Source organism: Halosegnis sp., assembly GCF_042216475.1.
Classification (GTDB): Archaea; Halobacteriota; Halobacteria; order Halobacteriales; family Haloarculaceae; genus Halosegnis.
Map to the genome: position 1 here is coordinate 1 of NZ_JBDGTV010000010.1, position 54,892 is coordinate 54,892.

The 54,892-nt window shown below is 65.6% G+C and carries 60 protein-coding genes, 1 tRNA gene and 2 pseudogenes (1 of these 63 cut by a window edge); 37 read left to right on the plus strand and 26 right to left on the minus strand.

Features of this window, described 5'->3' with window-relative positions:
- The 12 genes from ABEJ63_RS06870 to ABEJ63_RS06925 form a co-directional block, all read left to right on the plus strand.
- On the plus strand, positions 1–1,023 hold a 1,023-nt coding region (locus ABEJ63_RS06870; RefSeq protein WP_375795622.1), incomplete at its 5' end, for an RNA-guided endonuclease InsQ/TnpB family protein.
- A 154-nt stretch (positions 1,024–1,177) separates the two neighbouring features.
- On the plus strand, positions 1,178–2,389 hold the full coding sequence (locus tag ABEJ63_RS06875) for a translation initiation factor IF-2 subunit gamma (RefSeq protein ID WP_375795623.1): 1,212 nt from the start codon (positions 1,178–1,180) through the stop codon (positions 2,387–2,389).
- Positions 2,386–2,757 (plus strand): twitching motility protein PilT, encoded by a 372-nt coding sequence (locus ABEJ63_RS06880; RefSeq protein WP_375795624.1) that lies wholly within the window; start codon positions 2,386–2,388, stop codon positions 2,755–2,757. Before ABEJ63_RS06875 ends, ABEJ63_RS06880 begins: the two co-directional genes overlap by 4 nt.
- On the plus strand, positions 2,757–3,338 hold the full coding sequence (locus ABEJ63_RS06885; protein WP_375795625.1) for a DNA-directed RNA polymerase: 582 nt from the start codon (positions 2,757–2,759) through the stop codon (positions 3,336–3,338). Before ABEJ63_RS06880 ends, ABEJ63_RS06885 begins: the two co-directional genes overlap by 1 nt.
- The gene (gene spt4 / locus ABEJ63_RS06890; protein ID WP_375795692.1) at positions 3,335–3,535 is read left to right on the plus strand and encodes a transcription elongation factor subunit Spt4; all 201 of its coding nucleotides are present in this window, start codon (positions 3,335–3,337) and stop codon (positions 3,533–3,535) included. Before ABEJ63_RS06885 ends, spt4 begins: the two co-directional genes overlap by 4 nt.
- A gap of 4 nt (positions 3,536–3,539) precedes the next feature.
- A complete protein-coding gene (locus ABEJ63_RS06895; protein WP_375795626.1) occupies positions 3,540–4,085 on the plus strand; it encodes a GTP-dependent dephospho-CoA kinase family protein in 546 nt (181 codons plus the stop codon).
- A 56-nt stretch (positions 4,086–4,141) separates the two neighbouring features.
- Positions 4,142–4,453 (plus strand): 30S ribosomal protein S24e, encoded by a 312-nt coding sequence (rps24e, locus tag ABEJ63_RS06900; protein WP_375795627.1) that lies wholly within the window; start codon positions 4,142–4,144, stop codon positions 4,451–4,453.
- Positions 4,453–4,587 carry a 30S ribosomal protein S27ae gene (locus ABEJ63_RS06905; protein WP_375795628.1) on the plus strand — a complete coding sequence of 45 codons (135 nt, stop codon included), beginning with the start codon at positions 4,453–4,455 and terminating at the stop codon, positions 4,585–4,587. Before rps24e ends, ABEJ63_RS06905 begins: the two co-directional genes overlap by 1 nt.
- Before the next feature lie 57 nt (positions 4,588–4,644).
- Positions 4,645–6,240 (plus strand): bifunctional N(6)-L-threonylcarbamoyladenine synthase/serine/threonine protein kinase, encoded by a 1,596-nt coding sequence (locus tag ABEJ63_RS06910; RefSeq protein WP_375795629.1) that lies wholly within the window; start codon positions 4,645–4,647, stop codon positions 6,238–6,240.
- A 45-nt stretch (positions 6,241–6,285) separates the two neighbouring features.
- Complete coding sequence (locus ABEJ63_RS06915) at positions 6,286–6,561, plus strand: DUF5808 domain-containing protein (RefSeq protein ID WP_375795630.1); 276 nt, start codon at positions 6,286–6,288, stop codon at positions 6,559–6,561.
- A 44-nt stretch (positions 6,562–6,605) separates the two neighbouring features.
- Positions 6,606–7,259, plus strand: coding sequence for a non-canonical purine NTP pyrophosphatase (locus ABEJ63_RS06920; RefSeq protein ID WP_375795631.1), 654 nt, complete (start codon positions 6,606–6,608; stop codon positions 7,257–7,259).
- A 449-nt stretch (positions 7,260–7,708) separates the two neighbouring features.
- The gene (locus tag ABEJ63_RS06925; RefSeq protein WP_375795632.1) at positions 7,709–8,122 is read left to right on the plus strand and encodes a GNAT family N-acetyltransferase; all 414 of its coding nucleotides are present in this window, start codon (positions 7,709–7,711) and stop codon (positions 8,120–8,122) included.
- Here ABEJ63_RS06925 and ABEJ63_RS06930 read toward each other — a convergent pair.
- On the minus strand, positions 8,119–8,592 hold the full coding sequence (locus tag ABEJ63_RS06930; RefSeq protein ID WP_375795633.1) for a hypothetical protein: 474 nt from the start codon (positions 8,590–8,592) through the stop codon (positions 8,119–8,121). The genes ABEJ63_RS06925 and ABEJ63_RS06930 overlap by 4 nt on opposite strands.
- A 154-nt stretch (positions 8,593–8,746) precedes the next feature.
- On the opposite strand from ABEJ63_RS06930, the gene ABEJ63_RS06935 reads away from it, so the two are divergent.
- Complete coding sequence (locus ABEJ63_RS06935) at positions 8,747–9,691, plus strand: DUF5787 family protein (protein WP_375795634.1); 945 nt, start codon at positions 8,747–8,749, stop codon at positions 9,689–9,691.
- On the opposite strand, the gene ABEJ63_RS06940 is transcribed toward ABEJ63_RS06935, so the two are convergent.
- A complete protein-coding gene (locus ABEJ63_RS06940) occupies positions 9,679–10,497 on the minus strand; it encodes an MBL fold metallo-hydrolase (RefSeq protein WP_375795635.1) in 819 nt (272 codons plus the stop codon). The genes ABEJ63_RS06935 and ABEJ63_RS06940 overlap by 13 nt on opposite strands.
- Positions 10,498–10,597: 100 nt before the next feature.
- Between ABEJ63_RS06940 and ABEJ63_RS06945 the strand changes: the two genes are divergently transcribed.
- Entirely contained in the window at positions 10,598–10,747 is a 150-nt protein-coding gene (locus tag ABEJ63_RS06945) for a hypothetical protein (protein ID WP_375795636.1), read from the plus strand.
- Between the two features lie 73 nt (positions 10,748–10,820).
- Here the strand turns inward: ABEJ63_RS06945 and ABEJ63_RS06950 are convergent, their stop codons facing one another.
- Complete coding sequence (locus ABEJ63_RS06950) at positions 10,821–12,131, minus strand: ATP-binding protein (RefSeq protein ID WP_375795637.1); 1,311 nt, start codon at positions 12,129–12,131, stop codon at positions 10,821–10,823.
- A 148-nt stretch (positions 12,132–12,279) separates the two neighbouring features.
- Between ABEJ63_RS06950 and ABEJ63_RS06955 the strand changes: the two genes are divergently transcribed.
- Positions 12,280–13,419: a thiolase family protein gene (locus ABEJ63_RS06955; protein WP_375795638.1), complete on the plus strand. Its 1,140-nt coding sequence runs from the start codon at positions 12,280–12,282 to the stop codon at positions 13,417–13,419.
- A gap of 24 nt (positions 13,420–13,443) precedes the next feature.
- On the opposite strand, the gene ABEJ63_RS06960 is transcribed toward ABEJ63_RS06955, so the two are convergent.
- Complete coding sequence (locus ABEJ63_RS06960) at positions 13,444–15,354, minus strand: cation:proton antiporter (protein ID WP_375795693.1); 1,911 nt, start codon at positions 15,352–15,354, stop codon at positions 13,444–13,446.
- A gap of 61 nt (positions 15,355–15,415) precedes the next feature.
- Complete coding sequence (locus tag ABEJ63_RS06965) at positions 15,416–16,327, minus strand: MBL fold metallo-hydrolase (protein ID WP_375795639.1); 912 nt, start codon at positions 16,325–16,327, stop codon at positions 15,416–15,418.
- Positions 16,328–16,414: 87 nt separating this feature from the next.
- Between ABEJ63_RS06965 and serS the strand changes: the two genes are divergently transcribed.
- Complete coding sequence (serS, locus tag ABEJ63_RS06970; protein WP_375795640.1) at positions 16,415–17,794, plus strand: serine--tRNA ligase; 1,380 nt, start codon at positions 16,415–16,417, stop codon at positions 17,792–17,794.
- A 2-nt stretch (positions 17,795–17,796) separates the two neighbouring features.
- On the opposite strand, the gene ABEJ63_RS06975 is transcribed toward serS, so the two are convergent.
- Positions 17,797–18,129, minus strand: a complete 333-nt coding sequence (locus ABEJ63_RS06975) for a nuclear transport factor 2 family protein (protein WP_375795641.1) — start codon at positions 18,127–18,129, stop codon at positions 17,797–17,799.
- Between the two features lie 81 nt (positions 18,130–18,210).
- Between ABEJ63_RS06975 and ABEJ63_RS06980 the strand changes: the two genes are divergently transcribed.
- Complete coding sequence (locus ABEJ63_RS06980; protein WP_375795642.1) at positions 18,211–18,705, plus strand: DUF367 family protein; 495 nt, start codon at positions 18,211–18,213, stop codon at positions 18,703–18,705.
- Here ABEJ63_RS06980 and ABEJ63_RS06985 read toward each other — a convergent pair.
- A pseudogene (locus tag ABEJ63_RS06985) lies at positions 18,706–19,725 on the minus strand (hypothetical protein).
- 81 nt (positions 19,726–19,806) lie between these two features.
- Here ABEJ63_RS06985 and ABEJ63_RS06990 point away from each other — a divergent pair.
- The 3 genes from ABEJ63_RS06990 to ABEJ63_RS07000 all read left to right on the plus strand — a co-directional run bounded on the left by ABEJ63_RS06990 (position 19,807) and on the right by ABEJ63_RS07000 (position 21,699).
- Positions 19,807–19,956, plus strand: coding sequence for a 50S ribosomal protein L40e (locus ABEJ63_RS06990; RefSeq protein ID WP_375795643.1), 150 nt, complete (start codon positions 19,807–19,809; stop codon positions 19,954–19,956).
- Positions 19,957–20,026: 70 nt separating this feature from the next.
- The gene (locus ABEJ63_RS06995) at positions 20,027–20,686 is read left to right on the plus strand and encodes a potassium channel family protein (RefSeq protein ID WP_375795644.1); all 660 of its coding nucleotides are present in this window, start codon (positions 20,027–20,029) and stop codon (positions 20,684–20,686) included.
- A 152-nt stretch (positions 20,687–20,838) separates the two neighbouring features.
- Positions 20,839–21,699 (plus strand): dihydrodipicolinate synthase family protein, encoded by an 861-nt coding sequence (locus tag ABEJ63_RS07000; RefSeq protein WP_375795645.1) that lies wholly within the window; start codon positions 20,839–20,841, stop codon positions 21,697–21,699.
- A 255-nt stretch (positions 21,700–21,954) separates the two neighbouring features.
- Here the strand turns inward: ABEJ63_RS07000 and ABEJ63_RS07005 are convergent, their stop codons facing one another.
- Positions 21,955–22,164 (minus strand): helix-turn-helix transcriptional regulator, encoded by a 210-nt coding sequence (locus ABEJ63_RS07005; RefSeq protein ID WP_375795646.1) that lies wholly within the window; start codon positions 22,162–22,164, stop codon positions 21,955–21,957.
- A gap of 136 nt (positions 22,165–22,300) precedes the next feature.
- On the opposite strand from ABEJ63_RS07005, the gene ABEJ63_RS07010 reads away from it, so the two are divergent.
- Positions 22,301–23,008: a hypothetical protein gene (locus ABEJ63_RS07010; RefSeq protein ID WP_375795647.1), complete on the plus strand. Its 708-nt coding sequence runs from the start codon at positions 22,301–22,303 to the stop codon at positions 23,006–23,008.
- A 30-nt stretch (positions 23,009–23,038) separates the two neighbouring features.
- Positions 23,039–23,401, plus strand: a complete 363-nt coding sequence (locus ABEJ63_RS07015) for a cupin domain-containing protein (protein ID WP_375795648.1) — start codon at positions 23,039–23,041, stop codon at positions 23,399–23,401.
- A 1-nt stretch (position 23,402) separates the two neighbouring features.
- On the opposite strand, the gene ABEJ63_RS07020 is transcribed toward ABEJ63_RS07015, so the two are convergent.
- Positions 23,403–23,473: transfer RNA gene (locus tag ABEJ63_RS07020), tRNA-Gly, on the minus strand.
- Positions 23,474–23,593: 120 nt separating this feature from the next.
- Between ABEJ63_RS07020 and ABEJ63_RS07025 the strand changes: the two genes are divergently transcribed.
- Positions 23,594–24,418 carry an NAD+ synthase gene (locus ABEJ63_RS07025; protein ID WP_375795649.1) on the plus strand — a complete coding sequence of 275 codons (825 nt, stop codon included), beginning with the start codon at positions 23,594–23,596 and terminating at the stop codon, positions 24,416–24,418.
- Between the two features lie 63 nt (positions 24,419–24,481).
- Positions 24,482–24,898 (plus strand): ribbon-helix-helix protein, CopG family, encoded by a 417-nt coding sequence (locus ABEJ63_RS07030; RefSeq protein ID WP_375795650.1) that lies wholly within the window; start codon positions 24,482–24,484, stop codon positions 24,896–24,898.
- 177 nt (positions 24,899–25,075) lie between these two features.
- On the opposite strand, the gene ABEJ63_RS07035 is transcribed toward ABEJ63_RS07030, so the two are convergent.
- Complete coding sequence (locus ABEJ63_RS07035) at positions 25,076–25,678, minus strand: IMPACT family protein (RefSeq protein ID WP_375795651.1); 603 nt, start codon at positions 25,676–25,678, stop codon at positions 25,076–25,078.
- On the minus strand, positions 25,675–26,178 hold the full coding sequence (locus tag ABEJ63_RS07040) for an amino acid-binding protein (protein ID WP_375795652.1): 504 nt from the start codon (positions 26,176–26,178) through the stop codon (positions 25,675–25,677). The genes ABEJ63_RS07035 and ABEJ63_RS07040 overlap by 4 nt, the downstream gene beginning before the upstream one ends.
- Positions 26,179–26,260: 82 nt before the next feature.
- Between ABEJ63_RS07040 and ABEJ63_RS07045 the strand changes: the two genes are divergently transcribed.
- Positions 26,261–26,752 (plus strand): hypothetical protein, encoded by a 492-nt coding sequence (locus ABEJ63_RS07045; protein ID WP_375795653.1) that lies wholly within the window; start codon positions 26,261–26,263, stop codon positions 26,750–26,752.
- Positions 26,753–26,834: 82 nt separating this feature from the next.
- Here ABEJ63_RS07045 and ABEJ63_RS07050 read toward each other — a convergent pair.
- From ABEJ63_RS07050 to hisA, 3 genes and pseudogenes are all read right to left on the minus strand, one after another.
- Positions 26,835–27,140, minus strand: a pseudogene (locus ABEJ63_RS07050) (GNAT family N-acetyltransferase); the annotation flags it as partial.
- Positions 27,141–27,496: 356 nt separating this feature from the next.
- Positions 27,497–28,084, minus strand: coding sequence for an imidazoleglycerol-phosphate dehydratase HisB (gene hisB / locus ABEJ63_RS07055; RefSeq protein ID WP_375795654.1), 588 nt, complete (start codon positions 28,082–28,084; stop codon positions 27,497–27,499).
- 233 nt (positions 28,085–28,317) lie between these two features.
- The gene (hisA, locus tag ABEJ63_RS07060; protein WP_375795655.1) at positions 28,318–29,034 is read right to left on the minus strand and encodes a 1-(5-phosphoribosyl)-5-[(5-phosphoribosylamino)methylideneamino]imidazole-4-carboxamide isomerase; all 717 of its coding nucleotides are present in this window, start codon (positions 29,032–29,034) and stop codon (positions 28,318–28,320) included.
- Positions 29,035–29,117: 83 nt separating this feature from the next.
- Here hisA and ABEJ63_RS07065 point away from each other — a divergent pair, with 83 nt between their 5' ends.
- The 5 genes from ABEJ63_RS07065 to ABEJ63_RS07085 all read left to right on the plus strand — a co-directional run bounded on the left by ABEJ63_RS07065 (position 29,118) and on the right by ABEJ63_RS07085 (position 33,373).
- A complete protein-coding gene (locus tag ABEJ63_RS07065; RefSeq protein WP_375795656.1) occupies positions 29,118–30,239 on the plus strand; it encodes an anion permease in 1,122 nt (373 codons plus the stop codon).
- Positions 30,240–30,313: 74 nt separating this feature from the next.
- Positions 30,314–30,703: a ferredoxin Fer gene (gene fer / locus ABEJ63_RS07070; protein WP_375795657.1), complete on the plus strand. Its 390-nt coding sequence runs from the start codon at positions 30,314–30,316 to the stop codon at positions 30,701–30,703.
- Between the two features lie 69 nt (positions 30,704–30,772).
- Positions 30,773–31,801, plus strand: a complete 1,029-nt coding sequence (locus ABEJ63_RS07075; RefSeq protein WP_375795658.1) for a prepilin peptidase — start codon at positions 30,773–30,775, stop codon at positions 31,799–31,801.
- 34 nt (positions 31,802–31,835) lie between these two features.
- Positions 31,836–32,213 (plus strand): phosphoribosyl-AMP cyclohydrolase, encoded by a 378-nt coding sequence (gene hisI, locus ABEJ63_RS07080; protein ID WP_375795659.1) that lies wholly within the window; start codon positions 31,836–31,838, stop codon positions 32,211–32,213.
- Complete coding sequence (locus ABEJ63_RS07085) at positions 32,213–33,373, plus strand: hypothetical protein (protein ID WP_375795660.1); 1,161 nt, start codon at positions 32,213–32,215, stop codon at positions 33,371–33,373. Before hisI ends, ABEJ63_RS07085 begins: the two co-directional genes overlap by 1 nt.
- Here ABEJ63_RS07085 and glmM read toward each other — a convergent pair.
- Entirely contained in the window at positions 33,370–34,734 is a 1,365-nt protein-coding gene (gene glmM, locus ABEJ63_RS07090; protein ID WP_375795661.1) for a phosphoglucosamine mutase, read from the minus strand. The genes ABEJ63_RS07085 and glmM overlap by 4 nt on opposite strands.
- A gap of 197 nt (positions 34,735–34,931) precedes the next feature.
- Here glmM and ABEJ63_RS07095 point away from each other — a divergent pair, with 197 nt between their 5' ends.
- From ABEJ63_RS07095 to prs, 3 genes are read left to right on the plus strand one after another with little or no spacing between them, the layout of a single operon-like run.
- Positions 34,932–35,693, plus strand: a complete 762-nt coding sequence (locus ABEJ63_RS07095; RefSeq protein WP_375795662.1) for a helix-turn-helix transcriptional regulator — start codon at positions 34,932–34,934, stop codon at positions 35,691–35,693.
- Positions 35,690–36,472, plus strand: coding sequence for a hypothetical protein (locus tag ABEJ63_RS07100; RefSeq protein WP_375795663.1), 783 nt, complete (start codon positions 35,690–35,692; stop codon positions 36,470–36,472). The genes ABEJ63_RS07095 and ABEJ63_RS07100 overlap by 4 nt, the downstream gene beginning before the upstream one ends.
- A gap of 37 nt (positions 36,473–36,509) precedes the next feature.
- Positions 36,510–37,355, plus strand: coding sequence for a ribose-phosphate diphosphokinase (prs, locus tag ABEJ63_RS07105; protein WP_375795664.1), 846 nt, complete (start codon positions 36,510–36,512; stop codon positions 37,353–37,355).
- On the opposite strand, the gene ABEJ63_RS07110 is transcribed toward prs, so the two are convergent.
- Genes ABEJ63_RS07110 through ileS form a run of 3 tightly spaced genes read right to left on the minus strand, consistent with a single transcriptional unit; the run spans position 37,346 to position 42,072 of the window.
- The gene (locus tag ABEJ63_RS07110; protein WP_375795665.1) at positions 37,346–38,419 is read right to left on the minus strand and encodes a hypothetical protein; all 1,074 of its coding nucleotides are present in this window, start codon (positions 38,417–38,419) and stop codon (positions 37,346–37,348) included. The two genes, prs and ABEJ63_RS07110, sit on opposite strands and share 10 nt — an antisense overlap.
- On the minus strand, positions 38,356–38,823 hold the full coding sequence (locus ABEJ63_RS07115) for a hypothetical protein (RefSeq protein WP_375795666.1): 468 nt from the start codon (positions 38,821–38,823) through the stop codon (positions 38,356–38,358). Before ABEJ63_RS07115 ends, ABEJ63_RS07110 begins: the two co-directional genes overlap by 64 nt.
- A 42-nt stretch (positions 38,824–38,865) precedes the next feature.
- A complete protein-coding gene (gene ileS, locus ABEJ63_RS07120; RefSeq protein WP_375795667.1) occupies positions 38,866–42,072 on the minus strand; it encodes an isoleucine--tRNA ligase in 3,207 nt (1,068 codons plus the stop codon).
- A 107-nt stretch (positions 42,073–42,179) separates the two neighbouring features.
- On the opposite strand from ileS, the gene ABEJ63_RS07125 reads away from it, so the two are divergent.
- Together ABEJ63_RS07125 and ABEJ63_RS07130 are read left to right on the plus strand one after the other, a co-directional pair.
- The gene (locus tag ABEJ63_RS07125) at positions 42,180–42,617 is read left to right on the plus strand and encodes a universal stress protein (RefSeq protein ID WP_375795668.1); all 438 of its coding nucleotides are present in this window, start codon (positions 42,180–42,182) and stop codon (positions 42,615–42,617) included.
- Positions 42,618–42,630: 13 nt separating this feature from the next.
- The gene (locus ABEJ63_RS07130; protein ID WP_375795669.1) at positions 42,631–43,239 is read left to right on the plus strand and encodes a uracil-DNA glycosylase family protein; all 609 of its coding nucleotides are present in this window, start codon (positions 42,631–42,633) and stop codon (positions 43,237–43,239) included.
- On the opposite strand, the gene ABEJ63_RS07135 is transcribed toward ABEJ63_RS07130, so the two are convergent.
- Both ABEJ63_RS07135 and ABEJ63_RS07140 read right to left on the minus strand, forming a co-directional pair.
- Positions 43,203–44,465 carry an MFS transporter gene (locus tag ABEJ63_RS07135; protein WP_375795670.1) on the minus strand — a complete coding sequence of 421 codons (1,263 nt, stop codon included), beginning with the start codon at positions 44,463–44,465 and terminating at the stop codon, positions 43,203–43,205. The two genes, ABEJ63_RS07130 and ABEJ63_RS07135, sit on opposite strands and share 37 nt — an antisense overlap.
- A 41-nt stretch (positions 44,466–44,506) precedes the next feature.
- Positions 44,507–44,890, minus strand: coding sequence for a DsrE family protein (locus tag ABEJ63_RS07140; RefSeq protein WP_375795671.1), 384 nt, complete (start codon positions 44,888–44,890; stop codon positions 44,507–44,509).
- Positions 44,891–44,987: 97 nt separating this feature from the next.
- On the opposite strand from ABEJ63_RS07140, the gene ABEJ63_RS07145 reads away from it, so the two are divergent.
- Both ABEJ63_RS07145 and ABEJ63_RS07150 read left to right on the plus strand, forming a co-directional pair.
- A complete protein-coding gene (locus ABEJ63_RS07145; protein WP_375795672.1) occupies positions 44,988–45,419 on the plus strand; it encodes an HIT family protein in 432 nt (143 codons plus the stop codon).
- 49 nt (positions 45,420–45,468) lie between these two features.
- On the plus strand, positions 45,469–46,863 hold the full coding sequence (locus ABEJ63_RS07150; protein ID WP_375795673.1) for an aryl-sulfate sulfotransferase: 1,395 nt from the start codon (positions 45,469–45,471) through the stop codon (positions 46,861–46,863).
- Here ABEJ63_RS07150 and ABEJ63_RS07155 read toward each other — a convergent pair.
- The 6 genes from ABEJ63_RS07155 to ABEJ63_RS07180 all read right to left on the minus strand — a co-directional run.
- On the minus strand, positions 46,860–49,142 hold the full coding sequence (locus ABEJ63_RS07155; protein ID WP_375795674.1) for a heavy metal translocating P-type ATPase: 2,283 nt from the start codon (positions 49,140–49,142) through the stop codon (positions 46,860–46,862). The two genes, ABEJ63_RS07150 and ABEJ63_RS07155, sit on opposite strands and share 4 nt — an antisense overlap.
- A gap of 562 nt (positions 49,143–49,704) precedes the next feature.
- Positions 49,705–50,136, minus strand: coding sequence for a universal stress protein (locus ABEJ63_RS07160; protein WP_375795675.1), 432 nt, complete (start codon positions 50,134–50,136; stop codon positions 49,705–49,707).
- A 63-nt stretch (positions 50,137–50,199) separates the two neighbouring features.
- A complete protein-coding gene (locus ABEJ63_RS07165) occupies positions 50,200–52,116 on the minus strand; it encodes an ABC transporter ATP-binding protein (RefSeq protein ID WP_375795676.1) in 1,917 nt (638 codons plus the stop codon).
- Between the two features lie 45 nt (positions 52,117–52,161).
- Complete coding sequence (locus ABEJ63_RS07170; protein ID WP_375795677.1) at positions 52,162–53,352, minus strand: CaiB/BaiF CoA transferase family protein; 1,191 nt, start codon at positions 53,350–53,352, stop codon at positions 52,162–52,164.
- Positions 53,349–54,128 carry an enoyl-CoA hydratase/isomerase family protein gene (locus tag ABEJ63_RS07175; protein ID WP_375795678.1) on the minus strand — a complete coding sequence of 260 codons (780 nt, stop codon included), beginning with the start codon at positions 54,126–54,128 and terminating at the stop codon, positions 53,349–53,351. The genes ABEJ63_RS07170 and ABEJ63_RS07175 overlap by 4 nt, the downstream gene beginning before the upstream one ends.
- A gap of 83 nt (positions 54,129–54,211) precedes the next feature.
- Positions 54,212–54,892, minus strand: partial view of a CaiB/BaiF CoA transferase family protein gene (locus tag ABEJ63_RS07180; protein WP_375795679.1) — the 3' portion only. The gene runs 573 nt beyond the window's last position; the window shows 681 of its 1,254 coding nt (coding positions 574–1,254); the start codon falls outside the window, past its right edge; it ends in the stop codon at positions 54,212–54,214.

Below are 54,892 nucleotides of genomic sequence, written 5' to 3' on the forward strand. Positions count from 1 at the left end.
CACGTCCAATCGGCTCGTGACCGTGCTGTCGATGCACTCGATAGTGTGGTCGCCAAGTGGTCGAAGGGCAAATACGCCTCGTTGCCGACGTTCACCACGCCGTTTTGCGAATACAACCAGCGCAACGCCACGTTCCACGACGACCACGCTTCGCTGTCCACCGTCGATGGGCGCGTCACCGCCGAGTACGTCTTGCCCGACGAGAACCGTGACACGCCCCACTCGGAGTACCTGCGCTCCGACGAGTGGGAGACGACCGGCGCGACACTCCACTACCGCCGTGGCGACTTCTACCTCCACGTCCGAACAAAGGCGGACGTGGACGACCCCGAACCAGCCGAGAACGGAACGGTTCTCGGCGTGGACCTCGGGGTCGAGAACATCGCCGTCACCTCGACCGGCGTGTTCTGGTCTGCCGACGAGTTGAACCATTGGCGGACGGAGTACGTCGAGCGCCGCAAATCCCTCCAAGAGTGCGGGTCGCGGTACGCCCACGAGAACGTCCAAGCGGTCGGGCGCAAAGAGACGGGCCGCTTCGAGCAGCACCTTCACCGCGTGGCGAACGAACTCGTCGCTGAAGCCGCCGAGAATGGCTGTACGGTCGTCGCCTTCGAGAACTTGACGGACATCCGCGACCGGATGCCCAACGCCCGCAAGTTCCACGAGTGGGCGTTCCGCCGCCTGTACGAGTACGTCTCGTACAAAGCCGACGAACGCGGTATCCACGTCAAGCAAGTAAACCCGAAGAACACGTCGCGGCGATGTTCGTCGTGTGGATTCACCCACGAGGACAACCGCCCGGCACAGGACACCTTTTGCTGTCAGTCCTGTGGGTACGAGAACCACGCGGACTACAACGCGGCCAAGAACATCGGCTACAGACTCCTTCGCAACCAAACTGGGGGCGAAGGAGGCGCACCCGTAGGTGTGCGCTTGAACACCGGGATGCTGAACGCGAACGGGGTCAAACCCCTGCCGGATTCGGCCAGAGCGGGAGTCCATGGTGAAAGCCCACGGCGTTAGCCGTGGGTTAACTTACATGTAGAGGGTAGAGTCCCACCGACTAAACGGTTGGCTGAAACGAATTTCACCAGCCGAGACGCAGCACACGCCGACGAGGGGGACCGAACACGGTAGGTTTATCAGTCGCACGGAGCGAACTCATCACAATTACTCAATGACTGCGAACAACCGACAACCGGAGGTGAATATCGGGCTGGTGGGCCACGTCGATCACGGGAAGACGACGCTCGTGGAGGCGCTGTCGGGCGCGTGGACCGACCAACACTCCGAGGAGATGAAACGTGGTATCTCCATCCGGCTGGGCTATGCCGACGCGACATTCCGCCGTCGACCTAGTGTCGAGCCGCCCGAGTGTTATACCGTAGAGGAGGAAGTCGATGGCGAGCCGACAGAGGTCGTTCGGACCGTCTCGTTCGTTGACGCGCCGGGCCACGAGACGCTGATGGCGACGATGCTCTCCGGGGCCGCCATCATGGACGGGGCCGTGCTGGTGGTCGGGGCTAACGAAGAGGTGCCCCAGGCACAGACGGAGGAGCACCTGATGGCGCTGGATATCATCGGAATCGACAACATCGTCATCGCTCAGAACAAAATTGATCTCGTTGACCCCGAGCGGGCTCGCGAGAACTACGAGCAGATACAGGCGTTCGTTGATGGGACCGTCGCAGAGGACGCACCGGTTGTCCCCACCTCCGCCGAGCAGGGAATCAACATCGACGTACTCATCGACGCCATCGAGGAGACGATTCCGACGCCGGAGCGGGACCCCGAGGCCCCCGCTCAGCTCCAGGTCGCCCGTTCGTTCGACATCAACCGCCCGGGGACGACATTCGAGCAGCTACAGGGCGGCGTCATTGGCGGATCGCTCACACAGGGGACACTCGAGACGGGCGACGAAATTGAGATTCGGCCGGGCCGCGACGTCGACGACCGCTACGAGTCGGTGACAACGATGGTTCGGTCGCTGCAGGCTGGCGGCGAAACCGTCGACGCGGCCACGCCCGGCGGGCTCATCGGCGTGGGTACCGGGCTCGATCCCTCGATGACGAAGGGCGACGGACTGGCCGGCCAAGTGGCCGGGCCGAGCGAGTCACTGCCACCCGTCCACGACGGATTCACGATGGACGTAGAGCTACTGGACCGGGTTGTCAGCGTCGACGAAGAGATAGAACCCATCTCGACGGGCGAGCCGCTGATGTTGACGATCGGCACCGCGACGACAGTCGGCTCTGTCACCTCCGCACGCGACGCGGAGGCGGAGGTGCAACTGAAGCGGCCGGTCTGTGCCCGTGAGGGAGCGAAGATCGCTATCAACCGACGCGTCGGCGCGCGCTGGCGACTCATCGGCGTTGGCACGCTCCGATGACGCGGATTGCCGTCGACACGAACGCGCTCATGATGCCCGTCGAGGCGGACGTGCGGCTGTTCGACGAACTCGATCGGCTGCTCGACGACTACGAGCCGGTCGTCCCCGAGTCGGTACTCGAGGAACTCGACCGGCTGGCAGCCGGCAACGGCGAAGAGGCCGTCGCAGCCTCGGTGGGGCGCGACCTCGCCGACCGGTGTACTGTTGTTGCGACCGACGCCGAATACGCGGATGACGCCGTGCTGGAGCTGGCCGGCGACTGCGCGTACGCGGTGACGAACGACCGGCCCCTGCGCCGCCGGCTTTCCATGGCTGGCGTTCCCGTAATCTGTTTACGGGCTGGGACGAAACTCGCGGTAACGAACTAATGTACAAGAAAGTCAGGCTGAAGGACACGGTCGAGGTGCCTCCAGAGCACCTGCCGGACCGGACAGAACCGGAGGTACCGCCCGCGCTCATCAAGCGACTGCTCCAAGACAAACTTGAGGGACGGATGGACGAGGAGGTTGGCTCTGTCGTCACCGTGACCGAGGTGCAGGACGTTGGCGACGGCGCCGTCGTCCCGAACCGTCCGAGCGTCTACTACGAGGCAGAGTTCGACGCGATCACCTTCGATCCGGAGATGCAGGAGGTCGTCGACGGCGAAGTGGTCGAGGTGGTGAACTTCGGCGCGTTCGTCGGTATTGGACCCGTCGACGGGCTGCTCCACGTCTCGCAGATCTCCGACGAGTATCTCGCCTACGATGGGGAAAACCAACAACTCGCCTCCCGCGACTCCAACCGCGTGCTGAGCGTCGGCGACGCCGTCCGCACGCGCATCGTCACCAAGAGCATCGACGAGCGGAATCCCCGCGACTCGAAGATTGGGCTGACCGCCAAGCAGGTGGGGCTGGGCAAGCACGGCTGGCTCGAAGAAGAGCGCAAGCGGCGTGCTGCCGGAGGTGACTGATGGCGCAACGTCTGGTTTGTCGCGACTGCCACCGTGTGCTCGATGTCGACGACGGCGAGCAGTGTCCCGCCTGTGGCTCAAACTCCCTCACCGAGGACTGGGCCGGCTACGTCGTCATCACCCACCCGGAGAAGTCCGAGATCGCCACAGAGATGGAGATTGACGAACCGGGTCGATATGCGCTGAAGGTCCGGTAAGTCGATGGAGCCGCTCCTCGAGCTGCCGACAGACCTGCGCTCGGAGCTGAAGAAGCCACTTGGCCCCGTCTATCAAGATGCAGATGCGCTGCTTGCGGACGCTGGCGAGCCGCTAGTCGCCGTCGGCGACGTCGTCACCTACCACCTACTGGAGGCTGGCTACCGGCCGGCGGTCGCGCTCGTTGATGGGAAGACAAAACGCGAACGGGTACGCCGGGAGGTCCGCGAGACCGTTGGTGACGACGGGTTTGATCATCGACTGGAGGTTGCGTCGCCGGCTGGCGGGCTCTCAGAGCCGTTGCTAGCCACGCTCCGAAAGGTAATCGACGCCGGCAAGCCGACGCTCGTCGAGGTGACCGGTGAAGAGGATCTCGCGGCGCTGCCAGCGGTGCTCGCGCTGCCGGCAGGTGCAAGTGTCGTCTACGGCCAGCCTGACGAGGGGATGGTGCTGGCGATGGTCGACGAGCGGACACGGACGCGAGTCAAGGAATTGCTCGATGGGTTCGAGGGAGATCACGCAACCGCCTACGCCACGCTCGGCGTCGCCTAAGCCACCGGACTCGAAATCCTTTTACGCGTTTCGGCGGCATCTATGGGTAACGAACCATGGAAATCGACGTCATCTCCGAGGAGGAGAACCCCATGTTGCACCGGACAGACGTGCGGTTCGAGGTGACCCACGAAGAGGCGAGTCCGTCGCGGCTCTCCGTGCGTGACTCGCTGGCCGCGAAACTCAATAAGGACGCCGACGAGGTCGTCGTCCATCGGCTCGACACCAAGTACGGGATGCGCAAGACCGTCGGTTACGCGAAGGTGTACGACAGTGCCGAGGCTGCCGTCGACGTCGAACAGGAGTATATGCTCGAGCGTAACAAGATAGACGAGGAGGCCGACGAAAGCGAGGAGGCCGAGGCCTGATGGCGCGTCACGAACTGTACAGCGACAACGGCACGACAGAGCGCGAGCAGTGTCCCCGTTGTGGCGATACGTTCCTCGGCGACTACGGCGACCGGCTCCATTGTGGTCGGTGTAGCTACACCGAGTTCCAGTAGCCCGGCAATGACCGACCGCGCGCCCGACGCCCTCAACGCAGGTGGCGGGGCGCCGCAGTGACCCGGATTCTCGGCATCGAGGGGACTGCCTGGTGTGCCAGTGCCGCAGTCCACGACACCGCGAGTGACGAGACATTTATCGAGTCGGACGCGTACGAGCCTGACAGCGGCGGCATTCATCCTCGCGAGGCCGCAGAGCACATGCGCGAGGCCATCCCTCGCGTCGTCGCCGCGGCCCAACAGTATGCCACCGAGACGGCCGAAGAAGCGGACCCAGGCATCGACGCCGTGGCGTTCTCGCAAGGACCGGGGCTCGGCCCGTGTCTGCGCGTGACCGCGACAGCCGCCCGGGCGCTCGCACTGTCATTAGACGTGCCCCTGGTCGGTGTCAATCATATGGTTGCCCATCTTGAGATAGGCCGACACCGCTCTGGCTTCGCGTCCCCGGTATGTCTCAATGCCAGCGGCGCGAACGCCCACCTGCTTGGATACCGAGGCGGCCGCTATCGCGTGCTCGGCGAGACGATGGACACTGGCATTGGCAACGCAATCGACAAGTTCACCCGCCATCTGGGCTGGTCGCACCCCGGCGGGCCGAAGGTAGAGGCGCGGGCCCACGACGGCGAGTACGTCGAACTTCCGTACGTCGTGAAAGGGATGGATTTCTCGTTCGCGGGCATCACGAGCGCGGCGAAAGCAGCCGTCGACGATGGCGTTCCCGTTTCGGACATCTGCTTCTCGCTGCAGGAGACGATGTTCGCGATGCTGACAGAGGTGTCCGAGCGAGCGCTGTCGCTGACGGGTGCAGATGAGCTGGTCCTTGGGGGCGGTGTCGGCCAGAACGACCGACTCCGCGAGATGCTCACGGCGATGTGTGCGGCCCGAGGCGCCGACTTCTATGCACCCGAACCTCGCTTTCTCCGGGACAACGCCGGGATGATAGCCGTCCTCGGCGCGCGGATGTACGAGGCCGGTGACACGATCGCGGTTGAAAACTCTCGCGTCGACCCCGATTTCCGGCCCGACGAGGTGGACGTGACGTGGGACGCTCAACCGGTCGCAAGTGCAGCCCGACGCCACCCAGACGGCGAGGTCCGAGGCGCGGAGGCCACCGTCGAGTTGGGCGAGCGGGTCCACAAGCGACGGGTCGGTAAACCCTACCGGCACCCGGAGTTGGACGAGCGGCTCCGGGCCGAGCGCACTCGACGCGAGGCGCGACTGACGAGTCTTGCCCGCCGCGAGGGAGTGCCGACACCCGTTGTCTATGATGTGGACGATCAAGAGGCGACACTCACGCTCGAGCGGGTAGGGACAGCTGACCTCCGCGAGCAACTGGCCGGTCCGCACGTCCAGGCCGTCGCGTACCACCTCGCGGCGTGTCACGCAGCCGGGTTTGTTCACGGCGACCCGACGCCGCGAAATGTCCGCGTCGGCGACGAGCGCACCTATCTCATCGACTTCGGCCTGGGCTATCACACCGACCACGTCGAAGACTTCGCGATGGATCTCCACGTATTCGAGGGGGCACTCGCGGGGACGAGCGACGATGCCGACGCGCTAACGGCCACCTTCGAGTCGGCCTATCGGGAGGCAGGCGATGTTGCCGTCGTTGAACGGCTCCGCGAAATCGAGGGGCGCGGCCGCTACCAGTAGCGAGCCACCGGAAACACCTTTGGTCGGGCCGGCATACCGACTGATATGGTCGACAAGCCGCAGTCCGGAGAGCTGTTCGGCGTGCCGTACAACTTCAAACGGCCGTCGCTCGGACGGATGCTCTCATCGTACTGGCAGCCAGGTGACGGGATGTTGGTCGAGAAACCGTTCGGCGTCGGGTACACGCTCAATCTCGCCAACTGGCGATCATGGGTGGTCCTGCTCGTGGCGGGCGCACTCTTCTACCAGCAGCAGCGGGCCGCTGAGACGAGCGACGGCGAGGAGGAAGACGAGCCGGTCGAGGTTCTCGTCGACGAGTAGACCAGCTTCGACGCGTCTTTACTCCGAGCAGGCCAACACCGAGTATGAGCCTTCGGTACGTCACGACGAACGAGGGAAAGGTCGACGAGGCGCTGGAGTATCTCGATGGCGACGTGCGCCAGTTCGACTACGACTACACCGAGATACAGGCTGACGATCTCGAGACGGTCGCCGCCGCGGGCGCCCGTGAGGCGTTCCGGGCGGTCGGGGAGCCGGACACGGCAGTACTCGTCGACGACGCCGGCCTGTTCATCGAAGGATTCGACGGCTTCCCGGGTCCGTACTCGTCGTATGTCGAGGAGACACTTGGCGTCGACCAAGTGGGCCGGCTCGCCCGTGAGGCCGGCGCGACGCGGGCATACTTCCGATGCGTGCTTGCCTACTGTGACGGCGAGTCGTTCGCGGCGACGCCGGAGCCGGTCGACCGCGAGCGACGTGGCCAGGATCTCGCCGCCGATGAACGGGCCGTCGCGGTGACTGACGACACTGTCGCAGAAGGTACTCTGCCAGTGAAACTGTTCGTCGGGAGCGTCCCCGGACGCATCGTCGAGCCGCGCGGCGACGGCGGCTTCGGCTACGATCCAGTGTTCGAACATGACGGACAGACGCTCGCAGAGATGTCCGCTGCCGAAAAGAACGCCATCTCCCATCGTGGGCGGGCGCTGGCGAAGTTCGCCGACTGGTACGCTGACCGGTAGTCTGGCAGTCTGCAGTGTCCGACCGGCGTGTTTTCTTTTCGTTCGACCTGAAACGAGAGGGCATGGAGGTGCGGCCAGCACGTGAACGGGACGCAGAGGCATTGATCTCCTCCTCCGCCTGCAGGCGGAGGAATCCGCACATCGGATTCGGGCGGCCGTCGCCCTTCGGTTCCAACCCGCACTCAGAGGGAACCGGCGACACACCGGGGGAACTTTCGTTTGTCTCCCTCGGAGGGCTGTGGCCCGGTCAATGAGGCCCCATCGGAGTCCGTGTCATCGCCGTGCGACCCACCGTTGGTTCGCCACCCCTTGTGGTTCGGGGACGGCATCTCACCGAGCCCGTAGCAGCCGTACTAACGGTGGAAACGGCCATGAATCCATCGGCGAACAGGCCAAGTGGCCGCTCGATTCCCGCCTCAGGACGGGAGTCTGCGCTCGTAAACTCTATCATGGAGGTCCATGTCGCCGCGGCGGAGGCCGGCGGGGCCCGCGCGTACGACGAGGCGACCGCCGGTGAGTGGGCCGCCCGTGGCGAACGGTCCGCCGACGACTATCCACTCGAGGACCCAGCGAGTCACTTCGTCGTCGCGAGCGACGGCGACGTGGCTGGCTTCGGCGAACTCGTTCCCGACGAGCGGGCGGTGCGAGCGGTGTACGTCCACCCTGACCACGAACGGCGCGGCATCGGAACGGCGCTGCTCGCGCATCTCGAGGGGTATGCGCGGGCGCTTAAACTTCCGAAGCTCCACCTCCAGGCATGGATGAACGCGGTCGGTTTCTACAAGCAAGCCGGATACGAGCAGGTCGGCCAGGGAGAGAGCCCCGGCGGGGTTCCGGTCACTGAGATGCGGAAACAGCTCTAACGGCGCGGCTCACGATCCGGTCCAGGGTACGGTCCCTCGCCGACCGTCGGCCAGAGCCGCTCGGGGTCGAACAGCTGCGCGAACGCGTCGGGCGTTCGAACACTCACCTCGGCGTACGCGCGAAGGTTCGCGCCCGCGGACACGCTCGTCAACGACGGGTCCAGTGAAAGGAGATGCGGGGCTCCGCTGCGGTAGGCACTCGCCAGTCCGGGATGGTCCCCCGGAGGATGGTCGACCCGCTCCGTCCACTCAGCAAGACGGGCCCGGTGAGCGGCCGCGAGCTTCGAATCCGCGAGGCGAGCGACGATTGCCTCCGTGTCCGCCAGCAACTGCTGGGATGCGATGAGGGTCGTCCACGAGTGACACCACAGCGCGTCGAGCGCGTCTCGAGCCCGCCCGCCGACTAGCAAATCGGCCGCGAGGACGTCCGCGTCGGCAACAACGCGGGTCGGGTCCGGCTCAGTCGTCATCTTCGCGCACCACCGCGAGCGTCTCAGTCACGTCGGCCTCGGTGACGTCCCAGGCGATCGCGCGGTCGAACAGGTCAACCCAGTCCATACCCGCTGTTGGCCAGCCACCGGCATAGGCGCGGGGCTTTTGCTCGCCGCGGCCGGACGGCCGCTCGTGCGCGAGTTCGGCTTCGAATTGGCCGTGTGTGCAGGCCTCGAGCGAGATGGCCGGCTCGTCGCCCGCCAACTGTCGGGGGCTGTCCATGGCTCCCGAATCGTAGACTGTGTCGTTATCGAGCCGGGACCGGCGTTCGACAAGCGGACGCGCATTACCGACCAGACTATCCCGCCGCAACTCCTCGAGGCGTCAATCGGGCCAGGGACACCCAGACGACCGAGCGACATCCTCGGTGACTCGTCGTATGCCCGCGAGGCAGTGGAGACAGGGCTCGCATGTGGCTACCTCGTCCGCGAGCGGCGCGACGGCCAAGCGTACGTCCGTGCGACGGCTCGCTATCCGGCCGACTGGTTCGACGGGCTTGTCGCGATCGAGAATAAACCGGACCTTGGACAGCCGGGGGAACTCCAGCGGCAGCTACGGACGGACGTCTCGCTCGCGCTGTTCGACCGCGTCTGGCTGGCGACAGCAAGCCACGTCACTGGCGCACACCTGAACCGCATCCCAGAGGCTGTCGGCGTCTGGCGGATCAACCCCGAAACGGGTGAGCGGACGATTGTCCGCGAGCCGACACCGCTTCCGACCGAGGAGCCAGGCCTCGAACTCCGCGCACGGCACGCCGGCCGGGTCGACGTGCGGCCCGTCGACGCTGCGGCGAAACACCGCTATCGCCGCCGGATCGCGGAACGAGCCTACGGAAAGGGCTGGCGCGTCCCGTTCCCGGACTGTCCGGCCGTCGAGGAGCGGTCGGTCGCCGGCGTCGGTGGGCTAGCCTACTGCACGCGACAGGAGCGGTTCGTGCGGCCGGCCGACGCCTGCGACTGCGCACGGGCAGGGCCGGACGTGGACACGGACGCCCGCCGGGCCGAGCACTCGCCGTGGGTGCGCAATCCCGCGGGGACACGGCGGCGACAGGCAGGACTCGACCGTTACAGGTCGTAGTACTCGCCATCGACGGCCAGCGGGTCGCCGAACGCCTCCTCAGGGCCGGCGAAGTGCGAGACGTGAACCACTCGGAACTGGGCGACGTCAAGCTCCTCGGCTAACGAGACAGCCCCCTCCGTCGTCATGTGCTTGGTACCGAACGTGCGAGGAACACCCGCCTCGTCGTGGTGGTCGCCGCCGAGCGGGTGGTACTCGCACAATGACGCCGGGACAATGCCGTCCGCTAACAGCAGGTCTGCGCCTCTGAACGCCTCTCGAGAGGCATCGGGAATCGCGTAGTTCGTGTCACCGGTGATCGCGAGCGTCGCGTCTGCACTCTCGATGACGACGCCATAACATACCAGCGGTGGGTGAACGACCGGGATCAGCCGCACGTCGAAGCCGCACGCCTCGAACGGGTCGCCAGGGCGGTGGCCGACAGCAGTGATCGCCTCAAGATAGTCGTACTTGCGGGCGACCGTCTCAGCGACCGACTCACCTGTCTCCGGATCTGTCTCATTTGCGGCGTGAACGGGCGTGTCCTCGAGTAGCCGGTAGGCGTTGCCCAGTCCATCGAGGTGGTCGAAGTGGATGTGTGTGACGAGTATCTCGTCAGGCAGCGGGACCGACTCCCGGAGGAATTGGTGGCGAAAATCCGGCGAGGCATCAATAAGTAGCGACTCGCCAGTGATCTCGTTGCGGACGTGGACGGAAAAGCGAGTCCGCTCAACGTCCCGCTCACGCGCCGTCCGGCACGTGTCACAGCGACAGCCGGGCGTAGGTGTTCCCGTTGTGTCGCCGGTGCCGAGCAGGGTTACCTCCACGGACGTCTCTCGGACGGACGGGGAGTAAAGCCCGCGGTCGCCGCGGTAATTCTAATGATTGTTCACAACACTTATGAGGGTCCCACCCATCCAGCCGTGTGTGATGCGAGGGACAGACCCCGCGCCGATTGTGCCGGAGATGCCGACCGAACAAGATGAACAGCCGACGCGTGACGAGGAACTTCGCGCGGACGGTGGCGACACGCGCGAGGAGCCGTTCGGCGCACCGCTCGTACCTGACTGTTCCTGAGGACGTCATATCTCACGCCTACAGTACAGCATTGAACCGGTAGCCACCGGCTACGCCCGGTGTCGTTGATTCCTCAGTGGTCGTGCTCGTGGTCGTGACCGCCGTCGCCAGCCACGGGTGCCGTCTCGTCGGACATCATGTCCATGTTCTTCAGATTGTCCCGTTCCTCGAATCCCTCAACTGCCCGCTCAAGATCTGCCTGCGTGAGCGTGGTCCGCTCTTCGGTGAGCGCGTCGAGGACGGCCTCACGCATTACTAGACGGAGGTCGCTACCGGTCAGCCCCTCCGTGATCTCGGCGATAGCCTCTGGGTCGAACTCTTCGATGTCCATGCTCCGGGTGACAAGCCGGAGGATATCCGAGCGCATTCCACGGTCGGGCTTGGGGAAATTGACAATCTCGTCGAAGCGGCGCCACGCCGCAGAGTCGAGCTGATCAGGGTGGTTAGTGGCGCCGATGAGGAGAACATCGTCCTGAATCAGCGAGATCTCGTCGATAGACTTCAACAGCGTATTGACCGCCCGTTTGATTGCGGCGTGCTCGTCGGACGAACGGGTCTTGGCGACGAAGTCGAACTCGTCCATGAAAAGAATACACGGAGAGAGCCGCTTGGCAACCTCGAACGTCTTGTCGACATTCTTGGCCGTTTCACCCAAGTACTGAGAGGTTATCATCGACAGCTTCACCTCGACAAATGGGAGGTCGAGTTGGTGGGCGAGCGCGCGGGCTACGCTCGTCTTGCCGGTACCCGGCGGGCCGACGAACAGCAGCTTCCCAATCTCACGCAGACCAATCCGCGCGAGATAGTCGCGGTGCTCGATTGCCTTCATCACCTTCTTGATCTCGTTCTCTTGGTCGTCCGTGAGTACGAGATCGTCAAGCTGCATCTCGATTTCTTCGGGCGCGCGCACGTCCACGAGATCGAGCATCTCCTCTTCATCCTCGTCGAACATCTCGTCGAGGAGAGAGTCGATCCAGACTCGGTCGGCGTGGATGGGCCGGTTCGCTTCGCGGGCGCGCTCGTAGTCGACGCCGAACTGGTCACCAAACACGTATGCGAGCGTCGGATTGTCGGCGACGTCGTCGGCATCAAGTCGGTCAAGCAGCCACGTCTCGGCCATCCCCTCGTCGGTGAACGAGACAGTGCCGGAGAAGTCATCGCGGTCGGTGAACATCAGCCCCTTGACTGCGTCCCATGGTCGCTCGATGCCGGTGGCCGCGGAGGCGTTCGCGTCCGTCGCGTTCAGCGGCCGCTCAACGGTCCCCTCCGACCAGAAGACCCGCCGATACTCCGGCGGAAGATCTCGTTCGTCAAGTTCGTCGTGTTCGTTGTAGAGACGGGTCGTGAGGAGAAACGTGACGACATCGACCTCGGGGCTCGTCATCTCAACTAACTATGGCCGGGCCGGTGATAAGCGCGTCGTCTAAAGCGATGCCTGTGGTTAGCGTTGGAAACGACACGACCCCCCAAAGTTACAGACGTAACCGAACGACGGGATAAGTTTACCAAGGAGGAACGGAAAGAGAGCACGTATGAGTGACACCGACCCCGTCGTCGTGCAGGCGGTCCGGACTCCCTTCGGGAAAGAAGACGGCGTCTTCGCCGATGTTCGAGCCGAGGATCTCTCAGTCGCGCTCGTCGACGAGATGCTCGCCAACACCGGCCTCGACGGCGATAACGTCGACGACCTGATGTGGGGCTGCGCTCAGCAGCGCTCCGAGCAGGGGAACAACGTCGCCCGCGTCATCTCGCTGCTGTCGGAGTTGGGCGAGAACGTCCCCGCGACGACAATCAACCGCTGGTGTGCTTCTTCCGCCCAAGCAGTCATCTCCGCGTCGGACGCGATTCGAGCCGGCCAGCGAGACTGTATCATCGCCGGCGGCGTCGAGTCGATGTCCCGCGTGAAGATGGGTGCGAACAACGAGTACCACCCCCGACTGAACGAGGAGTACGACCTCGCAGCGCTCTCGATGGGGATGACCGCCGAGGAGGTCGCGGAGCGGTACGACATCTCCCGGGAAACACAGGACGACTTCGGCTACCGGAGCCACGTCCGTGCCAGCGAGGCGACCCAGTCGGGCCGCTTCGACGACGAGATTGTTCCCGTCTCGACCGACGAGGGCATCATCGACGAGGACGAGGGCATCCGTCACGACATCGATCGCGAGAAGATGCGCGAGTTGCCGACTGTGTTCAAGTCCGATGGGACGGTCACGCCGGGCAACGCGTCACAGATTACCGACGGCGCAGCCGCGACGATGATCACCTCACGGGCGTTTGCCGAGGAACACGGGTTAGAGGTGCTCGCAGAGGTTGGCAACAACGCGGTCGCGGGCGTCGAGCCCGAGGTGATGGGTATCGGGCCAATTCCCGCCTGCCAGGAACTGTTCGAGCGGTCGGGGACGACCGCCGACGACTACGACCTCGTGGAGCTGAACGAGGCGTTCGCCTCTCAGTGTGAGTACTGTCGGCGTGAACTTGGCTTCGACGAAGACATTTACAATGTGAACGGCGGCGCTATCGCGCTGGGCCATCCACTGGGTGCGACCGGGGCGCGGCTGCCAGTGACACTTATCCACGAGATGCACAAGCGCGACGCCGAGCGCGGCCTCGCGACGGAGTGTGTCGGCTTTGGACAGGGCGCAGCGATTGAATTCACGCTCCCGAACTGACCCCCTCTCGGGGCGTGCCTCGGCCTACGACTCCGGGTGACAGAACGCCATCGCCTCGCGGACGCCATCGCGCTGGCCGATGAGCGTGATGCGGTCGCCGTGCTGAAGTGTGGTGTCCGCCGCCGGCACCTGCGTCTCGCCGTTGCGCGAGACGAGAGCGATGAGCGTTCCCGACGGAAGGTCTGGCCCAATCTCTTTTACCGTCCGGCCAACGAGCTCGTCGCTCGTCACCTCTATCTCTTGAACATCGCCCGAACGGCCAAGTTCGCCCATCCACTCGGCGAGCGCGGGCCGCTCGATGGCGTTGTCGAGGGCCTGCGCCGTCGCTAGCGCCGACGAGATGGTGCGCACGCCGAGGTCCTCGAAGGCGTCGACGTTGTCTGGGTTGTTCGCCCGCGCGATGATGGTCTCGACATCAAACTTCGAGGAGGCCAGCTGCGCGACGAGCAGGTTCGCGTCGTCGTCGCCGGTGGCTGCCGCAACGATACGGGCGTTGGCCGCGCCGGCCGACCGCAACACCTCTGTGTCCGTGCCATCGCCGATATGGACGGTATGGCCGTCGTCGCGGGCCTTCTCCACGACCGTTTCGTCGTTTTCGATGATAACGACGTTCTCTCCTCTGTCTTCGAGGCGGTCGGCGAGCGCCCGGCCCACCTGTCCGCCCCCGATGACGAGTACACGCATGGGTATCACGTCGAGGGACTCCGCAAGATACCGCGCGAGGCCGCCCTCGAACACGACCGTCGCGAGGATGACGAGAAAGACGACCCCCACGAGGAGGGTCGCGCTGGCGTCCAGCTGTGCCGCCTGTGCCGTCTCGCCGGCGGCACGCAGTTCGTCGGCCCGGTTCTGGAGTTCGACCGCGAACAGCGTCGCGACCGACGCCGGGATGATACCCCGCGGGCCGACGAAACTCATGAACAGCTTCTCGCCACGGGTGAACCGCCCACCGGCCGTCGAGAGGAATACGAGTGCCGGCCGGATGATCAGCGCGACCGCGATGACGACGGCGACCCCGCCGACTCCCAGCCGAAGCAGATCCTCGAAGCGCAAGAGCGCGGCCAGCGCGATGAAGACGAACGACAGCACGAGCAGGGTGATGTCGCCTTTGAACGCGGCGATATCCTCTTCGTAGGGAAGATCGAGGTTGCCGAGGATGATGCCAGCGGTGGCGACAGCGGCGACGCCCGCCTCGCTGGCGATGGTGTCGGCCGCGCCGAAGGCGACTAGCGCGCCCGCTAACACGAGCAGCCGGGCGTTCTGCGGTGCGTTCCCCGGCGAAAGGTCGATATACCGGAGCAAATACCACACGATCGCCGCGACGATGGCACCAACCAGCAGGCCAACGCCGAGCCGCTCAGCGAACAGCTGGAGAAACTGGTCGGGACCAGTGTTGCCGGTGATGATTATCTCGAAAACGACGACAGCAGTGATAGCCGCCGTCACGTCGTTGACGATACCTTCCGTCTCGAGGGCTGCCTCCACCCGGTCGCGAACGGGAACTACCTCGAGAATCGGTGTGATGACCGTCGGCCCGGTGGCAACCAACAGTGCCCCGATGAGAAACGAGATGTCCCATGGGGCAGCGAAAGCGTACTTCGTGACGACGGCCGTCGAAAAGAGAGCGATAAGCGCCCCTAATGTCACCAGGCGGACGTTCTCTGCGGGGGCCTCTCGGAGCTTCTCTGCCCGGAGGTGGAACGCGCCCTCAAAGACGATGATAGCGACGCTCAGGCCCACGATGGCCGGCAGCGCCGAGCCGAACGACTCGCGGGTGAGAAAGCCGATCCCCTCGGGGCCAAGCGCGATGCCAGCAGCGATGAGGAAGATGATGCTCGGCACCTCGAAGCGGTCGGCGAGTATCTGTGCTCCCACGCCCAGTCCGATGATGGCCGCGACGCTGGGAATAAGTAGACTCGACCCGCCTGCCATCAGGGACCCTCCACGCCGCGGGGTTCGCCGTCGCTATTAATAAACACCCGTGTCCTGACGTCGGCTACGTCTCTTGGGCGTCGAGATAGCGGAGGACACCGCGGGCATTCATTTCGGCTTCCGTGCGCACCTTCCGCTCACTCCACGGCTCGATGACTTCGACATCGGCAGCTACTGTCTCAACGACTGCCGCATCGTCGTCAAGCCGCTCGCGCGTCTGCCGTATCTCCTCGACCCACTCGGTCAGCACCGCTTCGTAGGCATCGAGCTTTCCGCCCGTCTCGGCGGGGCCATAGTGGGCGTACAGCAAGACTGCGGGAGCAAGCTCGCGCAGCTGGTCAATATCCGCGAGACACGCCTCGAAGTCGAAGTTCGGTGGCGGCGAGGTTGGCCGGACGACGTCGTGCCGCTGGGCGTAGATGCCAGCGGCGTCGGCCGCAAAGACCGCATCGTCGGCAGGGCTGTGAAAGACTGCATGGTGAGGGGCATGGCCCGGCGCGTGGTGGACCTCGAGCCGGCGATCGCCCAATTCGACTGCGTCTCCGTCCGTCACCGCGCGGATACGCTCCTCGGGGATTGGCTTGGGTTCGCGATAGAACTCGAATTGCTTGCCGACGGCCGCCCTCGTCCCTGCCCAGAGCCGCTCGGGGTCAACGAGGTGACGGACCCCCCGCTCGTAACACACCACTGTCGCAGCCGGACACTCGGCGGCGAGATAGCCCGCACCGCCGGCATGATCGAGGTGGACGTGAGTCGGAATGATGTAGGAAACGTCCTCGCGTCCAATCCCGAGTTCCGCGAGTGCCGCAAGTGTGTTGTCGACGTTCGTCCCGATGCCGGTGTCGATAATCGCCGGTTCAGGCGTATCGAGCAGGTACAGTGCACCGTACTCCGGCGTCTCGTACATACCCGTGTCGAGGTAGTAGACATCCGATACCGACGGGTAGTCGACGGCGTAGAGATCGCCAATTGCCATGCCGCTTGGTCGGCGGGCCGGGTAGTAAAGTGGTTGGGCGTCGCGTCACCGACACCCCTTTTGCCTGAAGCCGAGAACCGGAAACAGATGCTGTCACGACAGTTCGTCCGGGAGCACCCCGACGAGGTCCGCCGCGCGCTCGAAACGAAGGGCGCGGACGTCGATCTCGACCGGATACTGACCATCGACGAGGAGTGGCGCGAACTGAAGGCACGCGGCGATGACCTGCGACAGGAGCGTAACGAGATCTCCTCGCGCATCGGCGAACTGAAGCAGGCGGGCAAGGAAGAGGAGGCCCAGGATGCCATCGAGCGCTCCAGCGAACTGAAGGCTGAACTCGCCGAGATAGAAGAGCGTGCCGAGGAACTCGAGACGGAGCTAGAGCGGGCGTTGCTGACGCTCCCAAACATCCCCGTCGAGGAGGCGCCCATCGGTGACGACGAGAGCGATAACGTTGAGCGACGTCGCGAGAACTTCGAACCCACCCGACGACTCCCCGAGGATATCGTGCCTCACTACGAACTGGGTGAGCAGTTGGACATCCTCGACTTCGAGCGAGGCGCGAAGGTGGCTGGTGGCGGCTTCTACTTCACGAAGGGCGAGGGAGCACGCCTTGAGCACGCACTCATCCAATTCATGCTCGACCACCACCGCGAGCAAGGGTACGAAGACGTGTTCCCGCCAATCCCGGTTAATTCGCTTGCGCTGGAGGGGACCGGCCAGTTCCCCAACTTCGACCGTGACGATGTCTACCGACTCGGTGGCGAAAACGACGCACCCTACGACGACAGCGACCTGTGGCTGCTGCCGACCGCGGAGGTGCCGGTGACAAACATGTACCGCGACGAGATACTGCTGGACGAGGACCTCCCGCTGAAACACCAGGCATACACGCCAAACTTCCGGCGAGAGGCCGGTGAGCACGGCACAGAGACCCGCGGTATCGTCCGCTCGCACCAGTTCAACAAGGTAGAGCTCGTCAACTTCACTCGGCCAGAGGACAGCCCAGAGCGGTTCGACGAGCTGGTCGAGGAGGCCGCCTCCGTGCTAGACGCGCTCGGGCTCCCCTACCGGGTACTGGAGATGTGTACCGGCGATATGGGGTTCACACAAGCGAAAAAATACGATCTCGAGGTGTGGGCACCTGCCAACGACGAACCGGATGGGCCCGAGCGGGGCGGCCGGTGGCTCGAGGTCTCCTCGGTGTCGAACTTCCACGATTTCCAGGCGCGGCGGGCTGGCATCCAGTACCGGCCAGAGCGTCACGAATCGGCCGAGTACGTCCACACGCTGAACGGCTCGGGGGTCGCGATTCCGCGGACAGTCGTTGCTATCCTCGAGTACTACCAGAACGACGATGGCACCGTCGAGGTGCCAGAGGTGCTCCAGCCATACATGGGGACAGATGTCATCGACGGGAGCGAGCCGGTTGGCGAATCAGCTGTCGGCGCAGGCCGACGGGAGTGACATCAGCCCGAGTGAGTGTACGTCCGCAGACCGGCAAGACGGCCGTCGGCGAACGCGAACACGTCGACAAACCGGAACCAGACTGACCCATCCGCCCGCCGGAGTTCCCCCTCAACGGCGACGCCCCCGTCTGCAGTGTAGACGGTCTCGACGACGTGGCTCGTGTCCGTCTCCGGCCGCTCGTCGCGCATGAACCGGACGAACTCGTCGGGGCCCTCAAGCGTCAGGTCGCTCCGTTCGTGGCAGAAGCCATCGGCCAGCAGGCCGCGCAGTCGGTCGTACTCGCCGTCATCGATAGCCTCGTAGTACGCCCGAGCACGGTCGACACGGTCCATACCGTCGGGAGTCGGCGGCGATACAAAGACGTGACGCGGGCGCGACGGGTTGTTTTTAATCGCTGGGACTGAACTACTGCCGTGGACCTGCACGTCCGCTACGAGGGAGATGACGACCCAGAGAAGTGCACGGCTCGGAAGCTGGCGCGCTTCGACATGGTCGAACTCCACCGGTCGGCCCGGACGGTGCCGCCGGGCGTCGTGCTTGACCCGCACGCCGAGCAGGCGCTCTCACCGGCGGACACGACCGACCGACTCGTGGCGCTCGACTGCTCGTGGGAGACGGCCGACGCAGAGGCATTCACGCTCGAGGGCCCCCACCGCGCGCTCCCTTTCCTCGTGGCGGGCAACCCCGTCAGCCACGGCCGACCGTTCCGACTCAACACCGCAGAGGCGTTCGCGGCCGCCTGCTACATCCTCGGCGAGCGCGAACAGGCCGAGCGGCTCATGTCGAAGTTCCGGTGGGGCCACACATTCCTCGAGTTGAACGCGGAGCCGCTGGAACGGTACGCGGCCTGCGAGGATTCGGCAGCAGTCGTCGCCGTCCAACAGGAGTATCTGGACCGCGGCGGGTAGCTACCGTCGGCCGAAGCCGACCGGCGGGGAAAGTGGACTCCGAGGAAGTCGGCCAGTCGGCTCGGGGTCATTGTACGCGGGCGGCGCTAGGTCGTTTGCGGCGTCCGGGTAGCAGACGGCCGCCAGCGCCTGTGCCTGCTCGCGACCCACGCCGAGTTCGAACTGGCCGCCGCCATAGCAGTCGATACCGTTGGCGGCGGCGTAATCGACCGTGTCCAGCAGCGCTGCGAGGGTGCCGAACCGCGAAGGCTTCACGTTCAGCGCGGCCGGGTCGACCGGAAGCGACTCGACCGCCTCAACGCTGGTAATCGGGTAGTCCCACGCGACCCGCTCGCGCTCGCGGGCGACGAACGACCGTGTCTCGGGGGTGATTGCGGGATCCTCAAGCGTCGCCTCCGGGAAGGCATCCGCAACTCGCTCATAGAACTCCAGGTCCGCAGGGACATCCACGTCAGTCCCCTGGTAATGGCCCTTCAGATCGAGCACGTGGACGCGGCCGGTGTCAGCCAACTGCGCGAGCAAGTCATCCGACCACGTCGGGGTCGGGTCAAGTTTGAACGTCGCTTGGGGATTCGCCGCGAGCAGCCGCTCGATACGGTCGAAGCTGTCGAGCCGCGTCGAGACGACGAACCGGATCGGTTCGGGGGTGATGTCGAGCGCGGCCGCAAGGGTCGTGTCGGCCTGTTTTGGGGCGAGGTCAAGCGCGGCCGACTCGAAGGCCCACCGGCGGAACGCGGGCGCGTGCTCGGCTGAGGGTGGCTCCGGCCACAAGTCCGTCTCGGCCAGCGTTGCCGAGAAACCGTCGATGGTGTACTCGCCTGCAAGGGCCGGATCGGGATACGGCTCGTGGTCGGCCGGCTCCTAACAGACATCTTCACCGCGCCCAACGGCACCGTCGCCGGCGAGTTCGACCGTTGTCGTCCGGCGGGTAAAGCCGCTCGAGACCGCCCGCTCGTGTCGCGAGACGGACAGCGACTCGACGACCAGCGGAAGGTCACACAGCGCGTCGTAGCGTCGCACGCCCCTATGAGAGGCCCGAGCCACAAAAGCCTCGCTTCGACCACTCGCAACGTTTAACAGCGCGCTGGCGGTACCCGTTGCATGGCCAAATTCGAGAAGGCAGAGGCGCGAACGCTCGAGAAGATGATTTGCATGCGCTGTAACGCGCGCAACGCACAACGGGCCGACCGTTGTCGCAAGTGCGGCTACGGAAAGCTCCGCCCGAAGGCGAAAGAGCGGCGCGCGGCCTGACAAGACGGCAGCCGGTTCGACGCAGGACAGCGGGCGTATCCTTTTGTGGTGTGGTGGCATACGACGACACATGAAGTTCATTATCGTCGGCTACGGGCGGGTCGGCCGCGGCACCGTCCGCGATCTTGAGGCTGAGGGCCACGACGTTACCGTCGTAGAGGTGGTCCCAGAACGGGCAGAGCGCGCCCGCGCAGCTGGTTTCGACGTCATCGAGGGCGACTGCGAGAACGCAACCGTACTGGAGCAGGCGGGTGTCGTCGAAGCCGACGCGCTGGCAGCGCTGACGGGCGATTTGAACGCGAACTTCGCCGCCTGTATGATCGCACGAGAACACGGCTGTCGGACGGTGCTTCGCATCGATGAGGACTACCGCGAGGAAATCTACGAGCGGTACGCAGAGGATGTTGACGAGATAATTTACCCCGAGCGGCTGGGCGCGGCGGGCGCGAAGACGGCCCTGCTGGGCGGGAGTCTCAACGTGCTCGCGGACGTCACCGAGAATCTCACGCTAGCCACCGTCGAGGTGCCGGATGGGTCGCCGCGCGTCGGTGAGCGGGTGGTTGCGCTAGAGTTGCCCGGCGACGCACGGGTGTACGCCCATGGCCACCACGGCGCCGCGATGGACGTGCCGCTGCCGAGCGACGAACTCGCGGCCGCCGACAGGCTGGCGGTCATCACGGATCGGACCTCACTTGACGGAGTCCGATCGTATCTGACGGGCGAGGCCTGAAACCGGGCGCGCGTGGGGAGGATGGGGAAATGAGGCCGTCGGTGCGCGCCCACACGAGGGCTGACGGTGATAGCTCTTAAAACCGCGTCAGACGACCGCGTGACATCGCCGGCTCCGGGCGGCTTATATCGACGGGCGCGCCACCCGGAGGTATGAAAGGCACCGGACTGCCGCTGGCGACGCCGTTCGACGAGACGGGCGACGTCGACCACGATGCGCTGGCGGCGCTCGTGGAGTGGGTTGAGACCCGGGGCGTCGACTTCATCGTCCCGTGTGGCTCGAACAGCGAGGCACCGCTGCTCACCCGCGAGGAGCGAGCAGCGGTCGTCGAGACGGTTGCTGAGGCTGCCGACGGACCTGTGCTCGCGGGGACCGGGACTGAGGGGGAGCGACGGACACTCGCCTATACGCGGGACGCAGCCGAGGCGGGCGCAGACGCCGTGCTCGTCGTTACGCCGTACTATTTCAACCACGACCAGGCGGCGCTCGCCGACTACTACCGTCGGGTGGCCGACGAGAGTCCGGTGCCGGTGTATCTGTACGCTGTCCCCGCGTACACCGAGACCCAACTGGCCCCGGAGACGGTGGGTGACCTCGCTGTCCATCCGAACATCGCCGGTATGAAGGATTCTTCGGGAGATATTGCGGCACTCAAGCGCACGCTCGCACGGGTCCCTGACGACTTTGAGATGCTGGTCGGCAGCGGCGGCGTCTACGCCGACGCACTGGCGGCCGGCGCGACCGGCGGCGTCCTTGCGGTAGCGAATGTTCTGCCAGAGGTGGCAGCGGCGGTCTACGGCCGGTCGGGGGCGGACGCTCGGGCGGCAGACGAGGCGCTGCTGGAGGTGAATGAGCTGGTTACCACCGAGTACGGAATCCCGGGACTAAAGGCGGCGATGCGGGCCCGCGGCGCCCCCGCCGGCCGCGTCCGGTCACCCTATCGGCCGGTCGAAGAGGCAACCGTAGCGCGGCTGTCGACAGCCGTCGACGAGGCGCTCGCAGCGTTCGATTGAATCACACGGCGACCGTGGTGTGGTATCGCCACCACTTCGAAAGAAGCGAGGATAGCTATACGCGACGCGAGTTCGAGGCGGTCGGTATTGTCTGTGGTGACGAACACGACAGGCTGCCCGCTCAGTCCCACATCGACCGCGATTCAGCCGACTGTCTCGCCGCTCTCACCAAGAGATAATCACAGTGAGGCTGACGCACGTTCGTGACGTCGGCACTGTCTTCCTCGGCGGTACGGTCGCCGCGCGGCGGCACCGTCAGACAGTAGCGGCAGACGGTTCGTAGTCGAACAGCGTCTCGACATCACAGTCGAAGGCCGCAGCCAACTCGAACGCGAGCGCGAGACTCGGATCCGAACGGCCGCGCTCGATGGCGTTTATCGTCTGTCTGGAGACGCCCACCGCGTTGGCGAGATCACCTTGGCTCAGGCCGCGTCGGGCGCGCCAGCGCCGCAGGTCGTTCTCCATGTAAATAATGTTTGACACCCTCTGGTTAACATCATCGGTCGACGCGCCGCTCAGCGCCGACCATCCCACGAAGTTTAGTGAACCACAGCCAACCGTCCGACGTGTTCCGGTCGCGACCCACCGCGGGAGTGCAGCCATGAGCCGCGCCGTCGCGGTCAACATCGGCGCGAACACGAACGAACCCGGCTTCCGCGGGCCCGTCTTCGCAGACGGTCGGTTCGCATTCGTCCCCATCCCGGAGTCGGAGCCGACACGTGAACCTGTGCCGACGTACGGTGACCTCGCGGCCCACCTCCCAGTGGAGATTCCCGAGCCGCTGTGGGAGACGTCAGTTCACCTCGATCCAGAGTTCGCTGGCTACCCCTACTGCGAGCGACACACCTACGGCGACCCGCACGGTGTGAAGGCGCGGCCGCTCGCGGACCTCGAGCGGGGCGACTGGGCATTGTTTTATGCGACGCTCGCGACGGCTGACGACCCCGCCGGATGGCAGCCACCAGAGTGGGGCGCCTATCTCGTGGGGGGCTTCCGGCTGGCGCGCGACCCAGTGACTGATTACGACGCGCTTGGGGCCGACGAGCAGACGGTCTTCGCCAACAACGCCCACCTGAAGCGCGCAGAGATGGATGCGGCAGTCCTGCTGCACGGCGACGCAGGCGGACTCTTCGAGCGGGCGGTACCGCTGTCAGACCCAACGGGCGGGACGGCCGCAAACCGGGTCGTTACCGACCTGTCGAGCGACTCGGGCAAGGGCCCCTGGTGGCGGCGGCCACTCCGGTTCGATGCCGACGCAACCGCCCGGCTCCACGCGTTTGTCGCGACCCGGTCGTTCGAGCGCCGGTAGAGTCGAGTGGGACCCGGCCCTTGGACCGACATGGTCGTTGACCTCGCCGAGGCGTTCGCCCGCATCGAGGAGTTCTGGTCGCCACATGTGGCCGCTGAACTCAACGGCCAGCACGTGAAGCTCGCCCGTCTTGAGGGGACCTTCGACTGGCACCACCACGAGTCGGCCGACGAGTTGTTCCTCGTCCAAGAAGGGGAGTTGACCATCCGCTTCCGGGACCGAACGGATGTTCACCTCACCGCCGGCCAGTTTCATGTCGTTCCCGCTGGCGTCGACCACCAGCCTGTCGCCGACGAAGAGTGTCATGTCCTCCTGTTCGAGCCGGCTGGGACGCTAAATACAGGCAACGTCGACAGCGAGCGAACGGTCGAGGAAGAGCAGCGAATCGAATGAGTGTGCCGTCCGGGAATTGAACCCGGGCTATTAGCTTGGGAAGCTAATGTCCTACCACTGGACCAACGGCACGCCTCCAACGCCAGAGTTTACCCCAGCGTCGCACTTCAACGTAGCGTTTCGACCGGACGAACGTGCAGGAACCGACCCCCTCGCGGCACGTATTTGTCACTCCCGGCCCGAACACAGGTGATGAGTATCTCCGAGCCGCTGGTCGAGGGCACACCCGTCACACTCGACCTTTCCGAGACGGAACTGGACCGCCACCGCGAACATATCACCGCCTTCATCGAGGGCGTCGTCGACGACGCCGGCGCGACGGGCGCGGTCGTCGGCCTGTCGGGCGGCATCGACTCGACGCTCACTGCTCACCTCGCCGTAGAGGCGTTAGGCCCCGACGCTGTTCATGGGCTGGTGATGCCGAGCGAGGTCAACACCGACGAGAACATGAGCGACGCAGAGCGGGTCGCCGAGCTGCTCGATATCGAGTACGACGTGCTCGATGTCACTCCCATTGTCGATGCGTTCGTCGACGCCTACCCGGAGGGCGCTGACGACAGGACTGCGCTCGGTAATGTCCGTGTTCGCACGCGCGCGGTACTCAACTACTTCGTTGCCAACACCGAGAATCGGGTCGTGCTGGGCACGGGCAACCGCTCAGAAGCGCTGACGGGTTACTACACGAAGTACGGCGATCAGGCCGTCGACTGCAATCCTATCGGCAACCTCTACAAACGGCAGGTTCGCCAGCTCGCGGCTCACCTCGACGTCCCAACGGACCTCGTCGAGAAGCCGCCCAGCGCCGAGATGTGGGAGGGTCAGACGGATGAGGCAGAGATGGGGCTCAATTACGATACCCTCGACGCAATTCTCGCACTCCACGTCGACGGGCCACTCTCGAAACACGCCACCGTCGAGACGCTTGCTGTCCCCGAGTCGGCCGTCGATCGCGTCGTCGAGTTGTACGAGCAGAGCGCCCACAAGCGAGAGATGCCCCCTGCGCCCACCCCACTGTAGTCGGCCTGGCATGCGAGCGTCTGACGAACGTTTATAAGTGTGGGCGGTCGACACGATGACACGATGGGCAACAAGAACAAGACGATCTCCTTCCGGGTCAACGAAGACTCCTTTGAGACCCTGCGTGAGATCGCAGAGGAGCGTGATATCTCGCTATCGGCGGTGTTCCGCGACTACGTGGAGACGCTCGTTGCCCACGACGGGAAGGTACAGGTCGTCCCGGAACACGAGATAAACGACTCGACGTCCTCGGAAACGGAGTCGTTCCCCCCGAAAGTGGAGGTGCCCAAGAGCTTCGTGCGCGAGCACGAGCGGCTCGAACTCGAGGCCGAACACCTGCGCGAACAGCTCGACGAATACAAGCGATACGTCACCAAACTTTCCGAGCAGGTCGAGGAGGCCGACGACGACGAGGTCATCCAGTTGGAGGATCTCGACGGCGACACCGAGGAAGACGAACCGTCCTTCCGGCTCGGCTGACGGTCACAAGTCGATGCTTTCAGGTAGGCTACCTCGGTAGACACAACTACGTCGACGGTTGGTCGAGTGCGGTCAACCCCCTGTCTTCACCCGCAGATTCGCCCAACGGCGACGGAAAGACACCTCCATCGGAAGCGGCGCACGACGCGCGTCAGACACCGCGCCGTTGGGTGATTATCAGTCGAGTTCGATACGGCCGCCGGTTGCGCTACGGAGTCGGTCCCGGAGGGCAGCCGCATCTGCGACTGGAACCTGCACCTCGAAGCTGACGCGCGCCTCGTACTCGGCTTCGAAGTCGACGTCCGCCGATTCCAGCACGCTTCGAACCGTCCCAGAGTCGTCATAGTCGACGACAGCCTGAAGCCGCTCATGGGGTGTCCGCTCGACGATGCCCGCCTCATCGACAGCAGTTTTCACTGCCTGGCTGTAGGCACGCGCTAACCCGCCGACACCGAGGTTCGTCCCGCCGTAATAGCGAGTGACGACAACAGCAATGTTCTCGAGACCCTCGCCTTGGAGCACGTTGAGCGCCGGGTCACCAGCGCTGCCGGACGGCTCGCCGTCGTCGTCGGCGTACTCGCGGAAGGGACTCGCCCGCACCCGGTAAGCAGGAACATTGTGGGTAGCGTCCGCATGCTTCCCGCGTATCGTCTCGATGAACGCCTCGGCGGCTTCGGTCGTCTCAACTGGCCGGACGTGACCGATAAACTCCGAGCCGCGGACGGTAAACGCGGCCCTGGCGGGGCTCGCGACAGTCCGATACGGCTCGGGAGCGCTCATTCGAGTTCCAGCTTTCGGACAAACGACAGCGACTGGAGTTCAGTGACCAAGTCTCCGGGCAGCGGCTCGTCTGTAATCACGTACAGTTTCGGCTCGTCGGTGAATTCGGGATCCTCAGAGATCGTCTGTCGAATCGAGATGCCCTGCTCGGCGATGGCCGTCGTCACCTCAGCGACGATGCCCGCCTGCGTCTCGTCGACCACCTGTACCGTCAGCACAGACAGCCCAAGTACAGGTGCGAGGTCCATCAGTGACGGGATAGCTGAGATGTTGCGAAACACCCGCTCAAGGTCGGGATCCGCGAGAATGGCGTCGGTTGTCGCGTCGACGACTCGGCGGTCGACACCCGCTTCACGGGCGATGCCCGTGTCGGGAATCTCGATGCCGCCGGAGACGACTCTCCCCTCCTCGTTCACCGAGAACCCCCGCTCAAGGAGGAGCCGCACGACCGCCCGTTGGCCAGGCGAGTCGGCGAACTTCGCCATAATCTCGTCGAACATGCCTGGAGGGTCGGCACGCTGTGGTTTGTGCGTTCCGCCCCAGTGCCGTTACGGTTTACTCATCCGGTGCTGAGGTCCGGGTATGCGTCAGGTCTCAGGCTGTGACTTCTGTGGCAACACGGCGTCGGGCGCCTTCGAGGTGCTCCCGGCCGAACACGACCCCGACGGCGACGGGAAGCGGATGATACTGTGTGATGGCTGTCGCGACCGGCTCGCGTCCGTGCTCGACCCGCTCATTGACGCGGCAGCGACGGACGTGGAGCCGGAGGTCGAGGATACGGGGAAAAGCGAACAGGCGGACGAGAGCGCCGACATCGACGCCGATGAGACAGAAGACGAACGGGCGGGATCAATGGCCGCGACGGGCGCAGGCACCTCCTCGCGTGTCCCGAAAGGCTACCGGAAGGTGATGCGCTTCCTCGAGAGCCGGGAGTTCCCGCTCGCCCGGGAGGAGGCAGTTGAGATGGCCGCGGGCGCCTACGACCTCGAGGCGTCGGCTGTCGAGGCGGCGCTTGAGCACGCCGACGCCCACGATCGATTGACCGTTTCGCAGGACCAGATACGCGACCCGTAGCCTCACAGGTCGCGACGTATCGCGACTGTTCCCTCAACGGTCGACTTGAGCGCGAACCCGTGCGCGCGATAGAATGCAGGGCACGCTCGTTACATCGATCCACGGTCAGGGTGATGGCCGTCTCGCCGGCTGAGCACACACGGACAAACTTAGACGCGAGCAGCGCGGCGCCGATACTCGAGTTCTGGTAGCCGGGCCGGACGAAAATGGCCAGTGCGTACCGCGAGGCCTCGATGGGGACGAACAGTGCGTGACCAATGACGTCGCCGTCGTAGGAGGCAACCACGGAGGTCCCGTCCGCGACGGTCGTTAGCCAGTCGCGACTCGCCAATTCGTTGGCAGGCGGCAGCCCCAGCGTCCGGTCAGCCGGCAGAAACACACGGGACATCCCGACACGCCGCTCACGGTCCGCCGATTCCTACCGGTCGAGCCACACACGTCGGTCGCACTCGTCGATGACCGGCCGAAGCGGCGCGAGTGACCCTGACCGCGCGGTTACTGCGGAGACGCCGACAGGCCACGGCGAACGCCTATCGGGGGAACAATTGTTCGACCCAACGCTATCGAACGCTGCGATTCCTCAGTGGATGATGCTTGTTTGTATGTCGTGATGCCTGAACGATTGTTGTGCACGTCTCGTCCGACATGCGAGCCAGTGGTGCGGGCGGCCGATGGCAGACAGAGAGGGAGTGGCGTCTACAGGTGGAGCAGGCCGAGTGCCTCGGGGCCTGACCCCGAGGCGGTTCACAGCGTCCCCTTGGTACTCGGGGCGTCGCCGCGCCGCTCGTCGACCCGGGTAGCGTCGTCAAGCGCGCGGGTCAGTCCTTTGAACAGCGCCTCGATCTCGTGGTGGGCATTCCGCCCCTCGACGCGAGCATGGAGCGTGAGATTCGCATGAGCCGCGAAGGACTCACAGAAGTGACGGGCCATATCGCTGGTGAACTCGCCGACAGCTGACTGGGAGAATTCGCCGCGCCACACGAAGTAGGGACGGCCAGAGAGGTCTACGACGACGGTCGCAAGAGCCTCGTCAAGCGGTACCCGTCGGTCGGCATACCGGACGACGCCGCGTTTGTCCCCGAGTGCCTCGTCGAACGCCTGCCCGAGCGTGATAGCGACATCTTCGACGGTATGGTGGTCATCGATGGCAAGATCACCATCACACCGCACGGTCAGATCAAATAGGCCGTGGGTGGCGAAGGCTGTCAGCATGTGATCGAAGAAGCCGACGCCGGTGTCGACGGTGGCATCTCCGTCGCCGTCGACATCGAGAATCACCTCGATATCGGTCTCGGCCGTCTCCCGAGTTACGGCCGCCGTGCGGTCGGTCATACCGGCGCTTCTCAGGGCGAAGACAAGACCGTTGTGCCTGACCGGCGTTCTCAAAACGCGAGGAGAGGTGACGGGTATAGGTGTCGTGAGGAACTTCGAACGGTCGTGTTCCAAGCTATCGCGCCGTCGCTCGGGCGGGCCGTCGTTCGCGCGAGTTCGCAGCTGTCCGCCTCTTCGCCGACGAGCGCGGCGCTCACCGGCGCGGTCGGCTACGCGCTGGCCCGTTGCTGTACCTATAGAGACTGAGCGGCCGCCAGCGTAAATCGGCCCTCGTAGAGTGCCGTCCCGACGACGACAGCGGCCGCGCCCGCGGCCCGCAGTGACCGGACATCCGCGAGCGTCGCCACGCCACCGGATGCAACTACCGGCACGTCGACGGCCTCGACAACCCGCTCGACCGGATCCGTTCGCACCCCTTCCAGTCGTCCCTCCACGTCGACGTTGGTGAACAGGATGGCGCCTGCGCCGAGCTCTTCGTAGCGAGCAGCCGCTGTCGCAGGATCGAGGCCGGTCCCCTCGGTCCAGCCCGAGACGACCACCTCCCCCTCTTTCGCGTCGAGACTCACCATCACACTCCCGGGGTGTACCTCGGAGATATCGGCGACGAGATCAGGCGTTTCGACGGCTGCAGTGCCGAGAATGACCCGGTCGACCCCTGTCTCGAGCAGGCCGAGCGCATCCTCCGCAGTGCGGATGCCGCCGCCCAACTGCACGTCGACGTCGACGGCCTCGAGGATGGCGGCGATGGCGGCCGCGTTGGCCCGTTCGCCCTCGAAGGCACCGTCGAGATCGACGAGGTGGAGCGTCTCAGCGCCCGCCTCAACCCACCGGCGGGCCGCCTCGACGGGATCGCCGTATGTCTTGCCGGTGTCGCGCTCGCCGCCCACCAGTTGGACGACCTGGCCGTCCTGGACGTCGACCGCGGGAATCACCTCAAAACCCTCGAACATATCGGCGGCTGGGGACGGGCAGGTAAAGCCACCCGGGTTCGCTCGCGCGGCGCTTAAGTCGGCGGGCCGTCCACCACTCCGGTATGCTGTCGGTGCTACTCGTGGTTGGGCTCGCCGTCGCTGCGTTCGTCGGCTTCAATATTGGGGGGTCCTCAACGGGCGTCGCGTTCGGCCCCGCTGTGGGCAGCGAGACGCTCGGCAAGACGGTCGCTGCCGCGCTGATGACCGTCTTTGCGCTGCTTGGCGGCTGGACCGTCGGCCGCAACGTCATCGACACGATGGGCGGCGAAATCGTCCCCGCATCGCAGTTCTCACTGCTCGCCAGCGTCGCAATCCTCTTTTTTATTGGCATGGCGCTGCTGATTTCGAACCTGTTCGGCGTCCCGGCCTCAACGTCCATGACGGCAGTCGGCGCTATCGCCGGCCTGGGGTTAGCGTCAAATTCGCTCGCCTGGGATGTCATGGGCCGCATCGTCTCGTGGTGGCTCGTCGCGCCGCTCATCGCCTTCTGGGTGTGTGCCGTCATCGGCCGGTACCTGTACGTGTATCTGGACGCGTGGGTCGGCCTCGAAGAGGCGACCGGACTGAAGGCAGCGACGACGCGACTCTTGGTCGTCGCCATCGGATGTTACATGGCGTTCTCGGCTGGGGCATCGAACGTTGCGAACGCCGTCGCACCGCTGGTCGGCAGCGGGGCACTCTCCATCGATGCCGGCGTGCTGCTGGCCGGCGGCGCAATCGGCGTCGGCGCATTCACCATCGCCCGTCGGACGCTGGACACGGTCGGCACCGGCCTGACCGACCTCCCGTTGCTCGCGGCACTTATTGTCGAGCTCGTGAGTGCGAGTCTCATCACGTTCCTCTCGCAGATCGGAATCCCCGCATCGCTGGCGGTCTCGTCCACGATGTGTATCGTCGGGCTAGGCTGGGGCCGAGCAACGCGGACGACCCGGCTCTCGGAGGCCGCCCGGACGATGCGTGAGGGCGACGAGCCGCTGGCGGAGGGGGCCGGCGGCGTCGCGCTGCCCGCCGAGCGTGCGGGAGGTGCCGCCGATGTCCCGGCCATCGGCGACGAAGACCCGAGCGAACTCACCGGAGGCGACCTGTTTGACCCCTCGGCGACTGCGCGGGTCGTCGTGCTCTGGATTGCGACGCCAACCATCTCCGCGCTTGCCTCGTTCATCGTCTTCTCAACAGTGCTATAGCCCGCTGCCGGCCGGGAGTCGCTGCGTCCCGCAAAAGGCGACTTTTAACACGGGCGAGGCCCTATCTCGGCGTGATGCCAACGGTAGAATACCTCAACTACGAAGTGCTGGACGACCACGGCTGGGAGATGGACGACGACGACCTCTTCGAGAAGGCCGCCGACGCCGGTCTCGGTGACGAAGACTATGGCTCCCTCGACGTCAACGAGGGCGAGTATATTCTCGAGGCGGCAGAAGCGCAGGGCTTCGACTGGCCGTTCTCGTGTCGAGCGGGTGCATGCGCGAACTGCGCAGCCATCGTCACCGAGGGCGATATCGACATGGACATGCAGCAGATTCTCTCCGACGAGGAGGTCGAGGAGAAGAACGTTCGGCTGACGTGTATCGGCTCGCCCGCTGCCGACACCGTCCAGATCGTCTACAACGCCAAACACCTCGACTACCTGCAGAACCGCGTCATCTAGTCGGGCTCTCCTTACCGTTTCGCTCGCGAGACCCACAACCACTTATACAGGCCCGCAACCAGTAGAGTCGTGAGCCTCGCGGCCACGCTCGACACGCTGTTCGCTAGCCGCACGACAGCGCTGTGCCGACTCTTCGCGCTGCCCGTGTTCGCGCTGGCAGCCTACCGCGATGTCCAGACGCGGCGCGTACGCAACGAGCTGTGGGTGCCGCTGGTTGCTCTCGGACTCGTCTTACTCGTCGCCGACGCTGCCACCGCGCTCGAAGCCGACGCCGTCCGCCGCCGACTGTTCCTCGTGCATGTCGGTGTGTCGTTAGGGTTCGTCGCGCCACTCGGCTACGCGTTCTGGCGAGTCGGTGGCTTCGGCGGCGCCGATGCGAAGGCCATTATCACGCTTGCCGTCGTTTTTCCTGAATTCCCCGCCTACTACCTCCCCGGCGCGGTGCTGCCACTCGTTCGCCCGCCGCTGGGTGTGCTGTCGATGACTGTACTCTCGAACGCAGTAGTCGTGGGCGCGACGTTCCCGCTAGCGCTGGCAACCCGCAACCTGCTCGACGGCCACCTGCGCCCGCTCGCGTTCGTCGGTAGACCGGTCTCAGTGCCGGCGGTCGCAACGGAACACGGGAGTCTGCTGGAGACGCCCGACGGCCTCACTCGCGATGGCCTCGATTTAGACGCACTGCGGATGTACCTCCGGTGGCGGCGGGCGACGCTGTCAGACCTGCGGGCCGATCCAGATTGGTACCGCGACCCGGCCTCGCTCCCACCCGAGGATGAGCGAGGCGACCCCACCGATGGCGCACTCACTGCCGGGCCACCGGTGACTGACGGCGGCGACGCCTCAGAGCCGGCGGTCCGTCGAATCGAACACGAAGATTCATGGGGCGCAGCGGCATTCCTCGCCGCCCTCGAGGGGACTGCCTACGGAACAACGCCCGAGGAGTTACGCGACGGGTTGGATCTACTCGTTGCGCGTGATGAGGTCTGGCTCACCCCCGGGCTCCCGTTCATTGTCCCGACGTTCCTCGGGTTAGTCGTCGCTGTAACGTACGGTGACCTGCTGTTCCGACTGCTGCGCGTGCTCTGGGGCGTACCGTGAAAAGACATATCGGGCGTGCTTGCCGACTGCGAGTATGAGCGAGGCCGACGCCGTCGACGTGGAGTTTGAGCCGGATGGGCTCGTCCCGGCGGTTGCGCAGGATGCCGAGACGGGCGAGGTACTGATGCTCGCATACGTGAACCGCGAGGCGCTCGCACGCACCCGCGAAACCGGCGAGGCCCACTACTACTCCCGGTCGCGGGAAGAGCTGTGGCACAAGGGGGCCACGAGCGGCCATACGCAGACGGTCAAAGAGGTACGCGTCGACTGTGATGCCGACGCTCTGCTGTACGTCGTCGAGCAGGCGGGCGGCGCCTGTCATACCGGCCACCACTCGTGTTTCCACCGGACACTCGAGGGAGAGACGGTCGGCAAGCGCGTCTTCGACCCGGCGGAGGTGTACGAGGACTGATGGCAGACGCCCGCGAGACTGACGCGACAGCCGGGACCGCCCCCGACCCTGAGCGGATTCGTCACCGGCTCGTGGTCGCGGCTGACGAGTACGAGCGAGTCCACTCGCGGGTGGAGAACGCGGGCGGCGAGTCGCTGCTCCGCCGGACGGCTGGCGCTTATCACACCTTCCGGCGGTTGCTCGACGACAACGAAGAAGCCGCGACTGGCTCCGGCTTCCAGGCGTACGTCGAGTTCCAAGAACGGGTCGCAGAGCATACCGCCGGCCTCGACGACTCGTTGCCCGCCTACGAGGCGTTCGAGGCGGCCGATGACGCCGTTCACAAAAAGCGGCTGTCGGCGGCTGATTTCGAAGAGGCCCGTGCGGCGCTGGACCCCGCCCGCGAGTACGCCGATTTACTCGTGGAGTGGGAGGCCGCCGAGGAACTGCTTCGCGAGCGACGCCGGGCAGCCCGCGAGCGCCTCGACACGCTCGCAGAGCGAATCGCCGATGCCGAGCGCCTCCTCGAGTTGGGTGAGGCCGACCTTGAGGCGCCCGTCGAGCAACTCCGAGAGCCGATTGTCGCGTACAATGAACGGGTGGCAGCCGACTTCGACCGGCTGAAGCGAGACTCATCGGCCCGCAAGACGCTTGCCGTCGTCGCAACCGCCGAGGCATACCCGCTCGTTGACTTCCGTGAGCCGCCGACCCGGCTCGCAGAGTACGTCGAGTCGGCACCGGTCGGCGAGGAGTCTGTCACGACGCTCCTCGAGTATGCCGATTATAGTGCCGAGAAACTCTCACACCTCGTTGAGGACCCTGGCGCGCTGAAGCGGCACGTCGCTACCAACCGGACCTACCTCACTAATCTCGACGCGACGCCGCTACAAGTCTCGTATCCGCCGCCCGACGCCGAGACGCTCCGCTACCAGTGTGAGGAGTATGCCCGCGTCTGCGGGCGGTTCGCCGACGATGCGACGTTGGCGGCCCTCCGGACGGTCCGAGGGGTACCCGACACTGTCGACTACGAACGACTCTGCGAAGCGGCTCGGGCGCTGTCGCAACTCACCGAGACGGACCGCGAGCGGCTGGCCGCAGGTGAGGTGTCGCAGGCGCTGGGGCAACTGGAGCGGGAACGGGAGGCGCTTGCCGAGCAGCTGGCAGCGATACCAGAGCCCTAAGAGTCTGACCGAGCCGCGAGCAGAGTGTCGTGGACATCATCAACGAGGTCGCGAGCTCGCCCGCGCTCCCGGGCCTCGGCGTACACCCGGACGACTGGTTCCGTCCCGGACGGGCGTACGAGCACCCACGCATCACCGTAGTCAAGCCGATAGCCGTCGATGGTCGTCGGCGTTGCGTCGGCCTGCTCGGCGTATGTCTCCGCGGCTGCGAGCATCGCTTCCCGTTCGGCGTCCGTCTCATAGCTGACGTTCTCCCGGACGTTCGCATAGCCATCGAAATCGGCGACGGCCGCCGACGCCGGCTGGCTACACAGTAGCTCGAGAAAGCGCGCGGCGGTGTAGGCGCCGTCACGGGCGAGCCGGTAGTCAGGAAACAGAACGCCGCCGTTCCCCTCCCCGGCGACAGGGACCCGCTCGCCCTCGGCAACCAGCTCGCGGATACGCGTGATAATGTTCGTCGACCCGATAGGGGTCAACTCGAGGGTAGCGCCTGTCTGCTCTGCGACGTCGACGAGCCGTTGGGAGACATTTACTGCCGAGACAGCCATGTCACCGGCCTCGAGCGCGGCAGCAGCGAGCGCCGCGAGACTGGCGTCTCCCTCGATATAGGTTCCCGTCTCGTCGTAGAAGATGGCTCGGTCAGCGTCGCCGTCGTGGGCGATACCCACGTCCGCGTCCGTCGTGGCGACGAGCGTCGCGAGATCTTCAAGATTCGCGGCGACCGGCTCTGGGTCGCGGCCTGGGAAGTGGCCATCTGGCTGGGCGTTGACCGTGAGCACCCGACAGCCGAGTTCGCGAAAGAACTCGGGGGAGGTGAGTGCTCCGGCGCCGTGGCCGGGATCGAGCGCAACGGTGAGGTCGGCCGCGGCAATCCGCTCATGATCGACGGCTGCGAGCAGGTCGGCGACGTATTCTCGCCGAGCCGACGTGACACGGCTGGACTCGCCGGTCGTCGCCCAGTCAGCCGCGTCGAACCGCTCGGCGAGCAGGCGGTCCTCGACCCGCTCGAGGGTGTCACGTGACAGTTCCGCACCGTCCGCACCGACGAGTTTCAGGCCATTGTACTGGGGCGGGTTGTGGCTCGCCGTGACGACAAGCGCAGGGACCCCTGTTCGCTCGGCGTACGCCTGTACGCCCGGCGTGGGTACAACGCCGAGCCGGTGAACATCGCTGCCAGTCGCCGCGAGGCCGGCCGAGACGGCATCCGCGAGCATCTCACCGGTACGGCGCGTGTCGCGGGCGACAGCAACAGCATCGGCCCGCAGCGTCGACCCGGCTGCCCGGGCAACGCGGCCAACGAACTCGGGCGTGACCGTCTCGCCGACCACCCCGCGGACGCCGCTCGACCCGAACACCTTCATGCGCGGGCGTATCCGGGGGGCGAAGAAAGTGGTGTCGGTCGGAAGGGACGAGGGGAGGGCAGGAATCGCCAGCGGGTGGCACTCTTATGTAAAGACGACTCCCGATTTACGTCACCGGACGACGCGTCGTTCGGCACCCAGCGACCGTTCGAGGCTCGAACGGACAGGTCTTAGTGGACGCCGCCGCACGTGTGAGTATGAGTTGGGTCTCGCCGGACGAGTCCGTCGACGGACTCGGCGCTGCACTGGATACGCGGGCGCCGCTGCTGTCGGCGCTGGCCGACGGGCCAAAACGCCAGCGGACGCTGCGGGAGGAACTCGACGTGGCACGGTCGACGGCGTACAAGGGACTACGGGAACTCACAGAGCTAGGGTTGGTTCGGGAGACGGACGACGGGTACGCGCTGACCGCGAGCGGCCGGCTCGCTGCACAGACACATGCTACCTACCGGGAGCGACTGGAGCGGCTGACGGCCGCGCGACCGGTGCTGGCGTCAGTGCCAGCCGACGCGGGCGTGCCACCGGCATTTCTTGAGGAGGCGACGGTGGTGACGGCCGACCGCCACGCTCCCGAGCGACCGCTGTCGACGTTCGACTCGCTTGCCGACGATGCCGATGAAATCCGGTCGCTCTCGCCAGCTGCCGTCCCGCGGTTCATGCCCGACCTCCATGAGGCCGTCGAGGCGGGCTACCACCGGGGCATCGTCGTCGAACGACCGGCCGTAGAGGCGCTCAGGGAGAGCTACGATGCGTTCGACGAGGCGGTAGCAGCCGGCCTCGAAGTGCATGTCCTCGAGGAGCCCCTCGCGTTCGGGCTGACAGTGTTCGACGACGAGGGCGCAGCGCTGACAACGTACGACGACGGCGTGAGCGGGCTGCTTCACTCGACGGCGGATGGCGCCGTTGCGTGGGCGCGGGGTACCTACGAGCGTTACCGCGAGCGGGGCGAGCGACTGTGAGCACCGACGGTGATGTCTCGCTCGATGAGAAGCGGGTATACGCCGGCGGCTCCGCCCAGACCGCCTTTATTACAGCAGATGGAGGACTCGTGCGCGTGTCTGTCTCCGGTGATCTTGTCGGCGAGTTCGGCCTTGCGGTCCGCGAGTCGGCCCGCGACGTCGCGTGCGCGGACGGCCGGGTCGCCGCAGCAACCGAGACGGACGCACTCGTCGCAACTGACGATGGCATCGAAACGACGGGGTTCGGGCCGGCTGATGCTGTCGGGTTCGCGGATGGGCTAATCGCCGCGGGCGAGGACAGGATTGCCCGCTACGACGGCGAAGACTGGACTACCCTCGGCCAACTCGCAGACGTGCGCGCAGTCGCAGGGGACCTGCTGGCAGCGGCCGAGGGAGTTCACCGGCTCGACGGAACCCACGTCGGACTGTCGGACGCCCGCGACGTAGCCGTTGGGCGAGATGTGCTCGCGGCGACCGACGACGGACTGTATGCGCTCGCAAACGGGTGGATGCAGCGGCGCCCGGGGGGATTTCGCGCGGTCGCGACCGGTGGCAATCGGACCGTCGCCGTCGCGGACGACGGAACCCTCATTGAGCGGCGCGACGGCGAGTGGATCGAGATGGGCGCGCCGGCAGTCGTCGACGCTGCGCCAACGGCCAACGCAGTGTATGCGGTCACCGCCGAGGGGACTGTGCTCGCGGACGCTGGCGAGGGGTGGCGCGAGCGGGCAACCGGTGTCTCCGGCTGCCGCCGGCTGGCCGTCGTCAGTAGGTCGTGAAGGAAACGCTTGTTACCGTACGGGTGGAGCCTCGGATATGATACTGCCGGGGTCGGCGTCACAGTCGCTCGGCGCGGCGCTCGCCGACGAACTCGACGAGCGTCTCGCCGTCGTCGAGACGGAACGATTCGCCGACGGTGAGTTCAAGCTGCGCGTCCCCGACGCTGGTGGCGACCGGGCGGTCGTCGTCGCGGCGACGACCTCTGCCGAGGCACACCTCGAGCTGCTCCAGCTTCAGGACCTCGCACGCGAGTCGTTCGACGAGGTGGTGACCGTCCTGCCGTATATGGGGTACGCGCGGCAGGACCGCGCCTTCCGCGAGGGCGAACCCATCTCCGCACGGGCGGTCGCCCAGGCCATCTCGACGGGGACTGACCGCGTCCTGACGGTCAATCCACACGAACCCGCAGTTAGCGACTTCTTCGATGTCCCCGTCGAGGCCGTCGACGCCGCGCCGCTGCTCGCGGAGGCGCTGCCGGTCATCGATGACCCACTGTTCCTCGCACCCGACGAGGGCGCAATCGGACTCGCCGAGCGCGTCCGAGATGCCTATGGCACGGGCACGACCGATCACTTCGAGAAGACGCGCGACTACGACACCGGCGAAGTGACGACAGCGCCAGCGGGGACCGACCCTGGTGGCCGTGCGGTCGTGCTCGTCGATGACATCGTCGCCACCGGGAGCACCATGTCGGCGGCGATCGACCGACTGTACGAGCGAGCGGCCGCGGCCGTCTACGTCGCCTGTCTCCATCCGGTGTTCGCCGACAGCGCCCGCGCGCGACTCGCAGACGCCGGCGTCGCTGGACTGTGGGCGACCGATACCGTCGAGCGGCCTGTCAGCGACGTGAGCGTTGCGCCCGCGCTGGCCGACTACCTCTGAGTCGATGCTTGCCAGCCGACGACCGCGAGCGCCGCTAACGCTGCAAGAAGCCCCACACCAGCCTGACCGCCGGTCTGCGTCGGGGACGGCGACGCCGAAGGTGTCGCTGAGAGTGTCCGTCTCGGAGTCTCGGTCGATGGACGCGTGGGCGTCGCTGTCGGCGTGGGTGTGGCCGTTGGGGTCGGCGTGGCCGTTGCGGTTGGCGTCGGCGTCGCCGGAACGCTCCCGAACGCTGCCTCGTGTTCGGCCCGCGACCACGGGTCGGGGAGGGTATCCGTCTGTGTGTACGTCTCTGCGGCCGTGCGCGTGCTTGCGTTGCCAGTCCGCTCGACGGCCGACAGGAGTGTCTCACGGTCGACGGAGCCGTTCAGCGAGCGAAGCACGGTCGCGAGCGATGCCTCGCCGCCGCTGGCGCGCCGAATCCGGCGGTCGAGTTCACCGGCAACGAGTGCACCGTTCAGGTACGGTACGAGAACGTCCGTCCATGTCGTCGGATCCGCGAGGACGCCGTCGTACCGACCTGCACGCCCGAGATGCCGTCGAAACTGCTCGAAATCAATGCGACCCTGCCTGAGCGTCTCCAAGGCAGCGTAGTATTTGGCGGTCCCCTCAATCGTCCAGCGGGTCGTTGCCGTCGGCCGGTAGGTCTGTCTGGTATGGACGTACTCGTGGATCCAGATATTTGCTGGTGAGTCGACGGTTGCATTCGCGTACACCCAGAAGTCACGCTCACCGGTCTGGATACCCGCAGGCCCCCACGCGACCGATGTCGGTGCAACCACGACGAGGTGGGCTGTGTCCCGGGGGCCGATAGTGAGCCGCTCGGCAGCCGCCGAGAGCGAGTCGAGCACTGCCGTCGGCTCCTCCCTGAGCCGCGCGGCCACCGGGACGACGAGTGTGAATTGCTCGCCAGCGGCGGTCCACTCGTAGCGGGTCGACTCGCCAAGATAGACGAGATCACGCCCGGCGGCACCTGCGCCGTCCGTCGCGTAGTCGGTTGTTACGGCCTGTTCGGTGGTCGCGCGTAGGACAGTCCCGCCCGCGGCGTCGGGACGATAGTCCACTCACCGACATCGACGAAGGCATAACGGCCGTCAAGCCGACCGCCGGTCGTCGTCTGGTTGGCCGGAAGATCGTATGTGAGCGTCGGGGTATCGGTCCCGGTCCACTCGTACCCGTCGTCGGTTGCCCGGAACCCATCGAGCCGGGTGACGCTCACGTTGGCGGGAAGCGTCACCGTGAGTTCGCTCACCGCATCGGGTATCGCGAGAGTGAGCCGCACCTCGACGCTTCCCGGCGTCGCCGGCGTCAGGCCGATGACGAATGACCGCTCGATGGTGCCAGGTGTGTCGGTCGTCTCGACGGTGGTGGGCTCGGGGCCCCGTAGAGGCGAGGGGGCTGCCGTCGCCGGCCCAGCGACGAGACTCGCCATTACCAGTGCGACAGCAACGACGGCGCCCCGGCTCATCGGTCGGTAGAAGAGAGCGGCGGGGTTAGTCGTTCGAGCCGGTCACTCCGCAGCCGCCCGGTCGACAGCTGCGACGGCGATGGTCACCGGCACGCCCTCAATCTCGTACGACTCACGGACTCCGTTGGTCACCTCACCGAAGGTCGCACGCGTCTCGTCGGTGATGAGCGACTCGTAATCCGCCACGAGGTCGGCTACCCGGTCGTCGCCGACATCCAGCTCGAGGCGAATCTCGTCGTCCATCTCAAGGGCGAGTTCTTTACGAACCTCTTGAACACGCCGGATGATTTCGCGGGCGTACCCTTCGGCCTCGATATCGTCAGTGAGTTCGGCATCGACATAGACAACCCCGCCAGTGGCGGGACCCTCATCATCGCGGGCAACCCGGAACTCCGTCCCCTCAACGCCCTCGGGCGTCTGAGTGACGAACTCGACCATCTCTGCAGTCAGCTCGACAGACCGGCCGAGTTCGTCGGCGACGGCTCGCTCCAGTGCCGACAGATCTTTTGTCTCGACGGTGACGGCATTGAGCGCGTCCATCACTTCGCCAGCCTCGCCGCCGAATGCAGGCCCAAGCACGGACATGTCCGCACGGGCGCCGTAGGCAAGCTCTGTCCAGTCGGCCCCGGGTTCGACGAGCTCCACCTGTCGGGCATTGAGCCGCTCGCGGACCAGCTCGCGTCGGCGGTCGACCGCGTCGGCGGCCCGTTCGTCGTTGGCGGCGACGACGACACGTGTCACCGGCCACCGGAGGCTCCGGCCGGCCTGCTGTCGGGCGTTCGCGCCCGCCTCCTCGACAGCCCGCACTGTCGCGACGTCTGCCTCAAGGGCGGGGTCACGCCACCCGTCCTCGGGCGTTGGCCAGTCGCACATGTGGACGGTCGGGTGGCCGGCATCACCGGTGAGCGCGCCATAGATGCGCTCGCTGATGAACGGGGCGTACGGCGCAAACAGTTTCACCGTCTCGGTGAGGACGTGGTGAAACGTCGCGTAGGCGGCCGTCTTGGAGGCCGAGTCACCCTCTTCCCACATCCGCTCGCGGACGACCTGCACGTAGAACCGCGAGACATCCTCGACGACGAACTCCAGCAGCGTCTCCAGCGCCTCATCCTGTCGGTAGTGCTCCCAGGCATCGGTCATCTCCGTGACAACTGTCTGGAGCCGCGAAAGCAGCCACTGATCGACCGTTTCGAGGGCACACTCCGCGAGGTCGACCGACTCGGGCGTGAACCCGTCGGTGCGCATGTACGGGAGCGGGAACCGGAACACGTTCCAGAGGATGTTGAGGTCCCGCTGCATATTCTCGGTCTCCTCCCACGAGAAACGCATGTCTTCGCCCTGCGGGTTCCGCGAAAGCAGGAACAGCCGCATCGGGTCGGCGCCGTACTCTTCGATGACCTCGTCGGGTTCGACGGTGATGCCCTTCGACTTGGACATGCCGCGGCCGTCCGGCATGTTAGCATAGCCGTGCATCACCACGTCTTGATAGGGGATTTCGCCAAGCGCGGCCGTCCCCATCCCAAGCTGCGACCAGAACCAGCCACGGGTCTGGTCGTGAGCCTCGATGATGAGATCAGCCGGCCAGAGCCGCTCGAAGTCTGCCTCGTTCTCGGGATAGTCGAGAGTGCCCCACGATGCCGCCGAGGAGTCAATCCAGACATCGAACACGTCCGGTACTCGCCTGTAGGTGCTGCCATCTTCGGTGATGGTCACGTCGTCGACGGTGGGGCGGTGGAGATCGACCGCGTCGGGAGAGATATCCTGGTCGGCCCGGTCGGCAAGCTCCTCACGCGTGCCGACGACGATGGCCTCCTCCATGTTCCCCGACCAGTCCTCGGGGAGCCAGATGGGTATGGGGACGCCCCAGTAGCGCTGGCGGGAGACATTCCAGTCGGGGGACTCCTCGACGAAGTTGCGGAACCGGTTGTCCCGCGCGTCAGGTGGGTACCACTCGCTGTCGTCGATGTTGGCGAGCAGTTCGTCCTTGATATCGGTAACCGTGATGAACCACTGGTCGGTCGCAAGGAAGATGATGTCCGTGTCGCACCGCCAGCACTGGCCGTAGTCGTGGACGTACGTCTCCTCAGCGAGCAAGTGGCCGTTCGCCCGTAGGTCAGCGATGATGTCGTCGTTAGCGTCGCGGACGAAGTCACCGGCGTATGCGCCGGCTCGCTCGTCGTAGACGCCATCGCTGCCGACTGGACAGAAGATGTCTAATCCCAGCTCCTGGCCGCGCTCGAAGTCCTCTTGACCGTGGCCCGGGGCGGAGTGGACCAGCCCCGTCCGATCCACCTCGACGTAGTCGGCGTGGTACACCTGGCCGGCTCCCTCGAAGTCGGGGTGGTCGGGCACTTCCTCGGCCAGTGGGTGGTCGTACTCCCAGCCGACCATCTCGGCGCCGGCCAGCTCCTCGACAACCTCGTACTCCTCGTAGCGGCCCTTCTTCAGCACCTCCTCGAGGACATCCTCGGCGACGTAGAGCCGCTCCGTCTGGTCGGCTTTCGTCGCGTCGACACCGACGTACTCGACATCCTCATCGACGGCGATGAACGTGTTCGCCGGCACGGTCCACGGGGTGGTGGTCCACGCGACGAGCGACCCGTCGCGGTCGGCAAGGGGGAACTTCACGTAGATAGAGGGGTCCTCCACTTCGTGGTACTCCACCTCGTTTTTCGCTATAGCAGTCTCACACCGGGGACACTGCGTGATAGAGCGCTTGCCTCGCTCGACGAGCCCACGCTCGTGGACCTGCTGAAACGCCCACCAGACGGCCTCCATGTACTCGGGGGAGACCGTCTTGTAGGGATTCTCCCAGTCCATCCAGACGCCGAATGAGCGGAAGTCCTCCTGGAGCCCCGCCAACTGCTCGTCGGCAAACTCCTTGCAGGCGTCGATGAACGCCTCCATCCCGAACGCCTCGATATCCTTCTTGTTCTCGAAGCCAAGCTGCTCCTCCACCTTTGTCTCGATGGGGAGCCCGTGCATGTCGTAGCCGGGGCGGTCGGCGACGTCGAACCCCTGCATTCGCTTGTAGCGGATGTAGGCGTCTTTCAGCGTCTTGTTCCACGTCGTCCCCATGTGGGCAGCCCCGGATGTGTACGGCGGGCCGTCGACGAAGAAGAACTCCTCGCCGTCAGCGCGGTGCTGGCGCGTCTGCTCGTAGGCGTCCGTCTCCGCCCAGTAGTCGAAGACGCCCGGCTCTACGTCGTCCGGGTTGTACTGGTCAGAGACCTCGGCGAAACGGTCCATACGTCGAATGGCGGCCGCTGGTTGAAAGACGAATCGGTCTCGCAGGTTGGACCGCCAGAGGGAGCCGAGAAGAGGATTTTTTATCACCGCAGTCATATTCATGCGTCATGGTAACGTTCCTTGTCGGGACAGACGGGGAGGAAGCCAGCGAGACACTCGCTTTGTTCCTCAACGATGTCGCCGCGCCGGACGACCGGGTCGAGGTGGTTCACGTGCTGACCAACAGCGACGTGGATGCCGCCTCTGCCGGCGAAGAGGCACTCACAACCTTCGAGTCGGTGTTCGACGTCGACGCGGACGTGCGCGCCCGTCAACTGAACCGCGGGCGGTCGCCGGCTGAGGAGATGGTCGCCGTCGCCGACAGCGTCGACGCCGATCGGCTCGTCACCGGGCTGCGACAGCACTCCCGGACGGAACGAATCATCTCCGGGAGCGTCTCTCAGTCGCTCGTCAAACGGGTTGACCGACCGGTGACGCTCGTCCCCTTGCCCTCATACACGGTCGCCGACGAGGAGGATATCGTCTCCGAACCGGCTGACGAGTAGCCGACAAACCACTGTGGATCCCAGCGAGGTGTCGTATCCTGATGACGCGGTGTACAGATTAGCCGACGACTGCCGTCGCTGTCCGACGCTGTGTGAGTCCCGCACCCGTATCTCGTGGGGGACGGGGCCAACGGACGCAGACGTGGTTGTCGTCGGAGAGGCGCCGGCAGCGGGCACACCGGAGGCAGACCGCTGGCAGGGTGGCAACCTAACGGGCGCGGCCTACACCTCGCGTGCCTCGGGCCGGAAGGTGCGTGCGCTCCTCGCGGACGCAGGAGTCTCGGCTGCGTACTACACGAACGCGGTGAAGTGTCACCCGCCCGAGAATCGCGACCCGACAGCAGACGAGCGGGCGAACTGCCGGCCCTGGCTCGAGAGGGAACTTGAGACGGTCAATCCCGCAGCGGTACTTCCGACCGGCAAGCACGCCACTCAGTCGGTGTTCGCGCTGGTCGGCCGCGAACTCGACGGCTTCCTCGAACGCGTCCTCGAACCAGTCGAGATGCCGTTCGGCCGGGTTGTGCCGCTCATCCATCCCTCATATCAGGAAGTATGGCTCTCGCGGCTCGACCACACCCGGGAAAGTTACGTCGCCGCGCTGGCAGAGGTGCTCTCGCGGTAGTGGAGCGTCAGCGCACAGAGCGTGGCGGCGACGCCCGTTGCTACGGCGACCCCGAAGGCAACCCGGTAGCCCAGTGGCGTGTAGACGCGTGCGCCGTTGATGACATCGCCCGTCCAGTAGCTGTCGAGCACATAGCCGAGGACTGCCGGAAGGACGGCTGCGCCGAAGTAGCCGAGACTGTTGATGACGCCGGTGACGGTACCGCCGACAGCCTGCCGGTGGCGCTCCTTCGCGACGGTGAACGCGAGCGCGACACCGCCGTTGGCAAACAGCGCGAGAAAGAACGCGCCGCCGACGACGGGCAGCGGCGGCGCCGCCAGCAGAGCAACATAAGAGCCGGTGAACGCGAGTGCAGCCGCGACGATGAGTCCTGTCCGCCGTTCCAGCCGGTCAGAGAGTAGTCCAAAGGCTGGCGATCCAAATACGAAGCCGACGTTGCCGAGCAGGACGTACGTGGAAGCCGTCGCGACGGATACCCCATACACGTCGACGATGAACGGGACGCCCCACAATCCGAGGACAGTGAAGTTCGTCCCAAGCACGAAAAAGAGCATCACGCCGAGTAGCCACGTCTCGACCTCGCTCAGGACATGGCGCGTGTTTGTAACGACCTGTGCGAACGAGGGTGGCGTCCCGCCGCCGTCGCTAGCGATGCGAGCACCGGGGTGGTCGCGTACGAACAGCCCGATTCCGACGGCGACGGTGCCGCCCGCGGCGCCCGCAGCGAGCAGGGCCGACCGCCAGCCACTCGCCTCGATGGCCAGCGCCAGCGGTGTGGTCGCGAGGATGCCGCCGACGCCAGCGGCGGCGATAGTTAGCCCGGTCATCGTCGCGTACGCCGTCGCGTCGAACCACGTCGCACAGAACCGCAGCGTCGCAACGTAGAGTACGCTCCCGCCCAGACCAACGGCAGCCCGCGCGAGGAAGGCACTCGTGAAGCTCTCCGCGGCCGCAAAGGCGAGGACGCCTGCGGTCATCACGCCCAGCCCCACAGCCGCAACCCGACGCGGGCCGTATCGGTCGACGACTAGCCCCGCAGGCAACTGGAGCGCGGCGTAAATATAGAAGAAAGAGGCGTGCAGCAGGCCCAGCCCCGCGGCGTCGGTGTCGAAGGTACGTGCAAGGCTGTCGGCCAGCACGGCAGTGGCTGTCCGGTGGAAATTGACAAGCAGGAAACCGGCGGCCAGCAGCGACCACATGAGGAGCCGCCGACGTGAGGGGTGCATACCCCCCGTGGGTCGTCCCGCGTGTTGTATCTACCGCGTCGTCACCCGACGTTGATGAGTTCGTAGCCTGCCTCGGCCAGCGCGGCGACATCTGGGCCGTGGTGGTCGCCCGGCCCCTCAGCACCCTCAACGCCGCCATCGAGCGCGACGCCGGCTGCTTCGATATCATCGTCAATCTCGAAGAACGCCGCACAGTGACCGCAGGCACCATCGATGAGGCCGCGCCGCTTCGCCTCATGATAGTAGTCGCCAACGACGCTGTCGGGGTTCTCTTCTGCCTCGGGAATCCACTGGGTCCCCTGGCCGTCGAAGAAGACAGTCACCTCGTGGCCCGCCTCGTCGAGGTTGCGGGCATACTCGAGGTTGTTCGCAATCGGTCCTGGGTTGTCCGGCGGTGAGTTGATGAGGAACGCGTACTTGCCCATCGGTACCGGTACACATGGCCGCCGGCGATATGAAACTCCCGCCAGTGTGCACGTGCGACGACAACCTCTTGACGGCGGCCTGCGTTGGCTCGGCCATATGACGGCAGCCGACGACTGCGTGTTCTGTCGCATCGTCGAGGGGGAACTCCCGGCCCGGACGGTGGCCGAGCGGGACGGCGCGATGGCGTTCCTTGATGCCAACCCACTCGCACGGGGCCATACGCTCGTCATCCCGACGGCTCACCACCAACACCTCCAGGAACTGGACGGCCACTCCGCACACGCGCTGTACGAACTCCTCCACGACCTCGTGGCCGTCGTCGAGGAGAGCGTCGGGGCCGATGCCTCCAACGTCGCGTTCAACAACGGACCAGCGGCGGGCCAAGAGGTGCCCCACGTCCACGGACACATTATTCCGCGATTCGAGGATGACGGCGGCAATCCCATCCACGCCGTCGCGGGCACGCCACCGGAGTTGTCCGACGAGGAGCTGGACGACATCGCGGCCGACATCGCAGACCGGGCGTGAGCCCTCATCCACCACGCGCCGTCGACCACACCAGTCGGGAGACGCGCGGATGAGCGGCGGTCGGCTCCCGGTCGACGCCTCTCCTCAGTGGGTCGCCCGTGGCTGTGTGCTCCTGCTCGTGCTCGTGCTCGTGGCACCGACGGCCGTCTCGGCGGTCGGCGGCGGCGCGACGAGCCTGCAGGCCGGCACCGTTTCCGAACCGGCGAACGGAACGACGGTCATCTCCGTCCAGGGGTTCAAGATTGCTGGCCAGCAGAGCAGTAAAAAGCCCGCTCGACTCGTCGGCGTCGGCCCCCGCGGCGAGGTGGAGTGGGTGTACGATGGGGCAAACGACGGCATCGTCTGGTTCTACGATGTCGACCCGCTGGCGAACGGCTCGCTGCTCATCACCGGGACGCGTCCGGGAGAGACGGTCGTCACCGTCTGGAATCCCAAGACGGGCGAGACGGCCTGGTCGGAAACGTTCGATTGGGAGGATACGCACGATGTCGACCTGATCAACGGCGATCAGCTGCTCGTCGGCAACATGCGCAACTACAACGAAACGGCAGAGCGGAACGATGACCAGATTCTCCTGTACGACCGCTCTGAGGAAGCGGTTGTCTGGCGGTGGCGGTTCCGTGACCACGGCTTCGATCGGTCGAACGGCGGGCGCTACAGCGGCGACTGGACCCACGTCAACGATGTCGACAAGGTAGCCGAGGGTGAGTATCTCGTCTCGCCGCGCAACTTCGACCAGGTGTTCGTCATCAACCGGACGACTGGCGACATCAGCCGGCGGCTTGGCAGCGACGAGGAGCACGACGTGCTGTACGAACAGCACAACCCACAGTACCTCCGTGGCGAGGGTGGGACGCCGACAATGCTGGTGGCCGACTCGGAGAACGATCGCGTCGTCGAGTACGCCCGTACGAACGGGTCGTGGACCCGGACGTGGACGCTAACGGGGAACTTCAATTGGCCGCGAGATGCCGACCGGCTCCCGAACGGGAACACCCTCGTGACGGATACACTCAACCACCGGGTGATGGAAGTGACACCCGACGGCGAGGTGGTCTGGGAGTTCTACGCACCGTGGGGCCCTTACGATGCAGAGCGCATCAAGTTAGGCGACGAGCCAGGCGGGCCGACGATCCGCGAGCAGAACGCGACCGGTGCGGCCACGCTCACAAACAGTGCGTCGCTGACCCCCGGTTCGGCCGGGGTTACGCCCGCCCGGCTGCTGACGGAAACGTTCGCGAACACGCCGTTGTCGGCCCAAGCTGCCTGGCTTGGCGAACGGTGGGCCCACGTCACCCCGTGGATACGGCCGGTGTGGATGGGGCCGTGGCAGTTCGTGCAGACGCTGGCAGCCGGACTCGTTCTTGTTGGCTGGGCGGGCGCCGAGGCATTCCACCGGCGCCGACGGCTCCGCGAGCAGGTCGCGGCAGCCATCGGTGATTAGTCGTCGGGGCGCAGACGGGCGAGGCGGGCAGCATTGGCGGTGACCCCAATCGTCATGCCGGCATCGCCGGCCAGTACAGCGAGCCAGATGGGGACGTAGCCGAATGGCACCGCCAGCGCGAGGAGTGCCTTCACCGCGAGACTGGCGACGACGTTCTGTCGGATGACGCCGTCAGCCGCGCCAGCCAGTTCGTAGAGGTACGGCAGCTTCGAAAGGTCGTCGCCCATGAGCGCGACATCGGCTGTCTCGAGGGCCGTGTCCGTGCCGGCGGCACCCATCGCGATACCCACTGTCGCCGTCGCGAGCGCCGGCGCGTCGTTGATGCCATCGCCAACCATCGCTACACCATCGTTAGCAGCGACGAGTTCCTCAATAGCCGCGACCTTCTCGTCGGGGAGCAGCTCCGCGCGATACTCATCGATGCCGACCTCTTCGGCAACGGCCTGGGCAGTGCGCTCGTTGTCACCGGTGAGCATGACCGTCCGCTCGACACCAAGTTCACGCAGGCGAGCGATAGTTCGGGCCGCGGCGGGCCTGGGTTCGTCGGCAAGGGCGATGATGCCCTCCAGTTCGTCGGCCGTCCCGACGAGGACGACCGTCTTCCCTGCCGCCTGCAGGTCCGGGACGGTGTCGGTCAACAGGTCAAGACAGTCGGCCCGCTCGCAGATGTCCCGGGCTGTCCGCGTGACGGTCCCACCGTCGGTGGTGGCATGGACATGCGAGAGGTCGAAGCCAAGCTCCTCGAACAGCCCCGGCTTGCCGGCGTAGTGTGCTGTGCCGTCGAGCCGCGCCCGGACGCCCTTGCCGGCGAGACTCTCGAAGTCGGTGACTGTCGGCGCGTCGCCGGGCTCGTCGGCCCGCGCGAGGATGGCCTCGCCGATTGGATGTTCGCTGCGCCGCTCCAGTCCACGGGCACACCGGAGCACGTCCGCCTCGGTGTTCCCGTTGAGCGGGACAACATCCGTGACGGTCAGCTCGCCCGTCGTGAGCGTCCCCGTCTTGTCGAAGGCGACGACATCGACGTCGCCCATCGCTTCGAGGTGGTCACCCCCTTTCACGAGTACACCGTTGCGGGCCGCGCTGGTGATTCCTGAGACGACCGAGACAGGCGTGGCGATGACGAAGGCACAGGGACACGCGAGGACGAGCAGGGTGAGCCCGTAAACGACGGCCGTTGAGACGGGGGTGCCGGCGACGAAGGGTGCACCAACGGTCACGACGATGGCGAAGAGGACGACGACCGGCGTGTAGTAGGCGGCGAACCGCTCGACCAGTTGTTCGCGGTCGGTCTGGTTCGATTGGGCTGCCTCGACGAGTTCGACCACCCGCGAGAGCGTGTCATCGCCGGGCGCGGCCGTCACCTCGACGACGAGGTAGCCACCCTCGTTGATAGTGCCCGCGAACACCTCGTCACCGACTGTCTTGTCGACGGGGACGCTCTCGCCGGTGACAGGCGACTGGTCGACGGCGCTGTCGCCGTCGACAACGACGCCGTCCGTCGGCACCTTCTCGCCGGGGCGCACGTGGACTCGGTCGCCGACCGTTACTGACTCGACGGGGACAACGACTTCCTCGCCGTCACGCTCGACAGTGGCTTCGTCGGGAGTGAGTTCCATCAACTCGCGTAGTGACATGCGCGCGCGGTCGATGGAGTACCGCTCCAGCAGTTCGGCGACGCTGAACAGGACCGCCAGCGTCGCTGCTTCGAAGTACAGCACCTCGCCGAAGACGAGACTCGCCGTCAGCGCGCCCAGGATCGCAGCCGACATCAAGAAGTCGATGTCAAGGCTGAGTGCCCGTGCAGACTGGTAGCCGTGCCGGAGGATAGCCTGACCGGCGACAGCAACGGCAAGGAGGAATAGCGTATCCGCCACAGAGATGGGCGTGCCAGCGACGACGGCCAGGCGGCTGTCCAATCCGATGAGAAGAAACTCTACGAGCAGGCCGGCACCCAACGCGAGACCGCCGACCAGCGTTTTGCGCCCGCGAGGGCTTGTCCAGACGGCCCGGCCCTCAACGGTCGTGTCGGCGCCGGTCACCTCGTAGCCGGCTGCCTCGATGGCGGCGACGACGGCCGCTTCGTTCCCTTCATGCGTGACGACGACCGTCCCGCTGGTCGGGCGGGTCTCGTAGCCGACCACGCCATCGACGCCCGAAAGCGCCGACTCCACTTTGCCGGCACACGACGCACAGTCCATATCGGGGACGGACAGGCGGACAGTCACCTCGGCCGCACCATCGTGGTCGTGGCCGTCAGACGACTCGCCTGCGTCGGTCATTATGCTCTGGTAGCCATCGTGGCGTTATTAATGTCGCTGTTGAAAACAAGGGTCTATATGTGTAGTATTGTTATCTCAAGATGCAATCGTTAATAATAACTCGTGCGGTCCGATCCGTCTTCACCGGCTGTCGAGGCGAATGCCACGGGGCTTGACCCCGAGGCGGTTCACGCGTTCTGCCTCGTCACCTCCCTCGACGTTTGACTCCATGTCCGCGGCTCTCAGGACATGGAGTGTGCCGGCACTCTCGTGCCCGATGTTCGACACCCAGCAGCACGGCAGCGGGAGCTTCCCAAACATCCTTGCCGGTCAGCAGCCGCTCGTGGGGTCGACATGCCAGTAGGGCACCCCGACCCGTCTCCGCTTGCGGCGTCACGGGACCACCCCGCCAGACGGCGTTCCCGTCATGGTGGCGACACACGTATTCGAGGCCGTCGGCGCCGCCCGCCCGCAGGTCACCGCTAGCAGTCGGGTCAACCTGTGGGACGGACAGATTCAGCTGTGTTATCGAGATCGACAGGCAGAGCAGGCCGAGTGCCTCGGAACGTGAGCTCAACGCAGTTCACACCGGCGCCACGGCCCGGTCGGTCGCTGTTGCGACCCGGCTCGCCACCGACCCGCGGTAGTCGGCATCAGTGCGAGCTCCCAGCACGACGAGGTCGGCGTTAATCTCCTCGGCATACGACGCGATGACGCGGTGTGGACGGCCGGGCCGGACGACCGCCTCAACGGGGATACCACGGTCGAGCGCGCGCTCAGCGACCGTGAGCACGAGCGCTTGCGCCCGGCGAGGATCCGTCGTCGGCGGGTCGGTTGGGGGCGCCTCAGCGGGCGGACGGGCATGGACGACGTGGAGTCGCCCGTCCCAACTTGCTGCGACAGCCAGCGCGTGGTCAACACCGCGGGCGGCAGCATCGCTCTCGTCGACGGCGACCAAAACCGTCGGTGCGTCGGACTCGCTCCCCGGATCGGACTGTGGTGAACGCCTCTGCATACTAACAGGTACGGCAGCATCCGTGGAATGGTTCGGCCCGAACCTGTTCGGTTAGCCCGGGCGTCAGTCGTCAGCCGGGGCAGGACCAGCGTCGGCCTGTGCTAACCACAGGTCAGCGTACTCACCGCGGGCGGCGAGCAGGTCGTCGTGGCTGCCCTGTTCGACGATGCGGCCGTCGTCCATCACGACAATCTCGTCGGCATCTTTGATCGTCGAGAGCCGGTGGGCAATGACGAATGCCGTGCGTTCCTCGACCAACCGGTCGAGACTCTCCTGAATGAGCTCCTCCGTCTCGGTGTCCACGTCGCTGGTTGCCTCGTCGAAGATGATGATGGCGGGGTCGTTGAGCAGCGCGCGGGCGATGGCGAGCCGCTGGCGCTGGCCGCCCGACAGCTTCACCCCTCGCTCGCCGACGCGGGTGTCGTAGCCGTCCGGCAGGTCGGTGATGAACTCGTGGGCCTCTGCGGCCTCAGCGACTTCGCGTACCCGGTCACGAGCTGCCTGCTCGTCGTCGACGTCCTCGTACCACTCTGTCTCGAGGGTGCTACGGTCGCCGTAGGCGATGTTCTCTGCGACCGTCCCAGAGAACAGGTACGGGTTCTGCTCGACGATGGCGATTTCGTCCCGTAGCGCCTGCAGGTCATACTCGCGGACGTCGACCCCGTCGACGCGCACACATCCCGCATCAACGTCGTGGAAGCGGGCAACCAGCTTCAGCAGCGTTGATTTGCCCGCGCCGGTCGCTCCCGCCAGCCCGACGGTCGCACCCGCGGGCACGTCCAATGAGACGTCGTGGATGACCGGCTCGCGGTCGCCGTACGCGAAGGTGACCCCCTCAAACGCGACATCGCCCGCAACCGTCTCGGGTCGGTGTGGGTCTGCCGGCGAAGTGATGGTCGGCTCGCGGCCGAGCAACCCGAACACCCGCTCGGCGCTGGACTTGGCGAGCTGGTATTTATTAGCAGACTTGCCCACCCGCCGCATCGGCGAGTAAAGCCGCCGCAACAGCAGGAAAAAGAGCGCGAATCCGCCCGTCGAGAGGGCGATGCCGCCGGCCGTCTCAGCACCGATGATGTCGCGGCCGCCGACGTACAGCGCAACGACAAAAACGATGCCCGTCAACAGCCGCAGCGTCGAGAAGAAGCCGCGGCGGATACGCAACGCTCGCACCTTCTCGTCGTGGTAGCGGGCGCTTTGCTGGGCGACGCGGTCCCGCTCGAACCCGTAGCGGTCAAACGCCTTGATTACGGCCGCACCACCGAGGTTGTTCTCCAAGCGTGTGTTGAGCCGCGCGACCGTCTCCCGGATGGATTTGTAGCGCGGCTCGATCCACGTCAGGAACCGGCCGCTCGCCAGCCCGATGATCGGAACTGGCGCCAGCGCGATGAGCGCCAGCTTCGGCGAATAAAACCACAGGATGACGGCGATGCCGCCGACGGTCGCCACTACCCGGATGAGCTGGCGGAATTCAGTGTTGAGGAACTGCTCCAGCCGATTGATGTCGCTGTTGAGGATAGACATCATCCCGCCAGTCTGGTGGTCGACAAAGAAGTCCATCGAGAGATGCTGGAGATGGTCGTAGGTGTCGTTCCGGAGATCGCGCTGGACCTTCTGGGCGGTCGCCTGCAGCAGGTATCGAGAGGCGAACCGCGACACCGACCGGACAGCGTACGCCAGCACAGCGATGCCGACGAGTTGCTCCAGGAGGGCCAGCCGGGCCGCCTGCCCAGTTATCTCGCCAGCGGGCAGCAGTCCCACCCGCGTCAGGAGGCCCGTCTCGCCAGAGGTGCGGATGACCCGGTCGATAGCCGCCGCGACGACCACCGGCGGCACGAGCCGGGCGAACCGCGTCAGAAACGACGCGACGACCCCAAGCGTCAGTCGCACCCAGTAGCGACGCGCGTACGACAGCAGACTCACCATCGGGTGGCCCACGACGTTGTCGCGGACGTCTTCGAACCCCCCGTGGTCCTCGCTCATTACTCGCCGTATGTGGGTCGCAGCCAAGTACCCGGCGCTTCGGCGTCAGTTACCGAACGCCCCTCCCTCGACCCACTCGTCGAGCGTCGTCTGGTCGTCGGCCAGATCGGCGAAGACGGCGTCAGTGTGCTCGCCAAGCCGCGGTGCTGGTGCCCGAATCGTCGGCTCGAAGTCTGGGAAGTGAACCGGATGGCCTGGCAGTGCCACCTCACCAGCATCGGGGTCTTCATGGGCGACAACGAGATTGCGCGCAGCCGTCTGCTCGTGATCGACGACGGCCGCGAGGTCGTTGAGTGGCCCGGTTGGGAAGCCTGCCTCGGTGAGCACGTCAAGCCAGTGATCGACCGGCTCCTCACGAAACCGCTCGCTCAGCACCGCCCGGACGTGCTCCCGGTTCGCCATCCGCTCGTCGTTGCTCGCGTAGCCACGCAACTCCTCACAGCCCACGACATCGACAAACGCATCCCATCGATCATCGCCCGGCACGCCCGTCACGAACCGGCCGTCGCTCGCCTCGAACAGCCCATACGGACAGATGGACTGATGGGTGGTTCCCTGCGGACCGGGCACCTCGCCAGTCAGCGAGTGGAAGGTGATATACTCGTTCATCACGGCCGTGACGGCATCGAACAGGCCCACATCGAATTTGCCGGTGAACGCCTCGGGAGGCGTCTGGTCGCGCTCGTGGAGTCGTGCCAGGAGTGCAATCGCAGCGAACATCCCCGCGGTGAGGTCGCCGATCGCCTGCCCTACCTTCACCGGCTCGCCCCCCTCTGGACCGGTGACGGACATGATTCCCGCCTCCGCCTGCAAGATGAGGTCAAGCCCCTTCTTCTCGCGGGCTGGCCCTGTTTCGCCGTACCCCTTCACGCTCGCATAGATGATGTCCTCGTTCACCGCGCGGACGGCCTCGTACCCCAGTCCAAGCTGCTCGGCGACGCCGTATCCGAAGTTCTCGACGAACGCGTCTGCCTCCGCCAGCAGCGCCAACGCCGCCTCAGTCCCTGCCTCGGTCTTCAGGTCGAGTTCGACCGACCGCTTGTTGCGGTTGTTCGCCATAAAGTAGCCCGACTTGTTCTCGGGCCCGAGCCCCTGCGAGCGAGCCGGGTCGCCGACGTCGGGGCGCTCGATCTTCACCACGTCCGCGCCCAGATCCGCGAGCAGCGCGCCGCAGAACGGGCCCGCCCGGTGGACGGTCAACTCGACGACCGTCACGTCCGAGAGCGGGCCGGTCATGGGTCGGTGAACTCGTCGACCAGCCGGCGGCGCTCCTCGGTGGCAAACTGCTCCCACCAGAGTTCTGCCTCACGCTCGCGGGCCGTCGCAAGCGCTGGACTCTCCACCGCGGCGTCGATAGCCCGCTTCGAGTTTTTGACTGCTAATCGGCCAGTATCCTGAATGGCTGCGACGAGTTCGGCGACTGTCTCGTCGAGCTGGTCACGAGCGACAGTATCGTTCACGAGCCCGATACGATGGGCTTCGGCGGCGTCTATCATCCCCGCTGTGTAGACGAGTTCCTTCGCCTTCGCTTCGCCGACGAGCTGTGTCGCTCGGTAGGTGGCGCCGCCAGTGGGAATCTGGCCGATATCGGTGACTGGAACCCCGAACTCCGCCTCGTCGACGGCCACCCGCAGGTCACAGTACATCGCGAAGATGAGTCCACCACCAACACAGTAGCCGTTTATTTTGGCGATAACTGGGGCATGAACGTGCTTTGCGGCCGTATACGCGTCGAAGAAGAGCTCCTGGCGCTCCTTCTGCATCGGATCGTGGTCTGCCGAAGGGCCCGCGTACTGCTCGATATCTGCACCCGCCGAGAAGGCATCGTCCCCCTCGCCGGTCACGACGATGACATCGAGAGAGCGGTCAAGCCGGAACTCCGAGAATGCCCGCCGCAGGTCGAACATCGTCGCGGTATTCAGCGCATTGTACTTCTCAGGGCGACCGAACGTCACCTCGGCGACGCCGTCGGCCACCTCGACTGAGAGATGCTCGTAGGGTCCGTACGACATGGGTAGGGGTCGCCTGGCAAGGGCAAATGTCTGTCCTTGATATCCTCCCACTCCTGAACGGGTGGGCGTCCGCTCGCTCCGTGTCAGCGGTCGGGGATGGCGCCTGCCTCGCGCAGCTGGTCCAGCTCCGCGTTGCCGTAACCCAGGTCGCGCAACACCGCCTCCGTATCCTCGCCGAGCAACGGCGGTGCGTCGTCGAAGCCGGCCTCGGCGTGCTCGTAATTGAGCGGATGTTCGAGCGCATCTATCTCACCGACGGCCGGGTGCTCGAGCGTCGTAACGACGCCGCGGGCCTCCGTCTGTTCGTTGTCGAGGGCTGTCGGCACGTCGTACACCGGCCCGACCGGTAGGCCTGCCTCCTCGGCCAGCCGCTCGACCCACTCGTCAGTCGTACGCTCCTCGAAGGTGGCCGATAGTTCCGCCTCGAGTTCGTCCATGTGTTCGACGCGGTCGGCGTTCGTCTCGAAGCGAGGGTCGTCGGCCAACTCCGCTCGCCCGATGGCCTCACAGAGCCCGCGCCAGAGTTTCTGGTTCGCACAGCCAACGTTGAGATAGCCGTCGGCCGTCGGGTACGCCTGATAGGGCGCAAGGACGGGATCTTTCGTTCCCATCCGGGTCGGTTGCTCGCCGACGAACGCCTTGGCCGCCTGCTTGGTCAGCCACGGGAGCGCGGCATCGTGCATCGCGAGCTCAACCCGGTCACCCTCGCCGGTGAGTTCGCGGCGGAACAGCGCACCCATGATGCCGAACGCCGCCCACATCGC

Coding starts and splice junctions, on each gene's coding strand:
- hisI (WP_375795659.1), top strand. CDS start 31,836: ATGAGCGAGGCCGACGCCGTCGACGTGGAGTTTGAGCCGGATGGGCTC.
- ABEJ63_RS07095 (WP_375795662.1), top strand. CDS start 34,932: ATGAGTTGGGTCTCGCCGGACGAGTCCGTCGACGGACTCGGCGCTGCA.
- ABEJ63_RS06915 (WP_375795630.1), top strand. CDS start 6,286: ATGGTCGACAAGCCGCAGTCCGGAGAGCTGTTCGGCGTGCCGTACAAC.
- ABEJ63_RS07065 (WP_375795656.1), top strand. CDS start 29,118: ATGCTGTCGGTGCTACTCGTGGTTGGGCTCGCCGTCGCTGCGTTCGTC.
- ABEJ63_RS07145 (WP_375795672.1), top strand. CDS start 44,988: ATGACGGCAGCCGACGACTGCGTGTTCTGTCGCATCGTCGAGGGGGAA.
- hisA (WP_375795655.1), bottom strand. CDS start 29,034: ATGTTCGAGGGTTTTGAGGTGATTCCCGCGGTCGACGTCCAGGACGGC.
- ABEJ63_RS07175 (WP_375795678.1), bottom strand. CDS start 54,128: ATGTCGTACGGACCCTACGAGCATCTCTCAGTCGAGGTGGCCGACGGC.
- ABEJ63_RS06905 (WP_375795628.1), top strand. CDS start 4,453: ATGGCGCGTCACGAACTGTACAGCGACAACGGCACGACAGAGCGCGAG.
- ABEJ63_RS06925 (WP_375795632.1), top strand. CDS start 7,709: ATGGAGGTCCATGTCGCCGCGGCGGAGGCCGGCGGGGCCCGCGCGTAC.
- ABEJ63_RS07150 (WP_375795673.1), top strand. CDS start 45,469: ATGAGCGGCGGTCGGCTCCCGGTCGACGCCTCTCCTCAGTGGGTCGCC.
- ABEJ63_RS06975 (WP_375795641.1), bottom strand. CDS start 18,129: ATGGACCGTGTCGACCGTGCTCGGGCGTACTACGAGGCTATCGATGAC.
- ABEJ63_RS06875 (WP_375795623.1), top strand. CDS start 1,178: ATGACTGCGAACAACCGACAACCGGAGGTGAATATCGGGCTGGTGGGC.
- ABEJ63_RS07005 (WP_375795646.1), bottom strand. CDS start 22,164: ATGGAGAACGACCTGCGGCGCTGGCGCGCCCGACGCGGCCTGAGCCAA.
- ABEJ63_RS07015 (WP_375795648.1), top strand. CDS start 23,039: ATGGTCGTTGACCTCGCCGAGGCGTTCGCCCGCATCGAGGAGTTCTGG.
- ABEJ63_RS07170 (WP_375795677.1), bottom strand. CDS start 53,352: ATGACCGGCCCGCTCTCGGACGTGACGGTCGTCGAGTTGACCGTCCAC.
- ABEJ63_RS07035 (WP_375795651.1), bottom strand. CDS start 25,678: ATGAGCGCTCCCGAGCCGTATCGGACTGTCGCGAGCCCCGCCAGGGCC.
- ABEJ63_RS07000 (WP_375795645.1), top strand. CDS start 20,839: ATGAAAGGCACCGGACTGCCGCTGGCGACGCCGTTCGACGAGACGGGC.
- ABEJ63_RS07165 (WP_375795676.1), bottom strand. CDS start 52,116: ATGAGCGAGGACCACGGGGGGTTCGAAGACGTCCGCGACAACGTCGTG.
- ABEJ63_RS06920 (WP_375795631.1), top strand. CDS start 6,606: ATGAGCCTTCGGTACGTCACGACGAACGAGGGAAAGGTCGACGAGGCG.
- ABEJ63_RS06995 (WP_375795644.1), top strand. CDS start 20,027: ATGAAGTTCATTATCGTCGGCTACGGGCGGGTCGGCCGCGGCACCGTC.
- ABEJ63_RS07025 (WP_375795649.1), top strand. CDS start 23,594: ATGAGTATCTCCGAGCCGCTGGTCGAGGGCACACCCGTCACACTCGAC.
- ABEJ63_RS06895 (WP_375795626.1), top strand. CDS start 3,540: ATGGAGCCGCTCCTCGAGCTGCCGACAGACCTGCGCTCGGAGCTGAAG.
- ABEJ63_RS06880 (WP_375795624.1), top strand. CDS start 2,386: ATGACGCGGATTGCCGTCGACACGAACGCGCTCATGATGCCCGTCGAG.
- hisB (WP_375795654.1), bottom strand. CDS start 28,084: ATGACCGACCGCACGGCGGCCGTAACTCGGGAGACGGCCGAGACCGAT.
- ABEJ63_RS06930 (WP_375795633.1), bottom strand. CDS start 8,592: ATGACGACTGAGCCGGACCCGACCCGCGTTGTTGCCGACGCGGACGTC.
- ABEJ63_RS06950 (WP_375795637.1), bottom strand. CDS start 12,131: ATGACGAGCCCCGAGGTCGATGTCGTCACGTTTCTCCTCACGACCCGT.
- ileS (WP_375795667.1), bottom strand. CDS start 42,072: ATGGACCGTTTCGCCGAGGTCTCTGACCAGTACAACCCGGACGACGTA.
- ABEJ63_RS06965 (WP_375795639.1), bottom strand. CDS start 16,327: ATGGCAATTGGCGATCTCTACGCCGTCGACTACCCGTCGGTATCGGAT.
- ABEJ63_RS07125 (WP_375795668.1), top strand. CDS start 42,180: ATGGTAACGTTCCTTGTCGGGACAGACGGGGAGGAAGCCAGCGAGACA.
- ABEJ63_RS07115 (WP_375795666.1), bottom strand. CDS start 38,823: ATGAGCCGGGGCGCCGTCGTTGCTGTCGCACTGGTAATGGCGAGTCTC.
- glmM (WP_375795661.1), bottom strand. CDS start 34,734: ATGAAGGTGTTCGGGTCGAGCGGCGTCCGCGGGGTGGTCGGCGAGACG.
- fer (WP_375795657.1), top strand. CDS start 30,314: ATGCCAACGGTAGAATACCTCAACTACGAAGTGCTGGACGACCACGGC.
- ABEJ63_RS07030 (WP_375795650.1), top strand. CDS start 24,482: ATGGGCAACAAGAACAAGACGATCTCCTTCCGGGTCAACGAAGACTCC.
- ABEJ63_RS07085 (WP_375795660.1), top strand. CDS start 32,213: ATGGCAGACGCCCGCGAGACTGACGCGACAGCCGGGACCGCCCCCGAC.
- rps24e (WP_375795627.1), top strand. CDS start 4,142: ATGGAAATCGACGTCATCTCCGAGGAGGAGAACCCCATGTTGCACCGG.
- ABEJ63_RS06885 (WP_375795625.1), top strand. CDS start 2,757: ATGTACAAGAAAGTCAGGCTGAAGGACACGGTCGAGGTGCCTCCAGAG.
- ABEJ63_RS07160 (WP_375795675.1), bottom strand. CDS start 50,136: ATGCAGAGGCGTTCACCACAGTCCGATCCGGGGAGCGAGTCCGACGCA.
- prs (WP_375795664.1), top strand. CDS start 36,510: ATGATACTGCCGGGGTCGGCGTCACAGTCGCTCGGCGCGGCGCTCGCC.
- serS (WP_375795640.1), top strand. CDS start 16,415: ATGCTGTCACGACAGTTCGTCCGGGAGCACCCCGACGAGGTCCGCCGC.
- ABEJ63_RS07135 (WP_375795670.1), bottom strand. CDS start 44,465: ATGCACCCCTCACGTCGGCGGCTCCTCATGTGGTCGCTGCTGGCCGCC.
- ABEJ63_RS07045 (WP_375795653.1), top strand. CDS start 26,261: ATGCGTCAGGTCTCAGGCTGTGACTTCTGTGGCAACACGGCGTCGGGC.
- ABEJ63_RS06955 (WP_375795638.1), top strand. CDS start 12,280: ATGAGTGACACCGACCCCGTCGTCGTGCAGGCGGTCCGGACTCCCTTC.
- ABEJ63_RS07155 (WP_375795674.1), bottom strand. CDS start 49,142: ATGACCGACGCAGGCGAGTCGTCTGACGGCCACGACCACGATGGTGCG.
- ABEJ63_RS07140 (WP_375795671.1), bottom strand. CDS start 44,890: ATGGGCAAGTACGCGTTCCTCATCAACTCACCGCCGGACAACCCAGGA.
- ABEJ63_RS07010 (WP_375795647.1), top strand. CDS start 22,301: ATGAGCCGCGCCGTCGCGGTCAACATCGGCGCGAACACGAACGAACCC.
- ABEJ63_RS07040 (WP_375795652.1), bottom strand. CDS start 26,178: ATGTTCGACGAGATTATGGCGAAGTTCGCCGACTCGCCTGGCCAACGG.
- ABEJ63_RS06990 (WP_375795643.1), top strand. CDS start 19,807: ATGGCCAAATTCGAGAAGGCAGAGGCGCGAACGCTCGAGAAGATGATT.